General features: G+C 72.8%; 51 protein-coding genes (2 of these 51 running past the window's edge). 25 read left to right on the forward strand and 26 right to left on the reverse strand.

Features of this window, described 5'->3' with window-relative positions:
- On the reverse strand, positions 1-274 hold the 5' end (the start) of the coding sequence (locus RND61_RS09060) for a nucleoside/nucleotide kinase family protein (protein WP_315877307.1). It extends 353 nt beyond the left edge of the window; only the first 274 of its 627 coding nucleotides appear in the window; the start codon lies at positions 272-274; its stop codon lies off the left edge, out of view.
- Positions 275-408: 134 nt separating this feature from the next.
- Between RND61_RS09060 and RND61_RS09065 the strand changes: the two genes are divergently transcribed.
- The gene (locus RND61_RS09065; RefSeq protein ID WP_315877308.1) at positions 409-1,062 is read left to right on the forward strand and encodes an HAD family acid phosphatase; all 654 of its coding nucleotides are present in this window, start codon (positions 409-411) and stop codon (positions 1,060-1,062) included.
- 239 nt (positions 1,063-1,301) lie between these two features.
- Here RND61_RS09065 and msrB read toward each other — a convergent pair whose 3' ends face one another.
- From msrB to RND61_RS09085, 4 genes are all read right to left on the reverse strand, one after another.
- Positions 1,302-1,709: a peptide-methionine (R)-S-oxide reductase MsrB gene (gene msrB, locus RND61_RS09070; protein ID WP_315877309.1), complete on the reverse strand. Its 408-nt coding sequence runs from the start codon at positions 1,707-1,709 to the stop codon at positions 1,302-1,304.
- A 26-nt stretch (positions 1,710-1,735) separates the two neighbouring features.
- Positions 1,736-3,130 carry a UDP-N-acetylmuramate--L-alanine ligase gene (gene murC, locus RND61_RS09075; protein WP_315877310.1) on the reverse strand — a complete coding sequence of 465 codons (1,395 nt, stop codon included), beginning with the start codon at positions 3,128-3,130 and terminating at the stop codon, positions 1,736-1,738.
- 43 nt (positions 3,131-3,173) lie between these two features.
- Positions 3,174-3,644: an indole-3-glycerol phosphate synthase gene (locus RND61_RS09080; RefSeq protein ID WP_315877311.1), complete on the reverse strand. Its 471-nt coding sequence runs from the start codon at positions 3,642-3,644 to the stop codon at positions 3,174-3,176.
- A gap of 149 nt (positions 3,645-3,793) precedes the next feature.
- The gene (locus tag RND61_RS09085) at positions 3,794-4,612 is read right to left on the reverse strand and encodes a pyrimidine reductase family protein (RefSeq protein ID WP_315877312.1); all 819 of its coding nucleotides are present in this window, start codon (positions 4,610-4,612) and stop codon (positions 3,794-3,796) included.
- A 36-nt stretch (positions 4,613-4,648) separates the two neighbouring features.
- Here RND61_RS09085 and zapE point away from each other — a divergent pair, with 36 nt between their 5' ends.
- The 3 genes from zapE (at position 4,649) to RND61_RS09100 (ending at position 7,301) form a co-directional block, all read left to right on the forward strand.
- Positions 4,649-5,719, forward strand: coding sequence for a cell division protein ZapE (gene zapE, locus RND61_RS09090; protein WP_315877313.1), 1,071 nt, complete (start codon positions 4,649-4,651; stop codon positions 5,717-5,719).
- Between the two features lie 67 nt (positions 5,720-5,786).
- Positions 5,787-6,215, forward strand: coding sequence for an OsmC family protein (locus RND61_RS09095; RefSeq protein ID WP_315877314.1), 429 nt, complete (start codon positions 5,787-5,789; stop codon positions 6,213-6,215).
- Between the two features lie 210 nt (positions 6,216-6,425).
- On the forward strand, positions 6,426-7,301 hold the full coding sequence (locus RND61_RS09100; protein WP_391653134.1) for a polysaccharide deacetylase family protein: 876 nt from the start codon (positions 6,426-6,428) through the stop codon (positions 7,299-7,301).
- A gap of 9 nt (positions 7,302-7,310) precedes the next feature.
- Here RND61_RS09100 and RND61_RS09105 read toward each other — a convergent pair whose 3' ends face one another.
- On the reverse strand, positions 7,311-7,529 hold the full coding sequence (locus RND61_RS09105) for a hypothetical protein (RefSeq protein WP_315877315.1): 219 nt from the start codon (positions 7,527-7,529) through the stop codon (positions 7,311-7,313).
- Positions 7,530-7,607: 78 nt separating this feature from the next.
- Between RND61_RS09105 and RND61_RS09110 the strand changes: the two genes are divergently transcribed.
- Both RND61_RS09110 and RND61_RS09115 read left to right on the forward strand, forming a co-directional pair.
- Positions 7,608-8,300: a peptidyl-tRNA hydrolase gene (locus RND61_RS09110; RefSeq protein WP_315877316.1), complete on the forward strand. Its 693-nt coding sequence runs from the start codon at positions 7,608-7,610 to the stop codon at positions 8,298-8,300.
- A 111-nt stretch (positions 8,301-8,411) separates the two neighbouring features.
- Positions 8,412-9,968: a DUF692 domain-containing protein gene (locus RND61_RS09115; RefSeq protein WP_315877317.1), complete on the forward strand. Its 1,557-nt coding sequence runs from the start codon at positions 8,412-8,414 to the stop codon at positions 9,966-9,968.
- A gap of 164 nt (positions 9,969-10,132) precedes the next feature.
- On the opposite strand, the gene hemQ is transcribed toward RND61_RS09115, so the two are convergent.
- A complete protein-coding gene (gene hemQ, locus RND61_RS09120; protein WP_315877318.1) occupies positions 10,133-10,846 on the reverse strand; it encodes a hydrogen peroxide-dependent heme synthase in 714 nt (237 codons plus the stop codon).
- A gap of 10 nt (positions 10,847-10,856) precedes the next feature.
- Entirely contained in the window at positions 10,857-12,281 is a 1,425-nt protein-coding gene (hemG, locus tag RND61_RS09125) for a protoporphyrinogen oxidase (protein ID WP_315877319.1), read from the reverse strand.
- A gap of 129 nt (positions 12,282-12,410) precedes the next feature.
- Between hemG and RND61_RS09130 the strand changes: the two genes are divergently transcribed.
- Both RND61_RS09130 and RND61_RS09135 read left to right on the forward strand, forming a co-directional pair.
- Entirely contained in the window at positions 12,411-13,409 is a 999-nt protein-coding gene (locus tag RND61_RS09130) for a DUF4349 domain-containing protein (protein ID WP_315877320.1), read from the forward strand.
- A gap of 28 nt (positions 13,410-13,437) precedes the next feature.
- Positions 13,438-14,838 (forward strand): FAD-dependent oxidoreductase, encoded by a 1,401-nt coding sequence (locus RND61_RS09135; RefSeq protein WP_315877321.1) that lies wholly within the window; start codon positions 13,438-13,440, stop codon positions 14,836-14,838.
- A 420-nt stretch (positions 14,839-15,258) separates the two neighbouring features.
- On the opposite strand, the gene hemE is transcribed toward RND61_RS09135, so the two are convergent.
- Positions 15,259-16,323: a uroporphyrinogen decarboxylase gene (hemE, locus tag RND61_RS09140; RefSeq protein WP_315877322.1), complete on the reverse strand. Its 1,065-nt coding sequence runs from the start codon at positions 16,321-16,323 to the stop codon at positions 15,259-15,261.
- A gap of 104 nt (positions 16,324-16,427) precedes the next feature.
- Between hemE and RND61_RS09145 the strand changes: the two genes are divergently transcribed.
- The 3 genes from RND61_RS09145 (at position 16,428) to RND61_RS09155 (ending at position 19,306) form a co-directional block, all read left to right on the forward strand.
- Positions 16,428-17,102: a DUF3000 domain-containing protein gene (locus RND61_RS09145; RefSeq protein WP_315877323.1), complete on the forward strand. Its 675-nt coding sequence runs from the start codon at positions 16,428-16,430 to the stop codon at positions 17,100-17,102.
- A 167-nt stretch (positions 17,103-17,269) separates the two neighbouring features.
- Complete coding sequence (locus tag RND61_RS09150) at positions 17,270-17,932, forward strand: response regulator transcription factor (RefSeq protein ID WP_031131797.1); 663 nt, start codon at positions 17,270-17,272, stop codon at positions 17,930-17,932.
- A gap of 75 nt (positions 17,933-18,007) precedes the next feature.
- Positions 18,008-19,306, forward strand: a complete 1,299-nt coding sequence (locus RND61_RS09155; protein WP_315877324.1) for a ribonuclease D — start codon at positions 18,008-18,010, stop codon at positions 19,304-19,306.
- Positions 19,307-19,358: 52 nt separating this feature from the next.
- On the opposite strand, the gene RND61_RS09160 is transcribed toward RND61_RS09155, so the two are convergent.
- Positions 19,359-21,503, reverse strand: coding sequence for a catalase (locus RND61_RS09160; RefSeq protein ID WP_315877325.1), 2,145 nt, complete (start codon positions 21,501-21,503; stop codon positions 19,359-19,361).
- A gap of 240 nt (positions 21,504-21,743) precedes the next feature.
- Positions 21,744-22,103 carry a hypothetical protein gene (locus RND61_RS09165; protein ID WP_315877326.1) on the reverse strand — a complete coding sequence of 120 codons (360 nt, stop codon included), beginning with the start codon at positions 22,101-22,103 and terminating at the stop codon, positions 21,744-21,746.
- 591 nt (positions 22,104-22,694) lie between these two features.
- Here RND61_RS09165 and RND61_RS09170 point away from each other — a divergent pair.
- Positions 22,695-23,921: a thiolase family protein gene (locus RND61_RS09170; RefSeq protein WP_315877327.1), complete on the forward strand. Its 1,227-nt coding sequence runs from the start codon at positions 22,695-22,697 to the stop codon at positions 23,919-23,921.
- Positions 23,918-26,047: a 3-hydroxyacyl-CoA dehydrogenase NAD-binding domain-containing protein gene (locus RND61_RS09175; protein WP_315877328.1), complete on the forward strand. Its 2,130-nt coding sequence runs from the start codon at positions 23,918-23,920 to the stop codon at positions 26,045-26,047. The genes RND61_RS09170 and RND61_RS09175 overlap by 4 nt, the downstream gene beginning before the upstream one ends.
- A 153-nt stretch (positions 26,048-26,200) precedes the next feature.
- Here RND61_RS09175 and recQ read toward each other — a convergent pair whose 3' ends face one another.
- On the reverse strand, positions 26,201-28,042 hold the full coding sequence (gene recQ, locus RND61_RS09180) for a DNA helicase RecQ (protein WP_315877329.1): 1,842 nt from the start codon (positions 28,040-28,042) through the stop codon (positions 26,201-26,203).
- Positions 28,043-28,112: 70 nt separating this feature from the next.
- Here recQ and RND61_RS09185 point away from each other — a divergent pair, with 70 nt between their 5' ends.
- A complete protein-coding gene (locus tag RND61_RS09185; protein WP_315877330.1) occupies positions 28,113-28,490 on the forward strand; it encodes an NTP pyrophosphohydrolase in 378 nt (125 codons plus the stop codon).
- A 70-nt stretch (positions 28,491-28,560) separates the two neighbouring features.
- Here the strand turns inward: RND61_RS09185 and RND61_RS09190 are convergent, their stop codons facing one another.
- From RND61_RS09190 to ngcE, 9 genes are all read right to left on the reverse strand, one after another.
- Entirely contained in the window at positions 28,561-30,108 is a 1,548-nt protein-coding gene (locus tag RND61_RS09190) for an amino acid permease (RefSeq protein ID WP_315877331.1), read from the reverse strand.
- A gap of 115 nt (positions 30,109-30,223) precedes the next feature.
- Positions 30,224-32,188, reverse strand: a complete 1,965-nt coding sequence (gene dxs / locus RND61_RS09195; protein ID WP_315877332.1) for a 1-deoxy-D-xylulose-5-phosphate synthase — start codon at positions 32,186-32,188, stop codon at positions 30,224-30,226.
- Positions 32,189-32,453: 265 nt separating this feature from the next.
- Positions 32,454-33,755: a sugar ABC transporter permease gene (locus tag RND61_RS09200; protein WP_315877333.1), complete on the reverse strand. Its 1,302-nt coding sequence runs from the start codon at positions 33,753-33,755 to the stop codon at positions 32,454-32,456.
- Positions 33,752-34,546 carry an ATP-binding cassette domain-containing protein gene (locus RND61_RS09205; RefSeq protein ID WP_315877334.1) on the reverse strand — a complete coding sequence of 265 codons (795 nt, stop codon included), beginning with the start codon at positions 34,544-34,546 and terminating at the stop codon, positions 33,752-33,754. The genes RND61_RS09200 and RND61_RS09205 overlap by 4 nt, the downstream gene beginning before the upstream one ends.
- A 200-nt stretch (positions 34,547-34,746) precedes the next feature.
- A complete protein-coding gene (locus RND61_RS09210) occupies positions 34,747-35,841 on the reverse strand; it encodes a substrate-binding domain-containing protein (RefSeq protein ID WP_391653143.1) in 1,095 nt (364 codons plus the stop codon).
- Positions 35,842-35,962: 121 nt separating this feature from the next.
- Positions 35,963-37,174, reverse strand: coding sequence for an ROK family transcriptional regulator (locus RND61_RS09215; protein ID WP_315877335.1), 1,212 nt, complete (start codon positions 37,172-37,174; stop codon positions 35,963-35,965).
- 200 nt (positions 37,175-37,374) lie between these two features.
- Positions 37,375-38,310 (reverse strand): carbohydrate ABC transporter permease, encoded by a 936-nt coding sequence (locus tag RND61_RS09220; protein ID WP_315877336.1) that lies wholly within the window; start codon positions 38,308-38,310, stop codon positions 37,375-37,377.
- A 12-nt stretch (positions 38,311-38,322) separates the two neighbouring features.
- On the reverse strand, positions 38,323-39,246 hold the full coding sequence (locus RND61_RS09225; RefSeq protein WP_315877337.1) for a carbohydrate ABC transporter permease: 924 nt from the start codon (positions 39,244-39,246) through the stop codon (positions 38,323-38,325).
- Positions 39,247-39,330: 84 nt separating this feature from the next.
- Positions 39,331-40,818, reverse strand: coding sequence for an N-acetylglucosamine/diacetylchitobiose ABC transporter substrate-binding protein (gene ngcE / locus RND61_RS09230; protein ID WP_315877338.1), 1,488 nt, complete (start codon positions 40,816-40,818; stop codon positions 39,331-39,333).
- Between the two features lie 356 nt (positions 40,819-41,174).
- Here ngcE and RND61_RS09235 point away from each other — a divergent pair, with 356 nt between their 5' ends.
- From RND61_RS09235 to RND61_RS32660, 3 genes are all read left to right on the forward strand, one after another.
- Positions 41,175-41,774 carry a DUF4291 domain-containing protein gene (locus RND61_RS09235; RefSeq protein ID WP_315877339.1) on the forward strand — a complete coding sequence of 200 codons (600 nt, stop codon included), beginning with the start codon at positions 41,175-41,177 and terminating at the stop codon, positions 41,772-41,774.
- A 366-nt stretch (positions 41,775-42,140) separates the two neighbouring features.
- Positions 42,141-42,461: a divalent-cation tolerance protein CutA gene (gene cutA, locus RND61_RS09240; protein WP_315877340.1), complete on the forward strand. Its 321-nt coding sequence runs from the start codon at positions 42,141-42,143 to the stop codon at positions 42,459-42,461.
- Between the two features lie 702 nt (positions 42,462-43,163).
- Positions 43,164-43,424, forward strand: a complete 261-nt coding sequence (locus RND61_RS32660) for a chaplin family protein (protein WP_391653146.1) — start codon at positions 43,164-43,166, stop codon at positions 43,422-43,424.
- A 521-nt stretch (positions 43,425-43,945) separates the two neighbouring features.
- Here the strand turns inward: RND61_RS32660 and RND61_RS09245 are convergent.
- Together RND61_RS09245 and RND61_RS09250 are read right to left on the reverse strand one after the other, a co-directional pair.
- The gene (locus RND61_RS09245) at positions 43,946-44,497 is read right to left on the reverse strand and encodes a GNAT family N-acetyltransferase (protein ID WP_315877341.1); all 552 of its coding nucleotides are present in this window, start codon (positions 44,495-44,497) and stop codon (positions 43,946-43,948) included.
- A gap of 25 nt (positions 44,498-44,522) precedes the next feature.
- Entirely contained in the window at positions 44,523-45,803 is a 1,281-nt protein-coding gene (locus tag RND61_RS09250) for a Tat pathway signal protein (RefSeq protein WP_315877342.1), read from the reverse strand.
- A 1,001-nt stretch (positions 45,804-46,804) separates the two neighbouring features.
- On the opposite strand from RND61_RS09250, the gene RND61_RS09255 reads away from it, so the two are divergent.
- Genes RND61_RS09255 through RND61_RS09275 form a run of 5 tightly spaced genes read left to right on the forward strand, consistent with a single transcriptional unit; the run spans position 46,805 to position 49,596 of the window.
- Entirely contained in the window at positions 46,805-47,545 is a 741-nt protein-coding gene (locus tag RND61_RS09255) for a Scr1 family TA system antitoxin-like transcriptional regulator (protein WP_315877343.1), read from the forward strand.
- A 35-nt stretch (positions 47,546-47,580) separates the two neighbouring features.
- Positions 47,581-48,099 carry a hypothetical protein gene (locus RND61_RS09260; protein WP_315877344.1) on the forward strand — a complete coding sequence of 173 codons (519 nt, stop codon included), beginning with the start codon at positions 47,581-47,583 and terminating at the stop codon, positions 48,097-48,099.
- The gene (locus RND61_RS09265) at positions 48,096-48,548 is read left to right on the forward strand and encodes an ATP-binding protein (RefSeq protein ID WP_315877345.1); all 453 of its coding nucleotides are present in this window, start codon (positions 48,096-48,098) and stop codon (positions 48,546-48,548) included. Before RND61_RS09260 ends, RND61_RS09265 begins: the two co-directional genes overlap by 4 nt.
- Positions 48,548-49,108, forward strand: coding sequence for a hypothetical protein (locus RND61_RS09270; RefSeq protein ID WP_315877346.1), 561 nt, complete (start codon positions 48,548-48,550; stop codon positions 49,106-49,108). Before RND61_RS09265 ends, RND61_RS09270 begins: the two co-directional genes overlap by 1 nt.
- Before the next feature lie 56 nt (positions 49,109-49,164).
- Complete coding sequence (locus RND61_RS09275; RefSeq protein ID WP_315877347.1) at positions 49,165-49,596, forward strand: NUDIX hydrolase; 432 nt, start codon at positions 49,165-49,167, stop codon at positions 49,594-49,596.
- Positions 49,597-49,741: 145 nt separating this feature from the next.
- Here the strand turns inward: RND61_RS09275 and RND61_RS09280 are convergent, their stop codons facing one another.
- Positions 49,742-52,537: an aconitate hydratase gene (locus RND61_RS09280; RefSeq protein ID WP_315877348.1), complete on the reverse strand. Its 2,796-nt coding sequence runs from the start codon at positions 52,535-52,537 to the stop codon at positions 49,742-49,744.
- 262 nt (positions 52,538-52,799) lie between these two features.
- Here RND61_RS09280 and RND61_RS09285 point away from each other — a divergent pair, with 262 nt between their 5' ends.
- On the forward strand, positions 52,800-53,564 hold the full coding sequence (locus RND61_RS09285; RefSeq protein ID WP_315877349.1) for a glucose 1-dehydrogenase: 765 nt from the start codon (positions 52,800-52,802) through the stop codon (positions 53,562-53,564).
- Between the two features lie 146 nt (positions 53,565-53,710).
- Here RND61_RS09285 and RND61_RS09290 read toward each other — a convergent pair whose 3' ends face one another.
- Entirely contained in the window at positions 53,711-54,619 is a 909-nt protein-coding gene (locus tag RND61_RS09290) for a ScbA/BarX family gamma-butyrolactone biosynthesis protein (protein WP_315877350.1), read from the reverse strand.
- Positions 54,620-54,770: 151 nt separating this feature from the next.
- Between RND61_RS09290 and RND61_RS09295 the strand changes: the two genes are divergently transcribed.
- On the forward strand, positions 54,771-55,418 hold the full coding sequence (locus tag RND61_RS09295; protein WP_315877351.1) for a ScbR family autoregulator-binding transcription factor: 648 nt from the start codon (positions 54,771-54,773) through the stop codon (positions 55,416-55,418).
- Positions 55,419-55,841: 423 nt separating this feature from the next.
- Entirely contained in the window at positions 55,842-56,600 is a 759-nt protein-coding gene (locus tag RND61_RS09300; RefSeq protein WP_315877352.1) for a response regulator transcription factor, read from the forward strand.
- A gap of 295 nt (positions 56,601-56,895) precedes the next feature.
- On the opposite strand, the gene RND61_RS09305 is transcribed toward RND61_RS09300, so the two are convergent.
- A protein-coding gene (locus tag RND61_RS09305) for an acyl-CoA dehydrogenase family protein (protein ID WP_315877353.1) crosses the window boundary here: on the reverse strand, positions 56,896-57,226 show its 3' end. 887 nt of this gene lie beyond the right edge of the window; 331 of the gene's 1,218 nt are visible here — the last part of the coding sequence; its start codon lies beyond the right edge, outside the window; its stop codon occupies positions 56,896-56,898.

The raw sequence follows: 57,226 nt of genomic DNA on the forward strand, positions 1-57,226 counted from the left end.
ACCGGGCCAGCAGGGCGGCGTACCCGGCGGCGTCGAAGGTGTCGGGGGCGCCCTTGCGGCCGGCCCGGCCGAGGCGGTCGAGCTCGGCCCCCGCGAGGTGGAAGCCGTCCATGGGGACGAGGACGGCGAGCCCGCCGAGCCGGTCGACGAGGCGCGCGGCCAGGGTGGACTTGCCCGCGCCGGGTGGGCCGGCGAGGCCGAGGACGCGCCGCGTGCCGGGGGTGGCGAGGCGGCGCGCGCGGGCGGTGAGGGCGTCGAACTGCTGCGCGTCCATGGTCTCGATTGTCCCTGTCCGGACGGTCTCTCGACTCGTGGCTACCGACCAGTAGAAGGAACGCCTCATTCCGTCCACCATGTGACACGAGCATGGCACCTCACGGCTCGCACCCCCCACAGAGGAGTGACCCCATGCGCGGACGCAGCGCCTCCCGGCACCGCACCCTCACCGTCGCCGCCACCGCGGCCCTGGCCCTGGCCTGGCCCGTCCAGGCGGACGCGGCGGCTCCGGCCGCGGCCCCCGACCGGCCGGCCGCCGCCGTCGCGGCCGGAGCCGCCCGGTCCACGGACGTGGACTACGCGACCTGGCAGCGCGACGTGGCGGCGGCCCTCGCCCCCGCCCGCCCCTACGTCGAGCAGCGCACGGCGAACGCGTCCGGCGAGAAGCTGGCGATCGTGCTGGACGTCGACAACACGTCCCTGGAGACGGACTTCCACTCCTTCTGGGAGTACCCGACCCCCGCCGTCCGCCCCGCCCTCGACCTGGCCCGCTACGCCGACTCCCGCGGCGTGGACGTCTTCTTCGTCACCGCCCGCCCCGGCATCCTGCACGGCCTCACCGCGCGCAACCTGCGGTCCGCGGGCTACCCGGTGGACGGCCTGTACGTCCGCGACCTGCCCGACCTGTTCGGCGAGGTCGCCGCGTACAAGACGGAGAAGCGCGCCGAGATCGAGGCGAAGGGCTACCGGATCATCGCCAACATCGGCAACCGCCCGAGCGACCTGGCGGGCGGTCACGCGGAGCGCGTCTTCAAGCTCCCGGACTACGACGGCGAGCTCTCCTGACCCCGGCGCACCGGCGGAACAGGGGGCGCGGCGGCCCGGCGCCGTGGAGGACGGCCCCGCACGGCGAAGGCGCGGGAAACGGCGTCCGGCCCGCGGCTCGCACGACGCCTCCCAGATCGGAGACGTGATCGGCCCGGGGCGCTGACGGCGGCGCCGGCCGCACGGCCGGGGGCGGGTCGAGGACCGCGCGCCGCCCCTTCCTCCGCCCGACGGCGGGGGAAGGGGCGGCCGGGTCGTGCTCAGTCCGCGGCCGGGGCCAGGCGGAGGGAGACGGAGTTGATGCAGTAGCGCTGGTCCGTGGGGGTCGGGTAGCCCTCGCCCTCGAAGACGTGGCCCAGGTGGGAGCCGCAGCGGGCGCAGCGGACCTCGGTGCGGACCATGCCGTGGGAGCGGTCCTCCAGGAGCTCGACGGCGTCGCTGTCCTTCGGGTCGTAGAAGGACGGCCAGCCGCAGTGGGAGGCGAACTTCGTGTCGGACGTGAACAGTTCGGCACCACAGGCCCGGCAGGAGTAGACGCCCTCTGTCCTGGTGTCGGTGTACTCGCCGGTGAAGGGCGGCTCCGTGCCCGCCTCGCGCAGGACGTGGTACTCCTGCGGCGTCAGCTCGGCGCGCCACTGCTCGTCCGGCTTCTCGACCTCGTACGGCATGGTCTGCTTCAGCTCCCTCTGCTCGGTCAGCGCGCCAGGCGGTCGAGGATCCTCGGGCCGAGGTCCGTGACGTCGCCGGCGCCCATGGTGAGAACGAGATCGCCGGGCCGGGCCATTCCCGCGACCAGTTCGGGCACGGCCCCCTGGTCGGGCGCCGGGGTGACGTCGGCGCCCGCCGCGGCGGCCGCGTCGGTGATCAGGGCGCTGGTGACGCCCGGGACCGGGTCCTCGCGGGCGGGGTAGATGTCGAGGACCAGCGACCGGTCGGCGAGGGCGAGGGCCCGGCCCATCTCCGCGCCCAGCTCCTGCGTGCGGGAGAACAGGTGCGGCTGGAACACCACCAGGAGGCGGCGGTCGGTGCCGGCCGCGGCGCGCATCGCCTCCAGGTCGGCGGTCATCTCGGTGGGGTGGTGCGCGTACGAGTCGATGACCTGGACGCCGGCGGCCTCGCCCTTGAGCTGGAGGCGGCGCCCGACGCCGGTGTACGCGGTGAGGGCCCGGGCCAGGTCGGCCGGGTCGACACCGGCGCGCGCGCCGGCGGCGAGGGCGGCGGCGGCGTTGTGGGCGTAGTGGCGGCCGGGCACGGAGACGGTGAAGGTGTGCTCGCGCCCGTCGAGGACGACGGTGACCTCGCTGGTCATGCCCTTCGGGGTGATGCGGCGGATCCACACGTCGGACGACTCCGACTCGCCGACGCGCAGGATGTCCAGGCCCGGCCGGCCGGAGACCCGCGCGGCCAGCTCGCGGGCGCCCGGGTGCTCGCCGACGACGAGGGTGCCGCCGCGGGGGACCTTGGCGACGAACGCCTCGAAGGACTCGTAGATCTCTTCCAGGGAGGCGTAGTTGGCGTGGTGGTCCAGCTCGACGTTGAGGACGAGGGCGACCTCGGGGTCGTACTTCTGGAAGCTGCGGTCGCTCTCGTCGGCCTCGGCGACGAAGAGGTCGCCGCCGCCGTGCCGGGCGTTGGTGCCGGGGCCCGCGAGGTCGCCGCCGATGGCGTACGACGGGTCGAGCCCGAGCTCGGTGAGGGCGACGGCGAGCATCGACGTGGTGGTGGTCTTGCCGTGGGTGCCGGCGACGGCGATGGCGCGCAGGCCCTCCATCAGCGCGGCCAGCGCGTCGGAGCGGTGCACGACGGGGATGCCGAGCTGCTGCGCGCGGGCCAGCTCGGGGTTGTCGGCGCGGATGGCGCTGGAGACGACGACGCAACTGCTGTCGTCGGCGAGGTGGTGCGCGGCGTGGCCGATGTGGACGGTCGCGCCGAGGAGGCGCAGCGACGCGGCGGTCTCGGAATCGCGCGCGTCGCTGCCGGCGACCTTGGCCCCGCGCTGGGCGAGGATCTTCGCGATGCCCGACATGCCGGCGCCGCCGATGCCGATGAAGTGCGGCCGTTCCATTGCGGCAGGGATGGCGGGTGCCATGCGGTTCTCTCCCCGGGGTGTGGCGTACGTGCGGGGGCCCAGCCTATTCGTTGTGCGCGAAGAGCTTGAGCACCGGGACGCCGACCTTGTGGCGGGCGCGGGACGCCCAGTCGCGGTGGAAGAACTCCTCCACGTAGTGCGGGGCGGTCAGCACGATCACCTCGTCGGCCTCCGCCTCCTCCACGACGGCCCTCATCTTGTCCAGCGGGTGGTCCTCGACGACCTGGCCGACCGCCTCGCAACCGGCGTCGCGCAGGGCCTGCACCGACTGCTCCAGGGCCACCTCCGCCGGGCGCCGCGCCTCCGCGCCGGACGGCTCCTCGCCCTCCTTGGCCGCGTCCTTCAACGCGCCGACGGCGACGTCGTCGATGGCGCGCAGTAGCGCGTCGGTCTGGTCGCCGCGGGGCTGCATGAGCACGATGAAGGAGACCGTCTCGTCCCCGTGCAGGGTCGTGACGAAGTCCACGTCCACGGACGACAGCGGTTTCTCGATCATCAGAACGCTTGTGAACACCTGGTGAGCCCTTCTGCGGAAACCATCCTGCCCCGTGCCCGCACGGGGTCTGCGAGGGTAAGTCTGCCCAGCGCGAGATAAGCGGAACGACTAATTCCGATCCTTCGCCGGATCGGCGTGTCCCTCCGTGTGTCCGCCATCGGGCCGGTTCACACCGGGAGGGACCGCCGGTACCGCGTGAAGAGGAACCCGTCCTCCTCCAGCACGGACGCCAGGGCGAACCGCGACGGCACCGCCAGGGACGGCCCGCCCGCGATGCGCTGCGCGTCCCCGGCGGTGAGCACCGGGGACACGGTCAGGCACAGCTCGTCCAGCACCCCGGCGGCCACGAACTGGCCCAGCAGCCGCGGCCCGCCCTCGGTGAGCTGCCGGGTCAGCCCGCGCCCGGCCAGCGCCCGCACGGCACGCTCCGGCTCCACGCCCGGCCCGTCGCCCGCGACGACCACCTCCGCCCCGGCCCGCTCCGCCTCCCGCACCCGGGCGGGCGGCGCGGCGGCGCCCGTGAGGACCAGGGTCGGTACGAGCGGCGAGGTGAACAGCGGCAGCGAGAAGTCCAGGTCCAGCGAGGCGCTCACCACGGCGATGGCGGGCGCGGGCCCCTGCCCGGCCGCCTCCCGGCGCGCGGCGAAGCCCTCGCGCGCGCGGGCCGGGCGGTATCCCTCCAGGCGTACGGTCTCGGCGCCCACGACGACCACGTCGGCGAGCGCCCGCAGCGTGCCGAAGATCCGCATGTCGGCGGCGGAGGAGATCGGCTCCGAGCGCCCGTCGTGCTGGGCGGCGCCGTCCAGGGACGACACCATGTTGGCGCGCAGCCACGCGCCGCGCGGCGTCCCGGCCGCGGCGGGCGGGTAGGCGTACGCGTCGGCCAGCTCGTCGAGGGACCACTCGCGGCTCTCCCCCGCGGCGGGCGCGGCGGAGCCGGCGGGAACGGGCGGTGTCTGGTCGGTCACAGGGAACAGGCGTCGCATGTCGTGCAGTCTGGCACGGCGCTTACAGTGGGGAGCGTGTCGACGAGTGCCCTGACCGAAGCGGTCCCGCTGTCCCTGTGCGCCCGCGAGCCGCACGTCCCCGCCGATCGCCTGGTCGCCGAGATGGTGCCCCCGCCGCGCTTCGACGGCGTGCGCTTCGACACGTACATCCCGGACCCCAACCAGCCCAGCCAGGCCGAGGCCGTCTCGGTGCTGGCCGGTTTCGCCGCCGGCCTCGGCGGGGCGCACGGGGGCGGCACGGGCAGGCGCCGCTGGTTCTCCCGGAAGCCCGCCGCCCCCGTCGGGCCGCGCGGGGTGTACCTGGACGGCGGGTACGGCGTCGGCAAGACGCACCTGCTGGCGTCGCTGTGGCACGCCACCCCGGCCGAGCCCGCGCTCAAGGCGTTCGGCACGTTCGTGGAGCTGACCAACCTGGTGGGCGCGCTCGGCTTCCAGCAGACCGTGCGGACCCTCAGCGGGCACCGGCTGCTGTGCATCGACGAGTTCGAGCTGGACGACCCGGGCGACACGGTGCTGGTGTCCACGCTGCTCGGCAAGCTGGTCGAGGCGGGCGTCGCCCTGGCCGCCACGTCGAACACGCTGCCGGGCAAGCTGGGCGAGGGCCGGTTCGCGGCCGCGGACTTCCTGCGCGAGATCCAGGGCCTGTCCGCGCACTTCCGGCCGCTGCGCATCGACGGCGAGGACTACCGCCACCGTGGGCTGCCCGAGGCCCCGGCGCCGTACGCCGACGAGGAGGTCACGAAGGCGGCGCACGCGACACGAGGCGCCTCCCTGGACCACTTCCCGCAGCTCCTGGAGCACCTGGCGCGGGTCCACCCGAGCCGGTACGGGGCGCTGACCGAGGACGTGACGGCGGTCTGCCTGACGGGCGTGAGCGCCGTCCCCGACCAGTCGACGGCGCTGCGCCTGGTGGTCCTCGCCGACCGGCTGTACGACCGGGAGATACCGGTGCTCGCGTCCGGGCTGCCCTTCGACCGGCTGTTCAGCGACGAGATGCTGAACGGCGGGTACCGGAAGAAGTACTTCCGGGCGATCTCGCGGCTCACCGCCCTGGCCCGGGACGCCAAGGGGCTGGTGGCGCAGTAGGTTGGGGGGTCGTAAGCCCCCACCGTCCACCGTCCTGGCGCCGTACGGCGTCGGAAGGGAATTCGGCATGGCCACCACGCGTCACGCGCACACCGTCTGGGAGGGCAACCTCACCGAGGGCACGGGCACCGTGACCCTCGACTCCTCCGGCATCGGCTCCTACCCGGTCTCCTGGCCGGCGCGCGCGGAGGAGCCGGGCGGCAAGACGAGCCCGGAGGAGCTCATCGCGGCCGCCCACTCCAGTTGCTTCTCCATGTTCCTGTCGGCCGTCCTCGGCAAGGCCGGTACGCCGCCGACCCGGCTGACCACGAAGGCCGACGTCACGCTGCAGCCCGGCACGGGCATCACGGGCGTGCACCTCACCGTCGAGGGCGAGGTCCCCGGTCTGGACGAGGCCGCGTTCGTCAAGGCCGCCGAGGAGGCCAAGGCGGGTTGCCCGGTCAGCCAGGCGCTGGCGGGCACGGAGATCACGCTGACCGCGCGTCTCGCGAGCTGAGCGGCACCGCCGCCCGGAGGTCCGGCCGCCACCCCGACGGGGGTGGCGGCCGGACCCGTTCGTACGCCGGCACCGGCACCCGGCGACTCCGGGGACGCCACCGGGCGGGGGCGACGCGGACGAGGGCGATGCGAGCGGAGGTGACACGGGCAGGGGCGACACGGGTGACCGATCGGTGACGCTGGGCAATCGATCGGATACTTTCCGATAGTGAGATTTTCTGTACGCCGCCTGTCGGTGTCGGCTGCCCTGTGCGCCGCCCTGGCCGGCTGCGGGACTCCCCCCGCGAGCGCCCCGGCCCCGCCCCCCTCCCCCGAGTCGTCCCCCGCGGCGTCGCCCCGGACCGGGGCGGCGGCGTCCCGGCGCACCCCGCCGACGATGGCGCCGGGACCGAACGGCCTGACACCGGTCTTCGAGCGCCGCGCCGACGACGCGGGCGCGGGGGCCGCCGAGAAGACCGTCGCCCTCACCTTCGACGCCGACATGACGGCCGACCAGGGGCCGCGCGCGGCGCGCGGCGAGCGGTTCGACAACCCCGCGCTCATCGCGACGCTCCGCCGGCTGGAGGTCGACGCGACGGTGTTCATGACGGGCCGGTGGGCGGAGGAGTACCCCGACCAGGCCCGGTCGATCGGCACGGACCCGCGCTTCGAGATCGCCAACCACTCGTACAGCCACCACGCCTTCCGCTCCCCCTGCTACGGCCTGCCGGCGCTCTCCCGCCAGGAGATGGCGGCGGACGTGGGGCGGGCGTTCACGGCGTTCCGCGAGGTGGGCGCCCGCAACGTCGTGCCGTACTTCCGCTTCCCTGGCGGCTGCTACGACGACGACGCGCTGCGCGCGCTGGCACCGGCGAAGGTCACCGCCGTGCAGTGGGACGTGGTGAGCGGCGACGCCTTCGCGACGGACGCCGACGCCGTGGCCGAACAGGTGCTGGACGGCGTGCGGCCGGGCTCGGTCGTGGTGCTGCACTGCACGCTGAGCGCGGCGCCGGTCACCGAGCAGGCGGTCCGCCGCATCGTCCCCGAGCTGCGGGCGCGCGGCTACCGCTTCGTGAAGGTGTCGGAACTGTTGGCCGCGGGCTGAGGCGGGACCTCAGCCGGAACAGGCGGTGCGCTGGGCCTCCTGCCACTCGCACACGGGGCACAGCGTGGCGCCCCTGGTCGACTCGGGGTACTCCGTGGGCTCCCCGCAGAGCACGCAGTCCGCGAACGGCCCGGCGCTCCCGGTCCCGGCTTCGGTCCCGGCCGCCGGGGAGGTGCGGGTCGCGTCGTCCGGCGCACCGCGATGGGCACCCTCGTGACTCTCGTCCATGCATACGACTGTAGTCCCGTGCGCCCGCATCCGGCTCCCGGCGCCCGGGCGGCCCCGCCGGGCTGGCAGACTGGGGCCGTGAGCAGCGAAAACGTCATCGAGACCGACGAGCGGGACGCCGCGCCGCAGTTCGTCCTGCCGCTCGTCGTGCGGATCGAGAAGGCCGCGCCGCCCAGCCGCACCGACGCGCTGGAGACCGCCGCGCGGGCCGTGCTGGTGATGCTGTCGGACGACCGCTCGACGGGCGACGGCGCGTGGGCGCGGGCCGTGCGCGACTGGGAGGACGCCCGCATCCGCAAGGTCGTCCGGCGCGCCCGGGGCGCGGAGTGGCGGCGCGCCGAGCGGCTCCCGGGCATCACGGTCACCGGCGCGGACGCCGAGGTACGGGTCTTCCCGCCCGTCCCGCTCGACGGCTGGCCCAAGGACCTGGCCCGCCTCCAGGTCTCCGGCACCGAACTCGCCGACCCGACCGCCCCTTTGCCCCCCGCGCCCGGCGGCGCCGTGCTGTGGCTCAACCCGGAGCTGCGCATGTCGACCGGCAAGGAGATGGCGCAGGTCGGCCACGGGGCACAGTTGCTGTGGTGGGCGCTGGACGACGCCGCCCGCGCCTCGTGGCGGGAGGCGGGCTTCCCCCTCGCGGTCCGCACCGCGAAGCCCGCGCGGTGGGCCGACCTGGCCGCGAGCGGGCGCCCCGTGGTCCGCGACGCGGGCTTCACCGAGATCGCCCCGGGCTCCGCCACGGTCGTCTCCGACTTCTCCCCCGCCGCCTGAACGGGACGGCCGGGGGCCCGAAGCTCAAATGAAGCTCTGAAAGCGGGGCGCGGGGATTCGGCCCCCGGTGGCGGGGCCATGACCCCTCCAGCGGCACGGAGGAGGGGGACCATGGCGGAACTCGGTACGGGCATCGGCTGGCGGCCGGAGATCGCGGACGCGGTGGAGCGGCTGCCCGGCGTCGACTGGGTGGAGGTCGTCGCGGAGAACGTGTGCGCCGACCACGTCCCCGCCCCGCTCCTCCGGCTGCGCGAGCGGGGCGTCACCGTCGTCCCGCACGGCGTGTCCCTCGGCCTCGGCGGTGCCGGCCGCCCCGACGAGGCGCGGCTGGCCCGACTCGCCGCCACCGCGACCGCGCTGGGCGCGCCGCTGGTGACCGAGCACATCGCGTTCGTACGGGCCGGGGGGCCGCTCACCGCGTCGCCCGCGCTGGAGGCCGGGCACCTGCTGCCGGTGCCCCGCACCCGGGAGGCGCTGGACGTGCTGTGCGAGAACGTCCGCGTCGCGCAGGACGCGCTGCCCGTGCCGCTGGCGTTGGAGAACGTGGCGGCGCTGTTCTCCTGGCCGGAGGACGAGATGACGGAGGGTCGGTTCCTGGCGGAGCTGGTCGACCGCACCGGCGTACGGCTCCTCGTCGACGTGGCGAACCTCCACACCAACCGGCTCAACCGCGGCGACGACCCGGTCGAGGCCCTCGCCGGGCTGCCCGCCGGGGCGATCGCGTACGTGCACGTGGCGGGCGGCGTCGAACGCGACGGCGTCTGGCACGACACGCACGCCCACCCCGTACCGCCGCAGGTCCTCGACCTGCTGTCGGAGCTGGTGGAGCGGGCGGCGCCGCCCGGGGTGCTGCTGGAGCGCGACGACGACTTCCCGCCGGAGGAGGAGCTCGCGGCGGAGCTGGCCGCGATCCGGGAGCGGATGACGGGGACGGGGGCGGCGACGGGGGCGCCGAACCGCCCGGCGGGCACGCGGAGGGACGGGGACGCGGCGCCGGAAGGCACGCGGCGAGGCGGGGACGCGGCACCGGAGGGCACACGGCGGGACGGGGACGCGGCGCCGGAAGGCACGCGGCGAGGCGGGGACGCGGCACCGGAGGGCACACGGCGGGACGGGGACGCGACACCGGAAGGCACACGGCGAGGCGGGGACGCGGCACCGGAGGGGGTACGACGAGTCGGGGGCGCGACACCGGAAGGCACACGGCGGGACGGGGACGCGACACCGGAAGGCGCGCGGCGGGACGGGGACGCGGCGCTGGAGGGCGCGCGGGAGCGGCTGGGGCTCGCCCAGACCGCGCTGCTGTCGGCGCTCGTCGCGGGGACCCCCGTGCCCGGGGGCTTCGACGGGGCGCGGCTGCGGCTCCAGTCCCTGGCGCTGGCCCGGAAGCGGGCGGGGATCGTCGCGAAGCTCGCGCCCGAGCTGCCGGGGCTGCTCGGGGAGGGTTACCGGGACGCGTTCGCGGCGTACGCGCGGACCCGTCCGATGCCGGGCGGCTACCGGCAGGACGCCCTGGCCTTCGCCCGGTACCTGCTCGACTCGGGCCGGCTCGGGGACGGCCGCGCCCGGCGGCGGCTGTACCTGTGGTGGGCGGAGCGCTCGGGCCCGCGCCCGCCGGGCAGGGCGGCCCGGCTGGTGCACGCGGCGCGCGCCGCGCTGGTGCGGTGACGCCGGTGCGGCGCGCAGGGGCCCTGCGCGCCGCACCCGGAGCCGGACCCGGTGTCGCTGGAGCGGCGGACGGGGCGTGCCCGCCGTCTGATCTTCCGGGTCGAGGGGTGGCGGCCGGTCGTGCCGGACACCACCGGGTCGTCGGGCCGGCGGCCCGCCGTCCGCTAGGCCAGCCCCGCCACCAGGTCCGCCACGTCCTTGCGGCGGCCGGTGAAGAACGGGACCTCCTCGCGGACGTGCATGCGGGCCTCGCTGCCGCGCAGGTGGCGCATGAGGTCGACGATGCGGTGGAGCTCGTCCGCCTCGAAGGCGAGGATCCACTCGTAGTCGCCGAGCGAGAACGAGGCGACCGTGTTGGCGCGGACGTCGGGGAAGCCGCGGGCCATCTTGCCGTGGTCGGCGAGCATGCGGCGGCGGTCCTCGTCGGGCAGCAGGTACCAGTCGTACGAGCGCACGAACGGGTAGACGCTGACGTAGTCGCGCGGCGTCTCGTCCGCGAGGAACGCCGGGATGTGCGACTTGTTGAACTCGGCGGGGCGGTGCAGCGCCATGTTCGACCACACCGGCTCCAGCGCCCGGCCGAGCCGGGTGCGGCGGAAGAGGCTGTACGCCTCCTGGAGCTGGTCCGAGGTCTCGGCGTGCCACCAGATCATCACGTCGGCGTCGGCCCGCAGCCCGGACAGGTCGTAGGTGCCGCGGATCGTGACGTCCTTCGCCGCGAGCTGGTCGAAGAGCTCCTGGACCTCCTCGGCGTAGCCGCTGCGGTCCTGCGGCAGAGCCTCGCGCAGCTTGAAGACGGACCACAGGGTGTAGCGGATGACCTCGTTGAGGTCCTTCGCCTTCTTACCGGCGTTCGGGATCTTTTCGGGCGCACTCATACGGCTATTCTCACTCGTCACTCCGCGTGCTCCGCGCCGGGGTCGGCGTGGCGAGGATCTCGTCCGCCGCCCGCCACCCGTCCGCGACGACCGCGGGGATGCCGACGCCGTCGTAGGCCGCGCCGCACACCCGCAGCGCGGGCAGCTTGGCCACGGCGTCGCGGATGCGGGCGACGCGCGCGGGATGGCCCACCGGGTACTGCGGCAGCCCGTCGGTCCAGCGGGTCACCTCGGCGGCGACGGGCTTCGCGGCGAGCCCCACGGCGTCTCCGAGGTCACGCAGGGAGAGCGCGACGAGGTCGGCGTCGTCCCGCCCCAGGTGCTCCTCCTCGCCGTACCGGCCGAGGGAGGTGCGCAGCACGAACAGGTCGCCGGCGCCGTCGTCGACCCAGCCCCACTTGCGGCTGGAGAACGTGGACGCCTTGATCGCGCGGCCGTCGACGGGCGGCACGAGGAAGCCCGACCCGGCGGGTACGGAGGCGGCGTCGGCGCGCCGGAAGGCGAGCGTGACGAGGGCCATCGAGGCGTACTCGACGGAGGCGAGCTCGGCGGAGGCGGCCGGGGACTCGGGGGCGAGGAGGTCCGCGGCGGGCCGGGCCGGTGTCGCGAGGACCACCGCGTCGGCGTGGAGGACCTCGCGGTCGGTGCGGACCTCCCAGCCGTCGGGGCGGCGGGTCAGGCCGCGGACGGGCGTGTCCGTGCGGATCTCGCCGCCCGCCGCCGTGATCGCCCCGGCGACGGCGAGCGGGAGCCGCCCGATCCCGCCCGCGATGCCCGTGAACGCGGGGCCGGCCGGCGCCTGGGCGGCGGCCTGCACGGCCCGGACGGCGTCGGTGAGCGTCGCGTGGCGGCGGGCGGCCTCGAACAGCTTCGGCACGGCGGCCTTCATCGAGATCCGGTACGAGTCGCCGGCGTAGACCCCGCCGAGGAGGGGTTCGACGAGCCGGTCGACGACCTCGCGGCCCATGCGCCCGGCCACGTACGCGCCGATGGCGACGTCGTCGCCGAGCTCGGCGGGCGGCAGCGCGCGGTCCCGTTCGACGGCGCTCAGGCCCTCGCCGGACAGCAGGCCGGCCAGGGCGCGCGGGTCGCCGGGGACGCCCATGACGTGCCCCTTCGGCATGGGCCGCAGCGCGTCGCGGGTCCAGACGGAGGCCGTGGTCGTGGCGGGCGGCTGGAGGCGGTCGCCGAGCCCCACGGCGCGGGCGAGCTCGACGGCCTCGGGGCGGCGGGCGAGGATCGACTCGGCGCCCAGATCGACGGGGACCCCGGCGATCTCCCCCGCGTGGAGCTTGCCGCCGATCCGGCCGGTGGCCTCCAGCAGGGTCACGCTCCGGCCCGCCCGGAGCAGGCGGTGCGCGGCGGCGAGTCCGGCGATGCCGCCGCCGACGACGACCACCCGTCCCGGGGCCCCGCCCGCGTTGTCCGTGTTCATGGGTACCACTGTCTCAAATCCCGAGCCGAGTCCCGAACGTGACCCATCCGCAACCGGAGGGCGCAACCGGCACGCCGCCCCCTTACGTCGAACCCCCGTCACGGCACCGAATCCTTGGGGGGAACATCCATGCCGATCCCGACACGCTCGCGCCGCGCGTGCGCGGCCGTCCTGCTCGGCGTCTCGCTGGCGCTCGCCGGCTGCTCCGGTACGGGCGGCTCCCAGGCGAAGGAGGCCGCCGCCGACCGCGGCGCGGCGGCCCCCGAGGCCGCGGCGGGCGCCCAGGGGCCCGACTCCGCCTACGGCAGCGGCTCGTCGCGGGCCGGGCAGGACGGCTCGAAGGCGGCGAAGCCCGACGCCGTATGGCAGCACGTCATCAGGACCGCGGAGCTGTCCGTGGAGGTGGAGGACGTCGACGAGGCGCTGGCGCGCGCCCGCGACGTCGCCGCGGCGGCGGGCGGCCACGTCGCGGACGAGTCGACGACGCGGGAGGACGGCGGCGGCCTGGCCTCCCGGATCTCGCTGCGGGTCCCGCAGGCCGCGTACGAAGAGGTGCTCGGGAAGCTGGCGGGCACGGGGAAGCTGCTGGCGCGGCGGGTCGACGCGAAGGACGTCACCGACCAGGTGGTGGACGTGGAGAGCCGCGTCGCCACCCAGCGGGCGAGCGTCGCGCGGGTCCGGGAGCTGATGGACCGGGCGACGCGGCTGGCCGACGTGGTCGAGCTGGAGCGGGAGCTGAGCTCCCGCCAGGCGAACCTGGAGTCGCTGCTGGCCCAGCAGGCGTCGCTGAAGGACCGCACGTCGCTGGCGACGATCACGCTGGAGCTGAGCGAGCCGGAGGCCGCCGGGGCGCGGGACGACGACGAGCCGGGCGTGGTGGACGCGCTGCGCGGCGGCTGGGACGCGCTGGTGACGTCGCTGACGTGGTTCGTGGTCGTCCTGGCGGCGCTGGCGCCGTGGCTGGCGCTGCTGGCCGCCGGGTACGCGGTATGGCGGCGGGTGCTGGGGCCGTGGCGGGCGCGCCGCCGTGCGCGCCGGCCGCAGGCCCCGGCGGCGGGCACCCCGGCGGCGGGCACCCCGGCGGCCGGTGCCCCGGCGGCCGGTGCCCCGGGGGAGGAGCGGGACTGAACGCCGGTGTCCCCGTAGCGTGTCCCCCATGGGACGAGGCGCGAGGCGGGGTACGGGACGGCAGCGGCTGGTGGTGGTCGGCGGTGACGCGGCGGGGATGTCCGCCGCGTCGCAGGCCCGCCGCCTGAAGGGGCCGGACGAGCTGGAGATCGTGGCGTTCGAGCGGGGCCGCTTCACGTCGTACTCGGCGTGCGGCATCCCGTACTGGGTCGGCGGCGAGGTCACCGACCGGGACCGGCTCGTCGCGCGGACGCCCGAGCAGCACCGGGCGCGGGACATCGACGTACGGCTCCGCACGGAGGTCGTCGAGCTCGACCTCGACCGCGGCCGGGTGCGCACCCGCGACCTGGAGTCGGGCGCCGAGGCGTGGACCGGGTACGACCGGCTGGTCCTGGCGACCGGGGCGCGGCCCGTGCGCCCGCCGCTGCCGGGCATCGACGCGCCGGGCGTGCACGGCGTCCAGACGCTCGACGACGGGCAGGCCCTCATCGACCGGCTGGACGGGTCGCCGGGGCGGCGGGCCGTCGTCGTGGGCGCCGGGTACATCGGCGTCGAGATGGCCGAGGCGCTGCTCGGCCGGGGTTACGAGGTGACCGTCCTGAACCGGGGCGAGCAGCCGATGTCGACCCTCGACCCGGACATGGGGGAGCTGGTGCGCGCGGCGATGGACGGCATGGGCATCACGACCGTCGGCGGCGCCGAGGTGACCGAGGTGCTGACCGGCCCCGACGGGGACGTGCGGGCCGTGGCCGCCGGCGGCGCGGAGTACCCGGCCGACGTCGTGGTCCTCGGGGTCGGCGTCGAACCCGAGACCACGCTGGCCCGGGCGGCGGGCCTGCCCCTCGGCGCGTACGGCGGGCTGCTCACCGACCTGGCGATGCGCGTGCGCGGCCGGGAGGAGGTGTGGGCGGGCGGCGACTGCGTGGAGGTGCTGGACCTGGTGTCCGGCCGGGAGCGGTACGTCCCGCTCGGCACGCACGCCAACAAGCACGGCCAGGTCATCGGGGCGAACGTGGCCGGCGGCTACGGCACGTTCCCCGGGGTCGTGGGCACGGCCGTGAGCAAGGTCTGCTCGCTGGAGATCGCCCGCACGGGCCTGCGCGAGCGGGACGCCCGCGAGGTCGGCCTGCGGTACGTGGCGGTGACGGCCGAGTCGACGAGCCGGGCCGGATACTACCCGGGGGCGGCGCCGATGACGGTGAAGATGATCGCCGAGCGGCGGACGGGCCGGCTGCTGGGCACGCAGATCGTCGGCCGGGAGGGCGCGGGCAAGCGCGTGGACATCGCGGCGGTCGCCCTGACCGCGGGCATGACCGTGGAGCGGGTCGCCGCGCTGGACCTGGGGTACGCGCCGCCGTTCTCCCCGGTGTGGGACCCGGTGCAGGTCGCGGCCCGCAAGGCGGTCGCCGCGGTGCGGGAGGCGGACTGACCGGGACGACGGACTGACCGGGGCGGCGGGCCCGGGGGCCGTGGAGGCGTTCGGCGCGCCGGGCGGCCCGCGGTGGCGGGCCCGGGCCTCGCGGGGACGCCGGTGGACGCCGCGGCCGGGGCGCCGCGCGGGTCCGGCGCCGAGCACGGGGCCGGGGCCGGTCGGGCTTCGACGATCCGCGCGTGGTGGTGGAACAGCCGGCACCCGCGGCCACGGCCGTACGGGACTGCGGCCGTACGGGGCGCAGTGGTACGGGACCGGCGGTCGTCGGGGCGGCCCGGGCGCCGGCTCGGCGAACGGCCCGTCGGCGGGCGCGGCGCTCGACGCGACCGGCCGCAGGCCCCGGGGGTGACCGCAGGGCCGGGGCCGCAGGCCCCGGGGATGGCCCGGGGCCCGGGCGCTGCCCGGCGGGCCCGGGGGCTAGCGCGCGGTCTGCGTGTGGACGTCCTCGACGAGGCGCGTCAGCGCGTCGGGGTCCGTCGTGGGCAGCACGCCGTGGCCGAGGTTGAAGACGTGGCCCTCCAGCCCGGAGGCGGCGTCGAGGACGCGGCGGGTCTGCTCCTCCACGGCCTCGCGCGGGGCGAACAGGACGGCCGGGTCGAGGTTGCCCTGGAGCGCCTTGCCGGGGCCGACGCGGCGGGCGGCCTCGTCGAGCGGGACGCGCCAGTCGACACCGACCACGTCCGCGCCCGCCTCGCCCATGAGGCCGAGCAGCTCGCCCGTGCCGACGCCGAAGTGGATGCGCGGCACGCCGTACCCGGCGACGGCGTCGAAGACCTTCGCCGACGCGGGCATGACGGAGCGGCGGTAGTCGTCCGGGGAGAGGGCGCCGACCCAGGAGTCGAACAGCTGCACGGCGGAGGCGCCGGCCTCGATCTGGACCTTCAGGAAGGCCGCGGTGATGACGGCGAGCCGGTCCAGCAGGTCGGCCCAGAGCCCGGGGTCCCCGTACATGAGGGCCTTGGTGTTCTCGTGGTTGCGCGACGGGCCGCCCTCGACGAGGTAGCTCGCGAGGGTGAAGGGCGCGCCCGCGAAGCCGATCAGCGGGGTGGCGCCGAGCTCGCCCGTGAGCATGCCGATGGCCTCGGTGACGTACGCGACGTCGTCGGGGGTCAGGTCGCGCAGCCGCGCGAGGTCCTCGCGGCGGCGGATCGGCTCGGCGACGACGGGGCCGACGCCCGGCTTGATGTCGAGGTCGACGCCGATGGCCTTGAGGGGGACCACGATGTCGCTGAAGTAGATCGCCGCGTCGACCTTGTGGCGCCGCACGGGCTGCAGCGTGATCTCGGTGACCAGGTCGGGCCGCATGCAGGACTCCAGCATGGGGACGCCCTCGCGGACCTTCAGGTACTCGGGGAGTGAGCGCCCCGCCTGGCGCATGAACCAGACCGGCGTGTGCGGCACCGGCTCGCGGCGGCACGCCTTGAGGAAGGCGGAGTCGTACGTCTGCGTCGGGGAGCCCGAGGGGCGGGTGTTGGCACTCACGTCCTGCATCTTCGCACGTGCGGGCGCGCGGCCACGCGGGGCGGGCCGCGCGGCCCGGGTGTCCCTCCCTGCGCACGGCCCCCGTTCCGCCTACTCTTCCCCGCATGGCTGCGGCTCAGGAACAGTTCTCCGGTCACTCCGACGGCACCGAGGGCACGGGCGGCGGGGAGGACGGTCCCGTCCCGCCCGCCTTCCGGGCCGCGGTCGACGCGCTGCGGGCGGCGCGAGTCCGCCCGGAGATCGAGCTGGAGCCGACGCGGCCGCCCCGGCGGCTCGCCCCGTGGGCGTACGCGGTGGAGGCGACGGCCGTGGAGGACGGCGAGGACCTCGCGGACGGCCGGCTGGTGCTGCTGCACGACCCGGCGGGCCACGAGGCGTGGCGGGGGACGTTCCGGCTGGTGACGCTGGTGCGGGCGGAACTGGAGCCGGAGATGGCGGCGGACCCGCTGCTGCCCGAGGTGTGCTGGTCCTGGCTGACGGGCGCGCTGGAGGCGCGGGGCCTGTCGTACGGGGAGGCGAGCGGGACGGTCACGCGGGCGGGGTCGTACTACTTCGGCGGGCTGGCGGAGCGCCGGCCCGCGACGCAGATCGAGATCCGGGCGTCCTGGACGCCCGGGGAGGACCGGGGCGGGGCGCCGGACACCGCGGCGCACCTGGCCGCGTGGGGAGACCTGCTGTGCCAGGTGGCGGGGCTGCCGCCGTCGGGCCCCGGCCTCCCGGAGGGCGGCGGGGCGGGCGTCGTGTCGCTGCCGCAGCGGCGCGGGCCGCACCGGCCGTAGCACCCTCGCTCACGCGTCCGAATTGCCCCAATTGTTACCCAGTAATCCGTGATCTCCCCCTAAAGGAGGACGCGATTGCTGCCGAAGAGGTCTGTGACCCTATCTGCACGGTTCGCCCCGGCTACTTCCCCGAGCCGGCAGTGTCCCGCACCTTCCCAGGAGGCCTGGTGTCCGTTCTCCTCGAGCAGCCCGCAAGCCTGGTCGCCTACCGCCCGAACAAACCGACGGCCATGGTCGTCGTGGCCGACCCGCGCGTCCGCTCCACCGTGACCCGCCACCTGTGGGCGCTCGGAGTGCGTGACGTCATCGAGGCGTCGTCCATCGCGGAGGCCCGCCCCCGTATCGGCAACCCGCGCGACATCTGCGTCGCCGACGTCCACCTGCCCGACGGCTCCGGCCTCACCCTGCTGTCGGAGACCCGCGCCGCCGGCTGGCCCAACGGGCTGGCCCTCTCCGCCGCCGACGACATCGGCGCGGTGCGCAACGCGCTCGCCGGCGGCGTCAAGGGCTACGTCGTCACCGGCACCCGTACGAACATCGGGCACCCCACCCGCCCGGGCGCCGCCCCGATCGGCGCCGCCGCGGCCCGCCTCCACCGCCGCCCCCCGGGTGCCCCGAGCCACCCGGGCGGCTACCGCGAGCTGTCCGGCCGCGAGGTCGAGGTCCTCCGGCTGGTGGCGGAGGGCCAGTCGAACAAGGCCATCGGCGTCTCCATGGGGCTGTCCGCCCTGACCGTCAAGTCCCATCTGGCCCGGATCGCCCGCAAGCTGGGCACCGGCGACCGGGCGGGCATGGTCGCGGTCGCGCTGCGCACCGGCATCATCCACTGACCTCCCGCACCCTGCCCGCCCGTCGACGGAACGTTCCGTCGGCGGGCGCCTCCCGTTCACCGATACCCTTGACAGGTGACCGACGCCCAAGACACCGCAGCAGAGACACCACTGCGAACCCCCGGGGGCGGCCCTCCGGACGACGGCGTCGCAGCCGACGGGGCGGCGGCCCCGGAACCGATCCCCCTGCTGGAGCCCCGCGAGGGGGTCCCTCCCGTCGTCGCCGACGCCGAGGCGCTGGCGCGGGTCGTCGAGGCGTTCGCCGCCGGCACCGGCCCGGTGGCCGTCGACGCCGAACGGGCCTCCGGCTACCGCTACGGGCAGCGGGCCTATCTGGTCCAGTTGCGCCGCGAGGGCGCGGGTACGGCGCTGATCGACCCGGTCGGCTGCCCCGACCTGTCGGCCCTCGGGGAGGCCCTGGACGGCACGGAGTGGATCCTCCACGCCGCCACGCAGGACCTGCCGTGCCTGCGGGAGATAGGGATGGTGCCGTCCGAGCTGTTCGACACGGAGCTGGCCGGCCGCCTCGCGGGCTTCCCGCGCGTCGGGCTCGGCGCGATGGTCGAGTCCGTCCTCGGGTACGTGCTGGAGAAGGGCCACTCCGCGGTGGACTGGTCGACCCGTCCGCTGCCCGAGCCGTGGCTCCGGTACGCCGCGCTCGACGTCGAGCTGCTCGTCGACCTGCGGGACGCGCTGGAGAAGGAGCTCGACCGGCAGGGCAAGCTGGAGTGGGCCCGCCAGGAGTTCGCCGCGATCGCCGCCGCCCCTCCCCCGCCGCCCCGCAAGGACCCGTGGCGCCGCACGTCCGGGATGCACAAGGTGCGCCGGCGCCGCCAGATGGCCGTCGTACGGGAGCTGTGGATCGCCCGGGACCGGATCGCGCAGCGCCGTGACGTGTCGCCCGGCAAGGTGCTCAGCGACGCGGCGATCGTCGAGGCCGCGCTCGCCCTGCCGCCGAACGTGCAGGCGCTGACCGCGCTGCCCGGCTACGGGGCGCGCATGGGGCGCCGTCAGTTGGAGCAGTGGCAGGCCGCCGTCGACCGGGCCAGGGCCCTGCCCGAGGCGCAGCTCCCGCAGCCCGGCCAGACCGTCGCCGGACCGCCCCCGCCGCGGGCCTGGGCGGACAAGGACCCGGCGGCGGCGGCCCGGCTGTCGGCGGCGCGTACGGCGATCTCGGCGCTGGCGGAGTCGCTGAACCTGCCGCAGGAGAACCTGATCACCCCGGACACGGTCCGCCGGGTCTGCTGGGAGCCCCCGCAGGAGCCGACCGCGGAGTCGGTGGCCGAGGCGCTGGCGGGCCACGGCGCCCGCCCGTGGCAGATCGAGCAGGTGACCCCCGCCCTGGTCGCCGCCCTGCGCACCCCGCAGCCCTGACGCGGCGCCGCCCCTGACGGGCCCCCGGACGGGGCCCGTCAGGGAACGCCGGTCAAAGGGTCGCCGGGAAGCGGTCCCAGACCCGGTGGGCGGGCAGGAGCGCCAGGACCTCCGCGAGCGCCCGCTCGCCGGACTCCGCCACGGCCACGCCCGGCGCGTCCAGCGGCACCCCCGCCGCCTGGAGCGCGCCGTCCGCCCCGGCCCAGGCCGCGATGGCCTTCGCGTGGCGGAACGCCTCCGAGACCATCAGCAGCACCCGGGGGTCGACGCCCCGCGCCGCGGTCGCCGCGTCGCCCGCCTTCGCGTCGCGGGACCCGTTCGCGTCGGCGCCCCGCCCCGGCACACCCGCCAGCAGCAGCGCGTCGAACTCCGTCGACCGCGCCGTGACGAAGGTGCGCTGCACGGTGATCGGCTCGCCGTCCGCGTCCAGGACGCCGCCCACCGGGGCGACGACCAGCGGCACCAGGCCGGCCTCCAGCGCGGCGCGGCGGACGGCCCGTACGCCGTCCAGGTCGCCGTCCGGCGCGGTGACGATGCCCACGATCCGCCCCTGGACCGGCCATGTCCGGCCGACCTGCGACAGCGCGGGGCTCGGCGTCACGTCCGCGAGCGGCACGGTCGGCTCCGGCGCCGGCAGGCCCAGCCCCTCGGCGACCCGGCGGCACAGCTCGGGGTCGATGTTGGCGAGGACCCGCAGCCCGCGCTCCTTGATCGCCTGCTCGTAGCACTTGCCGAGTTCGAAGGTGTACGCGCCGACGATGTGCTCCCGCTCGACCGGCGACATGCTCAGCCAGAAGCGGCGCGGCTGGCTGAAGTGGTCGGCGAAGGTCTCGGGCGCCTCGCGGACCTTCGCCGCCGCCGGCACCCGCACGGGCGTCTCGACGTACGCGCCGGTGTCCGCGCCCGCCAGGAAGGGACAGCCGCCGTCGAGGGAGTTGGGGCGGTACGGCGCGACGCCCCGGTGGACCGCCGTCTGGTGCATGCCGTCGCGGAACATGTCGTTGACGGGGGCGTGCGGGCGGTTGATCGGGAGCTGCGCGAAGTTCGGGCCGCCGAGCCGGGTGATCTGGGTGTCGAGGTACGAGAAGAGGCGCCCGCCGAGCAGCGGGTCGTCGGTGATGTCGATGCCCGGCACCAGGTGGCCGGGGTGGAAGGCGACCTGCTCGGTCTCGGCGAAGAAGTTCGAGGGGTTGGCGTCGAGGGTGAGCAGCCCGACGGGCTGTACGGGCGCCAACTCCTCCGGGACGATGTTGGTGGGGTCCAGCAGGTCGATGCCCTCGAAGGTCTGCTCGGGGATGTCGGGGAAGGTCTGGATGCCCAGCTCCCACTGGGGGTACGCGCCGGCCTCGATGGCGTCGGCGAGGTCGCGGCGGTGGAAGTCGGGGTCCACGCCGTTGACGATCTGGGCCTCCTCCCACACGAGCGAGTGGACGCCCAGCCTCGGCTTCCAGTGGAACTTCGCCAGGGTCGTGCCGCCCTCGGCGTCGACGAGGCGGAAGGTGTGGACGCCGAAGCCCTCCATCATCCGGTAGGAGCGCGGAACGCCCCGGTCCGACATGTTCCACAGCGTGTGGTGGGTGGCCTCGGTGTGCAGGGTGACGAAGTCCCAGAACGTGTCGTGGGCGCTCTGCGCCTGCGGGATCTCCCGGTCGGGGTGCGGCTTGCCCGCGTGGATGACGTCGGGGAACTTGACCGCGTCCTGGATGAAGAAGACCGGGATGTTGTTGCCGACCAGGTCGAAGGTGCCCTCGCTCGTGTAGAACTTCGTCGCGAAGCCGCGCGTGTCGCGCACCGCGTCGGCCGAGCCGCGCGAGCCGAGGACGGTGGAGAAGCGGACGAAGACCGGTGTCTCGACGTCCTTGCCGAGGAACGCCGCCCGGCACACCCCGGCCGCCGTGCCGTATCCGCGGAAGACTCCGTGGGCGGCGGCGCCGCGGGCGTGGACGACCCGCTCGGGGATGCGCTCGTGGTCGAAGTGGGTGATCTTCTCGCGCGGGTGGTGGTCCTGGAGCAGGACCGGGCCGCGCGCGCCCGCCTTCAGGGAGTGGTCCGTGTCGTACAGGCGCGCGCCCTGCGCGGTGGTCAGGTACGCGCCGGACTGGGCGACCCACGCCCGGTCGGCGCCGGTGGGCTGCCCGGTGGGGCCGACGGTCTCGGGACCGGTCTGGTCGGGTTTGGGCGGCAGTGGCTCGCGCACCGCGGTCGGCTAGTCCAGGGACGGGGGCTCGGGGGCTGGTGCGCCGGGGATCGGGGGGTCGTCATGGGGCCTCCTGCTTCGCGACGGGGACGCCTGAGCCTTGACCGCCGAGGTGGCCGGGATAACGCCGATCCCGCGGACGTCCGCCCATCGGCACACACGGCGGTGGCGTCCGGCCGGGTGACCGCCCCGCCCGCCTCCCGACCGCCCTTCGCGCCGGGACCGGCCGGGGCGGGCGGCTCAGCCGTCGACCAGGTCCAGGAGCAGCACGGCCGTGACGACCAGGACGGCGACCAGGCGCAGCGCGACCACGCCGTCCACGGCGTGCCGGGTCACGTGCCCGGGAACGAGCCGGAGCAGCCAGGTGACGGCCACCGACCCGAGGACCCCGCAGGCGCCCCAGGCGAGTCCCCCGTGCCCTTCCGCACCCGGGACTCCGGGAGCGGGGTCGTACGACTCCGGGCGCGTCGCGAGGGACAGCGCCAGCCAGCCCAGCGCCAGCGCCGTGGTGACGGCGGTCTCCACCACGACGAAGAGGAACGGAGCCGATCCGCGCTGTCGTGCCCGCGCGGGGTTCTGCACGCCGGTGTCGTCTGCCATGTGAGGCATCCTGCCGCCTCCCGCGCCCCGCCGTGGGACCTTCGTACGGATCACGCGGGGGCACGCCCGTGCACCGGGCCGTTTCCCGGCACGGGGAACGAGCGGTCCTCCGGTGCGGGGTCCCCGTCGCCGACGGCGGGAACGCCCACGGTGTCGCCGGTGAGCGGCCCCACCCGGCACGGCGCCGGGGTCCGCCGCCGGGAGGCGCGGGCGTCGGGGCTCTCCGTACGGCAGGAGGCGCCGGGCGGTCGGGGGGCGCCGGGCGGTCGGGGGGCCGGGCGCCGTCCCCCAGGTCCCGCACCGGCCGGGACCACGCGCCGTCCCGCGGGTCCCGCACCGGCCGCGCCCCGGCGGACGCCCGCCCGGCGGGGCCGCGCGGACGGCCCCCGGGCCCGGTGCGGCGCGTTCCGGGCGGGGCGGTTCGCGCCCCGGCGCGCGGAGGTTCCCTCCGGGCACCCGGTGTGACCTTCGACGCTCCGGGCGGGGGGACTGTGCAGCCTGGTTACCCGTAAGTAGCATGGGGGAGAGCAAGCGCGCGCTTAGCCGCGTGCGCCGCAGCAGTGCCATCCCGCACCCTGGAGGAGAGCCATCGTGCCTCGTACCGTCAGGGACGTCGTCTTCGTCGACGGCGTCCGCACCCCGTTCGGCAAGGCGGGCCCGAAGGGCATCTACCACGAGACCCGCGCCGACGACCTCGTCGTGAAGGCCATCCGGGAGCTGCTGCGCCGCAACCCCGGTCTCGACCCGCACAAGGTCGACGAGGTCGCCGTCGCGGCGACCACGCAGATCGGTGACCAGGGTCTGACCATCGGCCGCATGGCCGGCATCCTCGCCGGTCTGCCGCAGTCGGTGCCCGGCTACGCCATCGACCGGATGTGCGCGGGCGCCCTGACGGCCGTGACGACGACCGCCGGCTCCATCGCCTTCGGCGCGTACGACGTCGCCATCGCGGGCGGTGTCGAGCACATGGGCCGCCACCCGATGGGCGAGGGCGCCGACCCGAACCCGCGCTTCGTGTCGGAGAAGCTGGTCGACGAGTCCGCCCTGTTCATGGGCATGACGGCGGAGAACCTGCACGACCGGTTCCCGCACATCACCAAGCAGCGCGCCGACGAGTACGCCGTGCGCTCCCAGGAGAAGGCCGCCAAGGCGTACGCCGACGGCAAGATCCAGCAGGACCTGGTGCCGATCTCCGTGCGCCGCACCAACGCCGAGGCGGGCGAGACCGGCTGGGGCCTGGTCACCGCCGACGAGCCGATGCGCCCGGGCACCACGCTGGAGAACCTGGCCAACCTGAAGACGCCGTTCCGTGTCCACGGCCGGGTCACCGCCGGCAACGCCGCGGGCCTCAACGACGGCGCCACCGCGTCGATCATCGCCTCCGAGGACTTCGCGCGCGAGAACGGCCTGCCGGTCAAGATGCGCCTCGTGTCGTACGCCTTCGCCGGTGTCGAGCCGGAGGTCATGGGCTACGGCCCGATCCCGGCCACCGAGAAGGCCCTCGCCAAGGCGGGCCTGTCCATCGACGACATCGGCCTGTTCGAGATCAACGAGGCGTTCGCCGTCCAGGTCCTGGCGTTCCTGGACCACTACGGCATCGCCGACGACGACGCCCGCGTCAACCAGTACGGCGGCGCCATCGCCTTCGGCCACCCGCTGGCCTCCTCCGGTGTCCGGCTGATGACCCAGCTGGCCCGGCAGTTCGAGGACCAGCCGGAGGTCCGCTACGGCATCACGACCATGTGCGTCGGCTTCGGCATGGGCGCCACGGTCATCTGGGAGAACCCGAACCACAAGGACGCCGGAGGCAGCAAGTGAGCACCACCGCCGAGCTTTTGAAGGGTGCGGCCGAGCTGTTCCCCGACGAGGTCGTCACCACGGCGCACGTGCGCCACTTCGACCTGCCGCTGGGTGCGGGCCGGTTCGCGCTGATCACGCTGGACAACGGCTTCGACCACACCAAGCCGACCACGTTCGGCCCGCAGTCGCTCGCCAACCTGAACGCGGCGATCGACCAGGTCGAGAAGGAGGCCGCCGAGGGCGGGATCGTCGGTGTCGGCATCACCGGCAAGCCGTTCATCTTCGCGGTCGGCGCCGACCTCAAGGGCGTCGAGCTGCTGAAGAGGCGCGAGGATGCCCTGGCCATCGGCAAGGGCGGCCACGACGTCTTCAAGCGGCTGTCCGCCCTGGCCGTCCCCACCTTCGCGTACTACAACGGCGCGGCGATGGGCGGCGGTGTCGAGGTCGGCCTGCACTGCACGTACCGCACCGTGTCGAAGGCCCTGCCGGCCTTCTCCCTCCCCGAGGTGTTCCTGGGCCTGGTCCCGGGCTGGGGCGGCTGCACGATCCTGCCGAACCTGATCGGCGCGGACCGCGCGGTCTCGGTGATCATCGAGAACTCGCTCAACCAGAACAAGCAGCTCAAGGGCGCGCAGGTCTACGAGCTGGGGATCGCCGACGCGATCTTCGAGGGCGCGGACTTCCTGGAGCAGTCGCTGCTGTGGACCGCGTCCGTCCTCAAGGGCGAGATCGTGGTCGAGCGCGCCGGCGTCGACCGCGGCGAGGCGTGGGACGCCGCCGTGGCCCGCGGCCGGTTCATCGCGGACGCCAAGGTCCACGGCGCGGCCCCGGCCGCGTACCGGGCCCTCGACATCATCGAGGCGGCCAAGGACGGCGACCTGCAGAAGGGCTTCGACGCCGAGGACGCCGCCCTCGCCGACCTGATCATGGGTGGCGAGCTGCGCGCCGGCATCTACGCCTTCAACCTGGTCCAGAAGCGCGCCAAGCGCCCGGCCGGCGCCCCGGACAAGGGCCTGGCCCGCCCGGTCACCAAGGTCGGCGTCGTCGGCGCCGGTCTGATGGCCTCGCAGTTGGCGCTGCTGTTCCTGCGCCGCCTGGAGGTCCCGGTCGTCCTCACCGACATCGACCAGGAGCGCGTCGACAAGGGCGTGGGCTACGTCCACGCCGAGATCGACAAGCTGCTCGGCAAGGGCCGGATCCACCAGGACAAGGCCAACCGCCTCAAGGCGCTGGTCACCGGCGTCCTGGACAAGGCCGAGGGCTTCGCGGACGCGGACTTCGTCATCGAGGCCGTGTTCGAGGAGATGTCCGTCAAGCAGAAGGTGTTCGCGGAGGTCGAGGCGGTCGCCCCGGCGCACGCGATCCTCGCGACCAACACCTCGTCGCTGTCGGTCTCCGAGATGGCCTCCAAGCTCCGGCACCCGGAGCGCGTGGTCGGCTTCCACTTCTTCAACCCGGTCGCGATCCTCCCGCTGCTGGAGATCGTCCGCGGCGAGCAGACCGACGACGCGTCGCTGGCCACGGCCTTCGCCGTCGCCAAGAAGCTGAAGAAGACCGCGGTGCTGGTGAAGGACGCCCCGGCGTTCGTCGTCAACCGCATCCTGACCCGCTTCATGGGCGAGATCCAGAACGTCATCGACGAGGGCACCCCGGTCGAGACGGCGGAGAAGGCGGTCGAGCCCCTCGGCCTGCCGATGTCGCCGCTGGTCCTGCTGGAGCTGGTCGGCCCCGCCATCGGCCTGCACGTGTCGGAGACCCTCAACGGTGCCTTCCCGGACCGTTTCACGGTGTCCCCGAACCTGAAGGCGGTCGTGGAGGCCGGCAAGCGCGGCTTCTACGTCTACGACTCGGGCAGGCCGGAGCTGGACCCGGAGGTCGCCGCGCTGCTGAAGCAGGGCGACGTCGTCCTCACCGAGGAGCAGGTCCGCGACCGCGTCCTGGACGCCGTGGCGCAGGAGATCGGCCTGATGCTGGAGGAGGGTGTCGTCGCCGAGGCGCAGGACATCGACCTGTGCCTGATCACCGGCGCCGGCTGGCCCTTCCACCTGGGCGGCATCACGCCGTACCTGGACCGCGAGGGCGTGTCGGAGCGCGTGAACGGCAAGCGGTTCCTGCCGCAGGGCGTCGCGAGCGTCCCGGCGTGACGGACCGGTGAGACGACGGACGGGCCGTACGGGAGGGCATCCCGTACGGCCCGTCCGGCGTTTCCGCCGCCGCCTCCTCGCCGTCCCCGTCCACCGCCCCGGCCCGCCCGGGGCCGGGGCGGGTGGGGCGGACCGGGGGCGCCGGTGGCGGCTTCAGTCCTCGGCCAGGGCGTCCAGGAGCGCCTGCCCGTACTTGGCGAGCTTGTTCTCACCGACGCCGCTGACGCCGCCGAGCTCGGCGAGAGTCGCGGGCGGGGCGGCGGCGATCTCCCGCAGCGTCGCGTCGTGGAAGATCACGTACGCCGGGACGCCCTGCTCCTTGGCCGTGGCCGCCCGCCAGGCGCGCAGCCGCTCGAAGACGGGCAGCGCCTCCTCCGGCAGGTCCACGGGCGCGGCCTTCTTCCTGCCGCCGCCGGACTTCGCGGAGGTGCGGGAGGGCTTCTCCGGCTCGGTGCGCAGCAGCACCTGGCGGCGGCCGGCCAGCACGTCGGCGGACTCGTCGGTGAGGGCGAGCGTGTTGAACTCGCCCTGCACGGCGAGGAGCCGCTGGGCGAGCAACTGCCGTACGACGCCCCGCCACTGGGCCTCCGTCAGGTCCGTGCCGATCCCGAAGACGCTGAGCGCGTCGTGGTCGAAGCGGATGACCTTGTCGGTCTTGCGGCCGAGGAGGATGTCGACGATCTGGCCGACGCCGAACGACTGGTTGCGCTCCCGCTTCAGCCGTACGACCGTCGACAGGACCTTCTGGGCGGCGATGGTGCCGTCCCACGACTTGGGCGGCGTCAGGCACGTGTCGCAGTTGCCGCAGGGGCCGCTCTCCTGGCCGAAGTAGGCGAGGAGCTGGACGCGGCGGCACTCGACGGTCTCGCACAGCGCCAGCATCGCGTCGAGGTGCGCGGCGAGCCGGCGGCGGTGCTCCTCGTCGCCCTCACCGGTGTCGATCATGCGGCGCTGCTGCACCACGTCGTTCAGCCCGTACGCCAGCCAGGCCGTGGACGGCAGGCCGTCGCGGCCGGCGCGGCCGGTCTCCTGGTAGTACCCCTCCACGGACTTCGGCAGGTCGAGGTGGGCGACGAACCGGACGTCCGGCTTGTCGATGCCCATGCCGAACGCGATGGTCGCGACGACGACGAGGCCGTCCTCCCGGAGGAACCGCGCCTGGTTCTCGGCGCGGGTCCGCGCGTCGAGGCCCGCGTGGTACGGGACGGCGTCGATGCCGTGCTCGACGAGGAACGCGGCGGTCTTCTCGACGGACGCGCGGGACAGGCAGTAGACGATGCCGGCGTCGCCCTCGTGCTCCTCCCGGAGCAGGGCGAGGAGCTGCTTGCGCGGCTCGTTCTTCGGGGCGATGCGGTACTGGATGTTGGGCCGGTCGAAGCTGGCGACGAAGTGCCGGGCGTCCCCCAGGTTCAGCCGGGCGGCGATCTCCGCGTGCGTCGCCCGCGTCGCCGTGGCGGTCAGGGCGATGCGCGGCACGTCGGGCCAGCGCTCGTGCAGCTGGGAGAGCTGGAGGTAGTCCGGCCGGAAGTCGTGGCCCCACTGGGCGACGCAGTGCGCCTCGTCGATGGCGAACAGCGAGATCGTGCCGCGCTCCAGCAGCCGCAGCGTCGACTCGACGCGCAGCCGCTCGGGCGCCAGGTACAGCAGGTCCAGCTCGCCCGCGGCGAACTCGGCCTCCACCAGCCGGCGCTCGTCCAGGTCCTGCGTCGAGTTGAGGAACCCGGCGCGCACCCCGGCCGCGCGCAGCGCGTCGACCTGGTCCTGCATGAGGGCGATCAGCGGGGAGACGACCACGCCGACGCCGGGGCGGACCAGGGCGGGGATCTGGTAGCAGAGCGACTTGCCGCCGCCGGTCGGCATGAGGACGAGCGCGTCACCGCCGCCTATGACGTGCTCGATGATCTCCCGCTGCTGTCCGCGGAACGAGTCGTAGCCGAAGACCCGGCCGAGGACCCGCAGGGCCTCGTCCGCGTCGGGTGCGTGCGGGGAAGTCATTCGGCAATAGTACGAGCGCCGCGCGCGACCCGGAGCGGACCGCCCGGAGTCTGTGGATAACGTGGACGGCATGACCTCTCCCCTGCTGATCGTCGACGCGGCGAACGTCGTCGGCTCCGTGCCGGACGGCTGGTGGCGCGACCGCCGGGCCGCCGCCGAGCGGCTGCGGGACCACCTCGTCCGGTACGCCGCGGACGGCGTGCCCGGACTGCTGCCCGGCCCGCTGGACGTCGTCCTGGTCGTCGAGGGCCGGGCCCGCGGCGTGGAGCCGGTGGACGGCGTGCGGGTCGTGGCCGCGGCGGGTGACGGCGACGACGCGGTCGTCGGCCTCGTCCGGGCGACGGCGGGGCGGCGCTGCGTGGTGGTCACCGCCGACCGCGAGCTGCGCCGCCGCGTCGGCGAGCTCGGCGCCGAGTGTGCCGGGCCCCGCACGGTGCGACCCGGGTAGGCGCGGACGGGCCGAGGACGCCGGCGGGGGCGCCGCCGCCCCCTTGGCGCGGCCCGGGTGGCGCGGTGGGTCAGGGGGCCCCGGGGCCGGGGCCCGTGCGCCCGGCGCGGGGGGCGGGTTCGGTGGCCAGGCGGCTGTGGCTCCGGCCGTACAGGAAGTACACGACGACCCCCAGCGCCATCCAGACGGCGAACCGGAGCCACGTCTCGGCGGGCAGGTTCAGCATCAGCCACAGCGAGGCGGCCACCGACGCCGCGGGCAGCCACGGCACCAGCGGCGTGCGGAAGGCGCGCGGCAGGTCGGGGCGGGTGCGGCGGAGGATGACGACGCCGGCGGCGACGACGACGAACGCGAACAGCGTCCCGATGTTCACCAGGGTCGCCAGCTCCTCGATGCTGGTCAGCCCCGCGATGACGGCGATCACCACCCCCAGCAGGACCGTCGCCCGGTACGGCGTGGAGAACACCGGGTGGGTGCGGGAGAAGAACCGGGGCAGGAGCCCGTCGCGGCTCATCGCGAAGAAGACCCGCGTCTGGCCGAGCAGCAGGATCATGCAGACGGTGATGAGGCCGACGGCGGCGCCGAAGCTGATGAACCCGGCGTACCAGGGGTGCCCGGTGGCCTTGAAGGCGTCGGCGAGGGGCGCGTCCACGGACAGCCGGCTGTAGTGCTGCATGCCGGTGACGACGATCGACACGGCCACGTACAGGGCGGTGCAGATGAACAGCGACCCGAGGATGCCGCGCGGCATGTCCCGCTGCGGGACCCGGGTCTCCTCGGCGGCGGTCGCGACCACGTCGAAGCCGATGAAGGCGAAGAAGACGATGGACGCGGCGGTGAAGATGCCCATGACGCCGAAGTTCGTCGGCTCGTACCCGAAGAGGACCTGGACGAGTGGCGCGTCGAGGCCGCCGCCGCCCGTCTGCTGCTGGGCCTTCGGGATGAAGGGCCGGTAGTTCGCGGCCTTGACGAAGAAGGCGCCCGCGACGATCACGACGAGGACCACCGTGACCTTGATGACGACGATCACCGTGGTGAGCCGGGCGGAGAGCTTCATGCCCAGCACCAGGACACCGGTCAGCAGCAGCACCAGCAGGAACGCCAGCAGGTCGAAGCCGAAGCCGTGCGCCTCGTCCGTCCCGGACAGGGCCTGCGGGAGGTGCCAGCCGACGTTGTCGAGCAGCGACCGCACGTACCCGGACCAGCCGACCGCGACGACCGCCGTGCCCAGCGCGAACTCCAGGACCAGGTCCCAGCCGATGAACCAGGCGGGCAGCTCGCCCAGCGACGCGTACGCGAAGGTGTACGCCGATCCGGCGACCGGGACGGTCGAGGCGAACTCGGCGTAGCAGAGGGCGGCCAGCGCGCAGACGATGCCGGCGACGACGAAGGCGAAGGCCGTGGCGGGACCGGCCGTCTCCTTGGCGACCTTGCCGGTGAGGACGAAGATCCCGGTGCCGATGATGACGCCGACGCCGAAGACCGTCAGGTCGAGCGCGGACAGCGTCCTGCGCAGCGCGTGCTCGGGCTCCTCGGTGTCCTGGATGGACCGCTCGACCGTCTTGGTGCGGAACAGTCCGCCGCTCCGGCGTGCCGCCGGGTCGCTCTGTGGGGTCACCCCGTCATGATCCGGACATCCGGCGGGCCCCGCGCGCCCGCGGGGGGTGGTGTTCACACGAACGGGCCGGTGGGACCACCCGAACAGGTGTCCCGCCGGCCCGTCCGCGGCGGCGTCAGTCGCGGGCCGGTTCCGTGGCCTTCCCGGTGCGGGCCGCGGCCCCGGCGGGGGTCTCGCCGTCCACGTGGACCCGCCCCTGGTCCAGGCCGTCGAGCTTCGAGACGAGGCCGGTGACCTGGCGGGCGATGTCCGGGGCGGTCAGCCCGATCTCGGCGAGGACCTCCGCGCGGGAGGCGTGGTCGAGGAACCTCGGGGGGATGCCGAAGTCGCGCAGCGGCACGTCGACGCCCGCGTCGCGCAGCGCCTGGGCGACGGCGCTGCCGACACCGCCGGCGCGGCCGTTGTCCTCGACGGTGACGACGACGCGGTGCCGGTCGGCGAGCGGCGCCATGGCCTCGTCGACGGGCTTGACCCAGCGGGGGTCGACGACGGTCGTGGAGATGCCCTGCTTGTCGAGGAGGTCGGCGATCTCCAGGCACATCGGGGCGAGCGCGCCGATGGACACCAGCAGGACGTCCGGCCGGTCGGTGCCCGGCTCGCGCAGGACGTCCATGCCGCCGACGCGGCCCACGGCCTCGACGGCGGGGCCGACGGCGCCCTTGGAGTACCGGACGACGGTCGGGGCGTCCTCGACCGCGACGGCCTCGCGGAGCTGGGCGCGGACCTGGTCGGCGTCGCGGGGCGCCGCGATCCGCAGGTTGGGGACGACCTGGAGGATCGACATGTCCCACATGCCGTTGTGGGAGGCCCCGTCCGTGCCGGTGACGCCGGCCCGGTCCAGGACGAACGTCACGCCGCAGTCGTGGAGGGCGACGTCCATGAGGACCTGGTCGAAGGCGCGGTTGAGGAAGGTCGCGTAGACGGCGACGACCGGGTGGAGGCCGCCGGCGGCGAGTCCGGCCGCGGAGACGGCGGCGTGCTGCTCGGCGATGCCGACGTCGTACACGCGGTCGGGGAAGGCCTTGGCGAACTTGTCGAGGCCGACCGGCTGGAGCATGGCCGCGGTGATCGCGACGATGTCCTCGCGCTCCTTGCCCAGGGCGACCATCTCGTCGGCGAAGACGGAGGTCCAGTCGGCGCCGGAGGAGGCGATCGGCAGGCCCGTGTCGGGGTGGATCTTGCCGACGGCGTGGAAGCGGTCGGCCTCGTCCTGGAGGGCGGGCTGGTAGCCGCGGCCCTTCTCGGTGAGGCAGTGGACGATGACCGGGCCGTTGAACCGCTTGGCGCGTTGGAGGGCGGACTCGACGGCGGCGATGTCGTGGCCGTCGATGGGGCCGACGTACTTCAGGCCGAGGTCCTCGAAGAGGCCCTGCGGGGCGATGAAGTCCTTCAGGCCCTTCTTGGCGCCGTGCAGCGTCTCGTACAGCGGCTTCCCGACGACCGGGGTGCGGTCGAGGATGTCCTTGGTGCGGGCCAGGAACCGCTCGTACCCGTCGGTGGTGCGCAGGGTCGCCAGGTGGTTGGCGAGGCCGCCGATGGTGGGCGCGTAGGAGCGCTCGTTGTCGTTGACGACGATGACGAGGGGGCGGTCCTTGGCGTCGGCGATGTTGTTGAGCGCCTCCCAGGCCATGCCGCCGGTGAGGGCGCCGTCGCCGATGACGGCGACCACGTGGTCGTCCCTGCCGAGCAGCTCGTTCGCCTTGGCGAGGCCGTCCGCCCAGCCCAGGACGGTGGACGCGTGCGAGTTCTCGATGAGGTCGTGCTCGGACTCGGCGCGCGCCGGGTAGCCGGAGAGGCCGCCCTTCATCTTCAGCCTGGAGAAGTCCTGGCGGCCGGTGAGCAGCTTGTGCACGTACGACTGGTGGCCGGTGTCCCAGAGGATCTTGTCCTTCGGGGACTCGAAGACCCGGTGCAGGGCGATGGTCAGCTCCACGACGCCGAGGTTCGGGCCGAGGTGGCCGCCGGTCTTGGAGACCGCGTCGACGAGGAAGGTGCGGATCTCCGAGGCCAGCCGGTCAAGCTGCTCCGGGGAGAGCCGGTCGAGGTCGCGCGGTCCCCTGATACGGGTCAGCAATGCCACCCGTGCCTCCTTGCGTGTTGGGCTGGTCGAGGTTGAGCCGGTCGAGCGTGCCGATCCGCCGAGTCTAATGTTCCGTCCCGGACTGTGGACATCGGGCCATGCCCCGGGGGGCGCTCCGAGGGTCGCACCGAACGGCCGACGCGGCGGGGCGCCGGTGCGCCCGGGCGGGACCGGCGGGACGGTGGCGCCGGCCACGTTCCTCCAGACGCGGCGGTGCCCGGCGCCGGTTGCTCGGCGCCGGGCACTGCGGGGGTGATCTGCGCCGCTACGCGCGGCCCGCGTCCTTCTGGGTGCGGCGGGAGATCGAGTCGATCACGACGGCGGCGAGGAGCACCGCGCCGGTGATCATGTACTGGATCTCGCTGGCCATGCCGAGCATGTTGAGGCCCTGCTGGATCGACTGGATGACGATCATGCCGAGCAGGGCCGACCAGACCTTGCCGCGGCCGCCGAAGAGGCTGGTGCCGCCGATGACGGCCGCCGCGATGACGAGCATCAGGGTGTTGCCGCCGCCGAGGCTCTTGGTGGCGCCGCCGGAGAGGCTGGCGACGAAGAGGCCGCCGAACGCGGCGAGCAGGCCGGAGAGGCCGAACACGGTGATGCGGACGCGGTCCACGTTGATGCCGGCGCGGCGGGCCGCCTCGGCGCTGCCGCCGACCGCGAAGACCTGGCGGCCGAAGGTGGTGCGGCGGGCGACGAAGTCGGCGACGACCAGGACGGCCAGGAACAGGACCAGGGCCAGCGGCAGGCCGCGGGCGCCGGCGGGCTCGTTCAGGACGTACGCGACGGCGAAGCAGAGGACGGCGACGGCGCCGGCGCGCAGCAGGATCTCGCTGGTCGGGCGGGACGGCAGGGCCGCGGCGCGGCGGCGCTTGACGTCCAGCAGGAGCGATCCCGCGTAGAGGAGGACGGCGAAGAGGGCGAGGCCGTAGGCGGCGGCCTTGTCCTCGAAGTAGTAGCCGGTGAGGTTCTCGACGATGCTGCCGGTCGGCGTGTTGATGGAGCCTTCCTTGCCCATCAGCCAGATCTGCAGACCGCTCCAGCCGAGGAAGCCGGCGAGGGTGACGACGAAGGCGGGCACGCCGACCTTCGCGAAGAAGAAGCCGTGCAGCAGGCCGAGGGCGAGGCCGGCGAGGACGGAGAGCAGGACGGCGAGCCAGTCGTTGAGGCCGTTGCTGACGCTGAGGACGGCCCACACGGCCGCGCCGACGCCCGCGACGGAGCCGACGGACAGGTCGATCTCGCCCAGGATGAGGACGAAGACGATGCCGACGGCCATGATGCCGAGGCCGGAGCTGTAGACCGCGATGTTCGCGACGGAGCTGGCCGACAGGAAGTTGCCGTTCTGCGACTGGAAGACGATCGCGATGACGATCAGGCCGACGAGGACCGGCAGGGAGCCCAGCTCACCGCCGCGCACCTTGCGGGTGAACTCGCTCCAGTAGCCCTTGAGGCCCTCCTCGCGGACGAGGAGGCGCGGGTCGACGGCCGGGGCCGGCGCGGCCGGCCGGTCGGCGCCGTCCGCGGCCCGGGGGTCGCGGCCGGGGGTCTTGGTGAGGTCGCTCACTTCGCGTCCTCCTTCGAGGCCGTACGGGCCTGGCGGCGCGTGACGGCGTTGTCCGTGGCGCCGGTGATCGCGGCGATGATCTCTTCGTGCGAGGTGTCCTTGACGCGGAAGACACCGTTGTTGCGGCCGAGGCGCAGGATCGCGGCGCGGTCGGCGACGGCCCTGACGTCGGCCATGTTGTGGGTGATGAGGATGACGCCGTGGCCGTTCTCGCGGAGGCGCTCGACGAGGTCGAGGACCTGCGCGGTCTGCTCGACGCCGAGGGCGGCGGTCGGCTCGTCCAGGATGACGATCTTCGGGTCGCCGATCAGGGCGCGGGCGATGGCCACGACCTGGCGCTGGCCGCCGGAGAGGGAGGCGACCGGGATCCGCACGCTGGGGATGCGGATGGAGAGGGTGTCGAGGAGCTCCTTGGCGCGCTTCTCCATCGCGATCTCGTCGAGGACGGAGGCGCGGCGCACCTCGGTGCCGAGGAAGAGGTTGGCGACCACGTCGAGGTTGTCGCAGAGCGCGAGGTCCTGGTAGACGGTCGCGATGCCGAGTTCCTGGGCGTCGTTCGGCCGGGTGACCCGGACCGGGCGGCCCTGCCACTCGATGGCGCCCTCGTCGATCGGGTGGACGCCCGAGATCGTCTTGACGAGGGTCGACTTGCCGGCGCCGTTGTCGCCGAGGAGGGCGACGACCTCACCGGCGTGGATCTCCAGGTCTACGTCGGTGAGCGCCTGGACGGCGCCGAACCGCTTGGAGACTCCGCGCAACGCCAGCACGGGCGTAGCGGACACGTGAATCATCTCCTTCACCCGCCCGCGGGCGGGGATGGTGGTGCGTGGGCACAGGGGTGCGAGGGGAGTCCGGCGCCCGCCCGCCGCTGCGGGGCGTGTGGCGCGGGGCGGGCGCCGGACCGGCTGCTGCGGGGGCCCGGGTCGAACGGGCCTCACCCGAGGGCCCGGAGCGAGGGCCCTGTGCGCGGTGGGGGGAGGGGAGGGACCGGCTACTTGATGCCGGCGGCCTCGCACGCGGCCTTGTACTCGGCCGTGCAGATGTCGGCGGCCTTGTAGACCTTGTCCATGACGACCGTGTCGGCGATGTTGTCCTTGGTCACGATCTGCGCGTCGTACAGCTTCGCCGGGATGTTCGTGAACTCACCGGTGAGGCTGGTGACCTTGGTCGGCGTGAGGTGGTCGAACTTCTCGCCCTTGAGGAGCGCCACGGCGATCTCGGCGGTGGTCTCGGCCTCGGGCTTGATCTGCTTGTAGATCGTGAAGGACTGCTCGCCCTTCAGGATGCGCTGGAGACCGGCGAGCTCGGCGTCCTGGCCGCCCACCGGGACCTTGACGCCCTGCTTGTTGAGGGCGGTGATGATGCCGCCGGCCATGCCGTCGTTGGCGGAGTAGACGCCCTGGAAGCCGTCCTTGCCGAGGGAGTCGATGGCGGCGCCCATCTTCTTGTTTGCCTCGTCCGGGGACCAGTCCGGGATGTCCTGCTCGTAGACGATCTTCCCGACCTGCTTGTCGAGGACGCTGTGCGCGCCCTTCTTGAAGAGGGGGGCGTTCGGGTCGGTCGGCGAACCGTTGATCATGACGACGTTGGCGTCCTTCGCCTTGTCGCCCAGGGCCTTGACGAGGCCCTCGCCCTGGAGGCGGCCGATCTTCTCGTTGTCGTAGCTGACGTACGCGGCGATCGGGCCCTCGGCGAGCCGGTCGTACGCGACGACCTTGACGCCCTTCTTCTCGGCCTGCTGCACCCAGGACTTGGTGGCCTTGTAGTCGACCGCGTCGAGGATGATCACCTTGACGCCCTGCGTCACGAGCGCGTCGAACTGCTTCTTCTGGGTCTCGGTGTCCTGCGCGGCGTTGTTGTACTTGACCTCGCAGTCGGAGCACAGCTCCTTGATCTTCGCCTCGATGATCGGGCGGTCGAAGGTCTCGTAACGCGTGGTCTTGTTCTCCGGAAGGAGCAGACCGATCGTCTTGCTGTCGCCGCCGGCGGCGGCGTCGCCGTCTCCCGCCTTGCCGCAGGCGGTGAGGGACACGGCCATGGAGACCGCGGCCGTACCTATGACGACGCGACGCGTCATTGCGTTCATTGGGGTTGCCTCCCTGACGAGGCCGCGACACTGCGGCCGAGGTGGACGTGAGTCAACTCGGCCGCCACGCTGTCGTCAAGGAGTAAATTCTTAACGAGATGACAACGGTGCCATGCGTTATCTAAATGAACGCAGGCGTAGTCACTCGGCCGTGCGCCGGGGAAGCGTTGTCCAGAAGGGTCGAATCGCCCATTTCGCTCAGTACGAGGGCGAGGGCGCCCAGCACCTCGGCGCGTCCGCCGAGGGCGCCCGGAGCCACCGCGAGGTGGCGGGCCGCGCTGGGGATCGCGTACCGCGACACGGATTCGCGGATCGGCGCCAGGACCAGCTCGCCGGCCTCCGCGAGGTCGCCGCCGAGGACGACCCGGCTGGGGTTCAGCAGGTTGCAGAGGTTGGCGACGCCGCTGCCGATGTGGCGGCCCACGTCGGCGACGACGCGGCGGCAGCCGGGGTCGCCCTCGCGGGCGAGCTGGACGACCCGCTCCATGGTCAGGTCGGGGCCGTGCCCGGGCCGGAGCAGCGGCAGGACGTACCGCGCGGCCGTGAAGGTCTCCAGGCAGCCGCGGTTGCCGCAGCGGCAGACGGGGCCCGACTCGTCGAGGGTGATGTGCCCGATCTCCCCGGCGGTGCCGCCGGGCCCCCGGTAGATCTGCCCGTCGATGACGAGGCCGGCGCCGACGCCGCTGGCGACCTTGATGTACGCGAGGTCGCGCACGCCCCGGCCCGCCCCCCACACGAGCTCGCCGAGGGCCCCGAGGTTGGCGTCGTTGTCGACGTAGACGGGGACGCCGAGGCGGGCGGAGAGCTCCCGGCTGGGGTTGATGCCGGTCCAGCCCGGCAGGATCGACGTGGAGCCGAGCGTGCCGGAGGAGACGTCGATCGGGCCGGGGACGCCGAGGCCGACGCCGATCACCTTCCCGGGTCCGATGCCGGTGGTCTCGATCAGCCGCTTGACCAGCTGCTCCGCCCGGTCGAAGCCCTCGGCGGACGAGGCGTCGACGTCGAGCGGCTCGGACTCCTCGGCGAGCACCTGGTGGGCGAGGTTGCCGACGGCGACCCGCAGGTGGGTGTGGCCGAAGTCGACGCCGATGACGATCCCGGCGTCGCCGCTGAGCGAGACGCTGCGGGCCCGGCGCCCGCCCGCGGAGGTCGGGGTGACCTCGACCGTGCCGCCGTCCTTCAGCTCCCGCACGATGTTGGAGACCGTGGCGGCGGACAGCCCGGTGGCCCTGGCGATCTCCGCCTGGGTGAGCGAACCGGCCATGCGGACGGCGCGCACGACCCGCTCGAGGTTGGCGCGATGCAGAGACGTCTGCGACCCCGGAGTCTCCATCGACTCTCTCACTCCTGCCGTTTTCTCCAACATGTGAACTCTAAGCTGAGCGTTTCGCGTTGGCCTCCGTCAAGACCTTGAGCATCACGAAGCTCCGATGAGCGGCTAATGTCGCTGGAAATCCGATATGTCGGAAACCTGGCACAAAGAAACCGCCCGCCGGGGCCGCTGCGTCCCGGCGGGCGGTTCACGATCCGTAGCTACTTCAGGGCGCCGGCCGTCAGCCCCGCCTGCACCTGCCGCTGGAAGACCGCGTACACCACCAGCACGGGCAGCATCGCGATCACCATCCCGGCCATCAGCGCGCCCCAGTCGTTCTCGTACCCCTGCTGGAGCGCGATCATCGCCAGGCCCTGGGTGAGGACGTACATGTCCTCCTGCTGGTTCAGCACCATCGGCAGCAGGTACTGGTTCCACTGCCCGAGGAAGTTGAAGATCCCGATGCTGATCAGTCCGGGCTTGGCCATCGGCAGCATGACCTGGAAGAACGTCCGGGTGTGCGAGGCCCCGTCGATCATCGCCGCCTCGGCCACCGAGGTCGGCAGGGTCCGGAAGAACGCCGTCATGAAGAAGACGGTGAACGGCAGCGAGTACGCGATGTAGACGAGGATCAGCCCGTGGTACGTCGCGAGGAGCGAGCTGCCCGGGAAGTCCCGCATGACGAAGAACAGCGGGATCACCAGCATGAACACCGGGAAGGACATGCCGGCGACGAACAGGTAGTAGACGAGCCGGTTGCCGGGGAAGGTGAAGCGGGCCAGGACGTACGCCGCCATCGAGCCCAGCACCATCGTCCCGACGACCGAACCGCCCACCACGATCGCGGTGTTCACGAAGTACCGGCCCATGTTCGCCTCGTTCCAGGCGTTCGACCAGTTCTCCCAGTGCAGGACGGTCGGCAGCCCCCACGGGTCGGTGAGGATGCCGTTGCTGTCCTTGAAGGCGCTCCACATCACCCACAGCAGCGGCACGCCGACCATCAGCGCCCACAGCACGAGGATGCCGTGCGAGAAGACGTTGAGGACCCCGCCCTCGGAGGAGCGCGCGGCGGCCGGCCGCGGCGCCCCGCCGCGAACGCGCGGGCCCCGCCCCCCGTCGACCGGCCCGTCCGCCTTCACGATCTCGTCGGTGGCCATGTGCCTCCCCCTTCAGTACTCGATCCGCTCACGCCGCGCGAAGCGCAACGTGAGGACGGCGAAGGCCATCGTGACGACGAGCATCGCGACGCCCATCGCCGCTGCGTAGCCGTACTGGCTGTCGCGGAACGCCGTCAGGTAGAGCCTGAGCGGCATGACGTCGGTCGCCCCGTCCGGGCCGCCCATGTTCACGGACATGATCTGGACCAGCGCGAAGGCGTCGAGGGCGATGATGCCCATGTACACCCAGCCCGTCTGGACGGTGTCCCACAGGAGGGGCAGCGTGATCCGGAAGAAGGTGTGGAAGCGGCCGGCGCCGTCGAGCAGGGCCGCCTCGTAGATGTCGCGCGGGATGGACGCCATGGCGGCGGAGAACAGCACGACGTAGAAGCCGACGTGGCCCCAGACCATGACCGCGCTGATGCACCACAGCGCGAGGCTCTTCTCCCCCAGCCAGGCGTTCTGCAACCCATCCAGGCCGACCGCGCCGAGCAGGGAGTTCAGCATGCCGTCGTCGGGGTCCGGGTTGTAGATGTTGAACCAGATGACGGCGATGATCGTGATGGAGATGACCTGCGGGAAGAAGAAGACGAACTTGTAGAAGCGCGACCCGGTGACCCCCGTGACCACCTCGTTCTTCCGCCGCTTGCCGCCCACGTTCAGCATGAAGGCGAAGAACAGGCCCAGCGCGAGGGTGACGAGGGGGACGAACACCAGCATGGAGACGTTGTGCCGCAGCGCGTTCCAGAACTCGTCGCTCTGCCACAGCCGGACGAAGTTGTCGAGGCCGACGAACCGGGCCGTGCCCACCAGCCCCGACCAGTCCGTCATCGAGATCTGGAAGGCCTGGACGAAGGGCGAGACGACGAAGACGGCGTAGATGAGCAGGGGTGGGGCCAGGAAGCCCGCGATGAATCGGTACTTGCCGTGCTGCATGGGGCTTCCGGCCCTTCCCCTCGTTCCGTCGTTCCGTCGTTCCGTCGGTGCCTCGGTGCCTCGGCGGTCGTGCGGCCGGCCCGGTCAGGCGGTGCGCTTGAACTTGGTGACGGAGCTGTCCTTCGCCACCTTGTCGGCCTCCGCCTGGGTCTTCTTGATCCAGTCGGCGGCCTTCAGCTCACCCGCGAGCAACTGCCCGGTGAGGCCGCCGATCTTCTCGTCGGTGAGCGCGGGGTACCACTCCTGGAGCTGAAGGCTGATCAGGTTCTCCCCCGCCTCCTTGAAGACCTTGCTGGCGGAGGCGAGGCCCGGTGAGAGGGTCATGCCCTCCGTGGCGTCCACGACACAGGTCAGCGACTTCACCTTCGTCGCGAAGTTCTGCGCGTGCTTCTTCGACAGCATGATGCGCAGCAGTTCCATGCCGCCGATCGGGTTTCGGCCCTTGGCCGCGACGATGTACGGCTCGCTCGGCTCGGCGCGCAGGGTGCCGTGCGGCAGCTTGTCGCCGCCACCGCCGTCGAAGAGGGCGCCCACCGACATGCCGAAGCCGTCCGGGGTGGTCGGCGCGGACTCGTTCTCCACCCAGGAGCCGTTGGGGAGGAAGACCGCCTTGCCCTTGGTCCAGGCGGTCTGCGACTGGATGTGGGTGAGGCCCTGGCTGCCCTCCAGGAAGTACTTCTTCGCGGCCAGTTCCTCGTAGTGCTCGACGACCTGGCGGACCCCGTCGTTCGACGTCCAGGCGTTCGGCTCCAGGTTGTCGATGGCGATCCACTTCTCCATGCCGCCGATCTTGGCGATCTGGGCGAAGAGGTTGAAGTGCACGTAGTACGGATACTTGCCCGCGTACGTCCAGGGCGCGAGGCCGGCCTTCTTGATCTCGCCGCAGAGCGCGACCATCTCGTCGAGGGTCTTCGGGTACGTCCAGCCCCTGGAGTCGAGGAGCTTCTGCGAGTACCAGGTGCCGTAGATGGTGAAGGCGTAGTAGAGCACGTCGAACGTGTCGCCGTGCTTGCCCTTCTCGATGGTGCTCGGGTGGATCGTGTCCCGCACCTTCTTCGCCGGGTCGTCGAGGGACGGGGCGTCGAGCAGCGCGGCGAGGTCCTGGAGCTGGCCCTGCGTGGACAGCTTGTTCATGTCCAGGTGGTCGGCGCCGGAGTTGTCGATGACGTCGGGCGGGTTGCCGCCGGCGAAACGCGGGGTGAGCTTGGGGCCGACCTGCTGGGTGCCGGTGTGCTTCACCTCGGCCTTGTACGTGGCCTTGTAGTCGGCCTCGGCGTCCTTCGCGTACTGGTCGCCGAGCCCGCCCTTGAAGATGAACGCCTCCAGCGGGGCGCCCTCCTTCACTCCGAGCGGGTTCTTGTCGGTCTTCTCGCCGGCGGCGGCCGTCGTGCCGTCGCTCGCGCCGCCACCGCCACCGCCACCGGTGGCGCAGGCGGACAGGAAGCCCATCGCGGGGACGGCGACCAGGCCGAGGGCGGCGGACCGCCTGATCAGATCGCGGCGGCCGGGGCCCGCGTGGCCCCCGGTGCCTTCGGGGGTGGAACCGTCGTCGCGGGCGGAGGTGGATCCCATGCTCACGTCCTCGCCTTCTCCAGGACTCGGGCGGTGCGCCGGTCGCCCGTACCGCTCGCCACAGGCGAAGGGCCCCGCCACCGCGGTCTGTCGCAGCTGGGTCTTACCGGTTCGTGCAGGAGGGTCGCGCACCCGCACCGCAGCTCGGGCGAGCGGCCGTGTGGGTGCCGACAGGTATAGTCCACTTCCGGTCGGCGGGGCAAGATCGGCAACAGCATTCGGCGGGAGTCTTTCCCTAGTTGAGACCTCGGGGGAAACACCCGGGACACGGGGCTTCTCGAAGGCGGGCCGGGTCCACGGGGACGTACGCGTAAACACGGTGGCCGGACGGGGCGCGGGGCGGGCATCCTGGCGCCGTGCAGGAACCCCACCAGCGCGTCCGCGCGCTCCACACGGACTCGACCGTCACCGTCTACCAGGCGTACTCCCCCGCCATCGGTCTGCCCGCCGCCCGCGACGGGCGGTTCCCGGCCTCCTGGAAGCGGGACCGGATGACGTGGATCAAGCCGTCGTTCCTGTGGATGATGTACCGCTGCGGCTGGGCGGAGAAGGAGGGCCAGGAGACCGTGCTGGCGGTCGAGATCAGCCGCGCGGGCTTCGAGTGGGCGCTGCGCCGCGCCTGCCTGTCGCACTACGAACCCCGCCTGCACGCCGACCGGGAGAGCTGGCGGCGGGAGTTGCGGGAGGCGCCGGCGCGCGTGCAGTGGGACCCCGAGCGCGACCTGCGCCTGCGTCCGCTGCCGTACCGCTCGCTCCAACTGGGGCTCGCCGGTGAGGCGGCGCGGCGGTACGCGGACGAGTGGACGGTCTCCCTCACGGACGTCACCCCGCTCGCCCGCGAGGTCCACGCCCTGGTGCGCGCCGGAGACCTGGACGCGGCGCGGCGGCTGCTGCCGCGGGAGGAGCCGTACCCGGTCGCGGACGGACTGCTGGACCGGGTGACGACGGCCGGCTGAGCCATCCGGGCCCGGTGGGGCCCCGCTCAGGCCGGACGGCCTCGGGTTCGAGGACGACCCGAGCAGGGTCGCGCAAGGCCAAGCAGGCCGAGCAGGCCGAGCAAAGCCGTTCGGGACCGAGCAAGATCGTGCGGGAATGAGCAGGGGCGTGCGGGACCGAGTAGGACCGTGGTACGACCGCCCCCGCGCCCTTCCACCCCCAGCGGCACCCGCGCGTCCCGCCGCGGTCCGGGCCCGAAGGGCCGGGAACCACGCCCGCCCGTACGGAAAACGGCGGACGGACCTCCCCGCCGGGCGGACGGTCGCCGCGCCGAAGCCACTGTGCCCCGGTAGGGTCGTCACCCACCTATCCGGGAGGGAAGCTTCATGGGCAGCGAGATCGTGATCGCACAGACGACCATCGACGACGAGGCGCAGGCGAAGGCCCTCGCCCGCGGCGCGGTCGAGCAGCGGCTGGTCGCCTGCGCACACATCGACCCGCCCTTCACCGCGGTCTACTGGTGGAAGAACGCCATCGAGACCGCCCAGGAATGGCGCGTCTCCTACAAGACGACCACGACACGTCTCCCCGAACTGCAATCCTGGGTCGCCGACCAACACAGCTACGACGTCCCCGAATGGATCACCATCCCGGTGACCGGCGGCTCCGACGCCTACCTGTCATGGGTCCACGCGGAAACCGCGTAACCATCAGGCCGCCTCGGCGGGCGCGCGTTCCCCGGCCGGAAGCCGAGGAGCAGCGGCCTGGACGCGGGCCCGTCCCACGGTGACGGGACGGGCCTCGCCGGACGACTGGCGGACTCTCTCGGGCCCGCTGGTCTCGCACATTCACGAGCGCGCTCGTCCATGCCTTGGTCAAATAAACGGAGAGCGCTTCTGACCTGCAACGACGGGACTTGCCTAGGGTCCTGTTGGCTGTATGGGGGGGGAAGCGCTCTCCAGGTGAGTAGGCGTGTCGGGTTGCACCCGCGTGTCCCCGTCGAGGGCGGCGGTCGCGGAGTGGTCGCACAGGCCGTGCGGTGCTGCTGGTCGAGACGGTCCGCAAGACCGGTCTGGATGCGGTGGTATCCGACCTCGGGGCCAATCGAGCAATCATTGGCGATAACGATGGTTCCGCTTATCCGCCGGACGATCCCCGACAGTACGTCCCTTGGCATGGAAGGCGAGGAAAGGCTTCCGCCTCTGTCACCTGCCGGAAAACGGGCCTTTCGGTCTCGGGGAGCAGTGGGCGGCATGTGGTGGCACGTCAGCCACGCGGTCGGTCTCCTGACGTGACTGACGCGTCGCTCGCGCGTTTGTGCGTCAAGCCGACTACCGCATGGTGTGACCGAGGTGTATGAGGGTCGTTGGGCGGCACGAAGTCACGGAGCCGACCGAAGGAGACATCAGGTGCACCGAACCGTACGTTCCTCGCTGACAGCCACGGCGCTCGCCGCCGCTGCTCTGGGGGCGACCGCAGGCCATGCGTACGCAGGGGGCATCGGAGCCGGCCTCGGGCCGTCCGGAGGCAACACCTGTGTCAACCACGACGACTCCCGCGCGACCGGCGCAACGTCGAGTGCACCCGGCCTCGCCGTGGGCAACCTCGTCGCAGTGCCTGCCTCCCGCCCCTACAGCTGGTGCGGCGGCACAGACCTTCCGATGATGTAGACCGCTCGGCGGTGACCCGGCCGGCCGGACAAACCGAAGACGTGGGCGGCCCTGTTCCCGGACGCCCGGGGAGGGGCCGCTCATCACCGAACCGGGCGAGCAACTGTCCCGTACGGCCTGCCGGATAGCTGTGCCGTGCGGCCCCGCGCGTTCTGCGGTGCCACCCGCCAGTTCGCCGCACTCCGCTCCGCACCCTGGTGGGGCCGCACCACGCCGGTACCACCTTCCCGCCGTCCGGTCACGGGGGGTGCGCTCCGATCCGCCCATGGGTACGGCTGTACGAAAACGGCCCGTCTCCCCCGGATATGGACTGGGGAAAACGGGCCGTCCTACGTTTTGCTCGCGTCAGATACCGAACCCGCCGTCTCGCACACCAGAGATGAACCCAGCGAACGAGGCAGAGCCGACGAGCAGTACAGAGGCTTCTGATGGCCCGGACCAAGTGCGTGTAGGCCAGGATCGTGCTGGCGGGCACGACGGGACGTGCCACAGTCGCCGCCGGGGGTTGGAAACCGCCCTGTTCAGCGAAGGTTCCTCAGCATGGTGGCGTAGACCGGGGCGTCGGGGAAAGGCTGCTGGTCGCCAATGTGGCGATATCCCCAGCGCTCGTACAGCGCCTTGACCTTGGGGTGTCCGGGCTCCACGAGGAGTGTCACCCGTTCCTCCCTGCGGCCGGTGAGCAGTTCTTCGTGGATGCGCTGGGCGAGGCCGGTCTTCCGCCACGGGGCGCGCACCATCAGTTCGAACAGGGCCAGGGTTCGCGTGCCGTCCTCGCGGGTCTCCTCGTCCGGTAGCGGTGTGAGCATGTGTGACCACCAGCCCGTGCGCTCCGGAAGGGGCGCCGCGTACGCGTATCCGGCTGCCTCGCCGCCGTCGTAGGCGACGACGGCTTCCCACCCGGGCCGGGAGGAGTGGCCCCGGAGGCGTTGCTCGAACCGCTCGACGGAGAAGAATGGGTCCTCAGCGATTTCCTTCTCGTACACCTCGCCGTACAGGCCGACCAGCGTAGGGCGGATGGAGGGCAACTGCTCGGTGCCGTAGCGGACAAGCGTGACGGCCGGGGTCTGGCTCACAGGTACAGGCTCCTCGGATGTGTGGTTACGGGTGCTGGGCGGTGCGGACCCGCCTGTTCCATTCACGGGTGACGCGCGCGTCGGGGGCCTTCATGTTGAGCGCGGACGTGAACGTGCCGAGCAAGTGTGGGATCCGGCCGGATGTGGCATCGACAGGCGGAATGACGCGTGCGGCGGTGTCGACTGCCTGCTCTAGGTCTCCCTGCGCGGCTTGGAACAAGGCGGCCTGAGCGGTGTAGTACGCCCGGTTGCGGTGCTGGTCCTGGCGGAGTTCCGCCAGGCACTGATGAACGTGATACTCGGCCAGCTCCGGATCACCGAGCCGGTAGTGAACGATGCCGGTCAGGCCGTGCAGCTCGGCGCGCGTGTAGTAGGCCACGCTCGCCGAACGTCCTGCCTCGGGGTCGGCGCGGTCGAATGCCGCGATGGCCCTGTCCAGCGCTCGCTTAGCGCGTGTCTGTTCGCCGGCATTGGCAGCGGACAGAGCAAGTCGACTGTGTGAGATCGACTTGTACAGGTGATCGGCACGGTGCGCCTGTGTACTCATGGCGGCTTCCGACGCGGCCATCGCCTCGGTGTAATCACCGCGCTGGGTCGCGAGCATCGCTGCATAGCGCCAGGTCTGGTGCTGGACCTCACCGTCACCGGACAGACCAGCCAGCTTCACCGCCTCATCGAGGTAGCGCTGGGCGTCGCGCATCCGTCGAGAATCGACCGCCGCCCACATGGCGGTGGCGGTGAACGCAGCCGCGAGGGCATAGAGCCGGGAGCGAATGCGTTGATGGGCGCTGCCGTTGCGTTGAAGGCCGAGCGTCCGCTGCGCCAGAGAAGCGGCCTTTGCCTCCAAAGTGACACTGCCGCCGTGCTGGTCGTCCAGCCGCCAGAGCTTCATCAACTCAGCACGGAGATGCTCGACATCGCGCAGTCCCACCGTCGGACGACTTGCAGCCGAAGGACCAGCAGCCCCGAGAGCAAGCGCGGTGCCGGTGGCGACTCCGAAGAAGTGACGACGGTGCATGGGGTCCTCCTGCCGTGCTGCGGCCGCGATCGACTCACGGCGACTTGTAGGGACGAACCCTAAGTCGGTGATGGACAACCCCGTGACCTGCTCCAATGCCTTGCGAAAGCGCGCCTGCGGCCATCGGTTCTCGCCTGACAACCACCGGAAGACGGTTCTCTCCGTGGCCTTCCCCGGTTGGCCGCTGAACACTCGGATCGCCTCATTGACCTGCTCCGCCAGCTCGTAAGCGCGTAGGTCCTGATCAGACAGCCAGCTGTGCAGGCGGTCGTTCTTCTCACGCTCCACCCGCTCACCGTAGAGGCGAGGAGGCAGACCCCAAAAGTAAAGAAACGGTCAATTCGTCAGTTTGGTGCGGAGTTGAGTCCAGGTAATTCGTCATGGCGACCGGCACGCCACAACGGTTAGCTCTCTGTGTCGCTCCTCACACGCCGGAGCGGCGGATCCGTCGACCGGGCCTGAAACGGCCCTGGTTCGGAACGGCCAATCTGCTCCGTACGCGTTCTTGGAGGCTCTTTTGTCAGCTAGGCCAGCGATCGACGGCAGTACGTGGGACAGCGGCTCCGCACGTTTCGGCTCCGTGCGGTTCTTGGCCGGGCGACGGCCGCGACCTGGTGCTGACCAGATGCGATCCCCCCGTACGGCGTTCGATCCGCGGCGCGACGGATGGCTGAAGGGTGAGGGCGGGACGATCAGGTTGGGTGCGGAGACGTGCGAGCTGGTGGTCGCCTCTGTCTCTGCCGTCGCGTTGGCCGCCGTCCGCGTGATGGATCGGTGGCAGGCGGGCGGGTGCGGGCCGGGCGTCGGCGTCGGGCGGTGGCCGGTCCTTCCGGGCGCCCTGTGCCGCTGGGGCGACCATCCGCACACCCTGTGCCCGAGCGGCGGGGCCACCTCCGACATACCCCCGCGTGACCGTGTACGGGACCCGGCCGGTACCGGCCGCGAGCACCGAAGCACCACTCCGTCGCCCCGGCCCCGCTGGGGAAGACGCTGATGGAGTACCAGCCGGCGCCCTCCCCGCGCGACGCGGACATCCTGGGCCGCTGGTACGCACGACACTGAGGCACCGGTCGCCGCGTCCCCCGCGGCAGCCGGTACAGACGGGCCCTCCCGAGTACGCACCGGTCCCCCGCACGCGCGAGGGGCTCTCGGGCAGGGCCGGCCCCCTCCAGGTCGCCCGTACCGCCGGGCTGCCGGAGGCGCGGGCCCCGGCCGCCCCCCGGCCCCCAGGGTGACGGCCGGTCATCGCCTCTCGCCGCATTCCGCTCCGTACGCTCATGAGGACCTCCATGCACTCGTCGCCCGGCCCCGCGCCGTCCCTCGCCGACCACCTGATCGGCCTGCACCTGGCGGCGCTCCCCACCGGGGCGCTGCTGAAGGCGGACGACCTGTTCGAGGAGTTCGGCGGCCTGCTACGGGCGCCGGACGACGAGGGGACCGTCATGCGGACGGAGGTGGAGGACGACGACCGGCGGCATCGCCTGCGGGACACCGGCCGCCACCGGCGGGACCGCCTCCGGGCGTGCATGAGCGGCGCGAACAGCGTGCGCGCGTTCACCGCGCTGGTGATCCCCGTGCCGTTCCAGACGTACGCCTACCAGCAGATGGTCGCGGAGGCCGAGGCCGAGACGACCGCGCTGCCGCCGGTCTGGTGGCCCGAGCCCGAGCCCGCGGCCATGACGCTCTTCCTGGACGAGTACGTCCTGGTGCGGCCGGTGGGCGGCCACACCCTCATGGCGCGGCAGCTCCAGTACCTCCACCACCTGGCGGAACAAGGGACCGCGCGGGTCCTCGTCCTGCCGGGCCACGCCCCTGTTCCCGCCCCCGGCGGCCCGCTGTACGAGATCGAACGCCCCGAAGGGACGCTCTACGCCGACGAGGACAACATCGCGGTCCTCTACCGGGTCGGCCCGCACGCGCCCGCGCTGCGCGCGTGCATGGACCGGTACGAGCAGGCCGCGCTGCCCCCCGACGAGAGCCTGCGGCGGCTGGACGAGGCGACCACCGCGATGGCCCAGAAGCACGTCTGACCCCTCCTCCCTTTCTCTGACGGAGCCAAGGCATCATGTGCCAGAGCAACGCCCCCACCCCCGCTCCCGCCCGCGGCTGGACGGACCGCGAGCGCCGGCTCGGCAGTTCCGTGCGTACCGGACGGGTGTTCACCGAGCCCGATCCGTATCTCCGGCTCCTCACCGCGCGCCGCGAACACCTCGACCGGACGGTCAAGCGGCTGCTGGCCGCGGGGCGCGTGCCGCGGGTGTGCCTGTACGCGCCGACCGTGGGCGGCCGGGAGCCGCAGCACGCCCTGAACCTCGCACACGACTTCGCCGCCCGGCAGTACTGGAGGATCACCGGGCGCTACACGGACGATCCCGGTGAGCCCGACCCCGAGCGGCGGCCGGGGTGGACCTCGGTGCGCCACCACATCCGTGCCGGTTACGCGGACGGGGCCGTGGCGGTCACCCACGTCGCCATCAGCCCGGACCCCGGCGTCTACGGGCAGCAGCTCAAGGGGCTCCAGGAGGGCTTCGGGTTCCTCGCCCTGGTGGTGCCCGAGGTCGAGGTGCCGGGGAGGCGGCGGTGACGGCCCGCTCCCCCGCCCGGCACGACACGCCGCCACTCCCACCGCTCCCGCCCTCCGCGGTCCAGCGGGCCGGGCTCCTCTTCGCCGTCTCCTTCGAACCGGCCGAGTACCGGGTCGGCCAGACGCGCCGGATCACCGCCGCGCTCCTGCACCACCGGGGCCTCGGCGCAGTGCTCGACCCGGCCGTGCTCGTCGTCTCCGAACTCGTCACCAACGCCGTCCGGCACGGCCGCGGGAACGTCGGGCTGACGGTGACGTACTCCGCCGTCGAGCTGCGCATCGAGGTCAGCGACGGCAGCACCGCCCCGGCCCGCCTGCGGACCGCCGAGGAGACCGACGAGAGCGGCCGAGGTCTGTGGCTCGTCGCCGCCGTCGCGCGGGAGTGGGGCGCCAGCGACGACGGCACGGTCACCTGGTGCACCCTCGCCCTCCCCGCCGGACCGTCGTGATGGGCGCCGCACCCGGCGTCGTCCTGCAACCGCCGAGCCGGTTCTCGGACGACGAGGACACCGCGCAACGCACCCTGGCCGGTCCGCGCCGCGCCCTGGCCACCGAGGGACAGGCCACCAAAGCGAACCGGCCTCACACCCCGGCCGCCTCGGTGGTCGACAACCGTGCGTACGGGGACCCGGACGGCGTCTTCGACGAGCACCCACGGCCCACACCGGCCCAGGCGCTCGCCATCGCGGCGTGGCTCCGGGCGACGGCCACGGCGCTCGTCGAGACGGTGCCCCACCTGGTCTCACCGTGCCCGACCGACACGGTGGTGCACCTGATCGACGCCAGCGCCGAACAGCCGCCCCCTGCGGACGCGATCGGACACGTCCGCCGCCTCGCCGTGGCCGCCCTCTCGATCCTCGGCCTCCAGGACGAGGCGGACGACGCGATCTACGAGGCGTGCCGGGCCAGCGGTGTGCGGCTCCTGGTGATGCCGATGGGCCTGACGGTCGCCGAGCGCGTCCAGTGGACCGCCGAGCGCGTCGACGAGCTGGGGCTGATGGCCGTGTGAACCCCGCTAGAGTCCCCTACCGGCAAGACGCCCCACCCGTCGGAGGACGAAGCACCGTGCCCCAGCAGCCCGTGAACGACGTGATGCTCATCCTGGAGCGCGACGGAGCCGTGTGTCTCGCCGAGCGGCGGGGCACCGGTTACGCGGACGGGATGCTGAACCTCCCTTCCGGGAAGGTCGAGCCGGGGGAGAGCGTGTACGACGCGGTGATCCGCGAAGCGCACGAGGAGATCGATGTCACCGTCGAACGGGACGCCCTGCGGATCGTCCACGCCATGCACTTCCGCAACCCGGAAGGAGAGCCCAGGGTCGGATGGTTCCTCACCGCCCGGCACTGGGAGGGCGAGCCGCGCAACATGGAGCCCCACAAGTGCGCCGGCCTGTCCTGGCACCCGAGCGACCGGCTCCCGGACAACACCGTGCCCTACAACGCCCTGGGGATCGCGCACTACCTCAAGGGAGAGCCGTTCTCCGTGCACGGCTGGTAGGGGGCCACGGGGAACCCGGGAACGGCAGGAAAGCGCGAGGCACCCGGGAACGACGAAAGACCCGCCGAGACGCCCGGGAACGGCGGGAGGGCCGCACCCCGTGTGGAAACGGGGTGCGGCCCTCCGCCGCTCACCTGCCGGGGACTCAGCCGCGGATCAGGTTGCGCAGCACGTACTGCATGATGCCGCCGTTGCGGTAGTAGTCGGCCTCACCGGGGGTGTCGATGCGGACGACCGCGTCGAACTCGACGCCCGTGTCGGTGGTGACCTTGACCGTGCGCGGCGTGGTGCCCTCGTTCAGCTCGGTGACACCCGTGATGGAGAAGGTCTCCTCGCCCGTCAGGCCCAACGACTGGGCGGACGCGCCCTCCGGGAACTGGAGCGGCAGGACGCCCATGCCGATGAGGTTGGAGCGGTGGATGCGCTCGTACGACTCGGCGATGACGGCCTTGACGCCGAGCAGCGCGGTGCCCTTGGCGGCCCAGTCGCGGGACGAGCCGGAGCCGTACTCCTTGCCGGCCAGGACGACCAGCGGGATGCCGGCGGCCTGGTAGTTCTGCGAGGCGTCGTAGATGAAGGAGACCGGGCCGCCCTCCTGCGTGAAGTCACGCGTGTAGCCGCCCTCGGTGCCCGGCGCGATCTGGTTGCGCAGGCGGATGTTGGCGAACGTACCGCGGATCATGACCTCGTGGTTGCCGCGGCGCGAGCCGTAGCTGTTGAAGTCGCGGCGCTCGACGCCGTGCTCCGTGAGGTACTTGCCGGCCGGGGTGTCGGCCTTGATGGCGCCGGCCGGGGAGATGTGGTCGGTGGTGACCGAGTCGCCCAGCTTGGCGAGGACGCGGGCGCCGGTGATGTCGGTGACCGGGGTCGTCTCCATCGTCATGCCCTCGAAGTACGGGGGCTTGCGGACGTAGGTGGACTCCGGGTCCCACTCGAAGGTGTTGCCGGTGGGGATCGGCAGGGCCTGCCACTGGGCGTCGCCCGCGAAGACGTCCTGGTAGGACTTGGAGAACATGTCCTCGCCGATGGCGCTGGCGACGACCTCGTTGACCTCGGCCTCGGTCGGCCAGATGTCCTTCAGGTAGACCGGGTTGCCGTCCTGGTCCGTGCCGAGGGCGTCCTTGGTGATGTCCACCTTCATGGAGCCCGCGATGGCGTACGCGACGACCAGCGGCGGGGACGCCAGGTAGTTCATCTTGACGTCCGGGTTGATCCGGCCCTCGAAGTTGCGGTTGCCGGAGAGGACCGAGGTGACGGCGAGGTCGTGGTCGTTGACCGCCTTGGAGACCTCCTCCGGCAGCGGGCCGGAGTTGCCGATGCAGGTGGTGCAGCCGTAGCCGACGAGGTTGAAGCCGACCTTGTCGAGGTACGGGGTGAGGCCCGCCTTGTCGAAGTAGTCGGTGACGACCTTGGAGCCCGGGGCGAGGGTGGTCTTGACCCACGGCTTGCGGGTCAGGCCCTTCTCGACGGCCTTCTTCGCGACGAGCGCGGCGGCGACCATCACGTACGGGTTGGAGGTGTTGGTGCAGGAGGTGATGGCCGCGACCGTCACCGCGCCGTGGTCGATCTCGTACGTCGAGCCGTCGGGGGCGGTCACGGTGACCGGGTTGGACGGGACGGCGCCGGTGCCCTGGCCGTGCTGCGGGGCGCCCGCGCCGTTCTCCTCACGGCCGTAGGCGGGGGCGTCGGAGGCCGGGAAGGACTCGGCGCTGGCCTCGTCGACCGGGGAGGCGGCGGCCTCCGGGGTCTGGGCGACGGGGGCATCGACGTAGTTGAGGACGTCCTTGGCGAACTGCTGGGCGGCCTCGGCCAGGACGATGCGGTCCTGCGGGCGCTTCGGGCCGGCGATCGACGGGACGACGGTGGAGAGGTCCAGTTCGAGCTTCTCGGAGAAGTCCGGCTCGGCGGACGGGTCCAGCCAGAGGCCCTGCTCCTTGGCGTACGCCTCGACGAGCGCGACCTGCTGCTCGGAGCGGCCGGTGAGCTTGAGGTAGTTCAGCGTCTCGTCGTCGATCGGGAAGATCGCGGCGGTGGAGCCGAACTCGGGCGACATGTTGCCGATGGTGGCGCGGTTGGCGAGCGAGGTGGCGGCGACGCCCTCGCCGTAGAACTCGACGAACTTGCCGACGACACCGTGCTTGCGCAGCATCTCGGTGATGGTGAGCACCAGGTCGGTGGCAGTGGTGCCGGTGGGCAGCTCGCCGGTCAGCTTGAAGCCGACGACGCGCGGGATGAGCATGGAGACCGGCTGGCCGAGCATGGCGGCCTCGGCCTCGATGCCGCCGACGCCCCAGCCGAGGACGCCGAGGCCGTTGACCATGGTGGTGTGCGAGTCGGTGCCGACGAGGGTGTCGGGGTAGGCCTGGCCGCCCCGCACCATGACCGTGCGGGCCAGGTGCTCGATGTTCACCTGGTGGACGATGCCGGTGCCGGGCGGGACGACCTTGAACTCGTCGAAGGCGGTCTGGCCCCAGCGCAGGAACTGGTAGCGCTCCTTGTTGCGGCCGTACTCCAGCTCGACGTTCTGGCCGAAGGCCTCCTTGGTGCCGAACTTGTCAGCGATGACGGAGTGGTCGATGACCAGCTCGGCCGGGGCGAGCGGGTTGATCTTCGACGGGTCGCCGCCGAGCTCCTTGACGGCCTCGCGCATGGTGGCGAGGTCCACGACACACGGCACACCGGTGAAGTCCTGCATGATCACGCGGGCCGGGGTGAACTGGATCTCCTGGCTCGGCTGGGCCTGGGAGTCCCACTCGCCGAGGGCCCGGATGTGGTCGGCGGTGATGTTCGCGCCGTCCTCGGTGCGGAGCAGGTTCTCCAGCAGGACCTTGAGGCTGTACGGAAGGCGGGCCGAGCCCTCAACCTTGTCCAGCCGGAAGATCTCGTACGACTCGTCGCCCACGCGCAGCGTGCTGCGGGCGTCGAAGCTGTTCGCCGACACGACAGTCTCCTTCATCAATGTGCGCGTTCAACCGCATCCTGCCGCCACGGCATCTCGCCGATCCGCTAAGGTAAGGCTTAGTTAGGCTTGCCTTACCTGTGCGGGCGACCGCGGTGCGTCGTCAGCAGATATCTCGATGTCGAGATAACTCTAGTACATCCCCGCCGTCCGGTCATGCGCCGGCGCCCCCGGCGCCGGGGCCATGCGGGCGAGTTTGGGCGAAAGGCCCGCGCGGGCGGCCCGCCCGGGGAGAATGCGAGCCATGAGCCGTGAGCTTCTTGCCGACAAAGTGGTCCTCATCACCGGAGCGAGCAGCGGCATCGGAGCCGCGGCGGCGAAGGTCTTCAGCGAGGAGGGCGCGACCGTGGTGCTGACCGCCCGCCGGGAGGACCGGCTGGCCGCCCTCGTGGACGGGCTCCGCGGCGCCGGGACGGAGGCGTCCTACGTGGTGGGCGACGTGTCCTCGGCCGCGGACGCGGCCCGCGCGGTGGACGCCGCGGTCGCCGCGTACGGACGGCTGGACGCGGCCTTCAACAACGCCGGCGTCGGAGGGGACCGCACCCCGCTGCACCTGATGGCGGACGACGTCTACGACACCATCATGGACGTCAACGTGCGGGGCGTCTGGAACTGCCTGCGCCACGAGATAGCCGCGATGCTGGCCCACGGGGGCGGCGCGATCGTCAACAACAGCAGCGTCGCCGGCCTGGTGGCCATACCCGCCGCCGCGCCGTACGTCGCCTCGAAGCACGCGGTCGTCGGCCTCACGAGGGCGGCGGCCGACGAGTACGCCCAGCAGGGCATCCGGGTGAACGCCCTCGCCCCGGGGACCACCCGCAGCGAGATCACCGCCGACTGGTTCGCGCGCAACCCCGGCATGGAGGAGCTGGCGTGCTCCATGACCCCGCAGGGGCGGACCGCCGCGCCGGAGGAGGTCGCGGCCGCCGCGGCATGGCTGCTCAGCGACCGCTGCCCCTTCCTGACCGGCGCGGTGGTGCCCGTGGACGGCGGCTTCGTCAACCACTGACGAACCACTGACGGGATGCGTGCCGCCCGCCGCCGCTCCCCCGGCCGGCGGCGGGCCGGGCGGGGGCGGGGCGACGGGCGGCACGGTCGGCGTTCCCGCGCGTCGTGGGGTGCCGCGTCGCGCTCGCGGCGCTTCCCCACGGCTCCCTACGGCTTCCTGAGCCGGCGGCCCCTCATCCGCGCCTCGAAGGCGGTCCGTCCGCCCTGGTGGCCCCTGACCTCGATGGCGAACCGCCCGGGCAGCAGCGTCGTCAGCGGGCCGGCCTCGATCCAGCAGGGCTCGTCGAACTCCACGTACTGCGCGTAGGAGACGCACACGTCGGTGAAGTCGACGGGCCACGGCCAGGTGGCGGCGTACGCGGCCTGCTGGGCGGCCTCCAGGAGGACCAGGCCCGGCACGTGGTCGACGGGGTGGTCGAAGAGCAGGGTCTGGGAGACGTCGTTGCGCAACTGCCAGCGGTGGCCGTCGCCGCCGGCCGCCAGGAGCACGTCGTTGTCGCGCGTCCGGCCGACCCGGCGGGGCGGCAGGGCCTCGGGGAGCGGCCACCGGCCCCAGTCGACGGCGAGGTGCCGGCCGCGGACGCGGCGGTAGGCCGCCGGGGACACCCAGCCGAACCTCGTGTTGGCCAGGCACACGGGCGCGCCGCCGGGCCGGCGGATCTCGAACTCCATGCCCAGCGCGGACGGTCCGGCCTCCCGCGTCACCGTCACGCGCACCTCGAACGCGGCGCCCTCGCGCGCCCGGAAGCCCGGCCACACCGTGATGTTCAGGGTGTTCAGCAACGTCTGGTGCCCCGTGGGCACCCCGTACTCGGCGTGCGCGACGAGGAGACCGCTCTGCCGGATCGTCTGGGCCAGCAGGCGCGGGTCGTACTCTCCGGCCGCGCCTCCGGCGGGCCAGCGGACCAGGACCCCGAAGGAGTCCGGGCCCCGTCTGTGCCAGTCCTCTATGAGGATCGCCGAACTGTGTCTCAGGTGGGTGTATTCGCCCAGCCTGTCGGTCGGACGGGGACCGAAGTCGCGGAACAAGGTGGCCTCTACGGCTTCAGCGGACATGGGCAAGGATCCTCCCGGAACGAGATACTCCGTGATGTGGGGTAGCTGCGCGAGCGGTCCGCGCTGATAAAGTACTGATCATTCGGTTACTCGCGAGGGTCGCTGAGTGGGATTGGCAGGACGCGAAGAGGGGACTCGGAGGCTTGGCGTGGTGAGGCAGGACCGTGCGATTCGCACTCGCAATACCATCCTTGAGGCCATGGCGAGCCTTTTCAACGAGGTCGGTTACGACGCCGCCACCATTGCCGCGCTGGTCGAGCGAACAGGGCTGACTCGTGGTGCCCTGTACTTCCACTTCGCCTCGAAGGAGGACATGGCGCGCGCCGTGCTCGACGAGGCCGTGACCCGGGACGGGTTGCGTCCGCAGACCTTCAAAGTCCAGGAGTGGGTGGACCTGGGGCTCCTGCTGGCCTACCGCGTGCCGCGGGAACCGGTGCTGCGCGCCGCGATACGGCTGTCCGTCGACCCCAAGGCCCGCAGGCTGTTCGGCACCCGGTGGCCCGACTGGGCCGCGGTCGGCCGTGACCTGCTCACCGAGGCGCAGGACCGCGGCGAACTGCTTCCGCACACCGACCCCGACGCCATCTCGCGGATGGTGGTCGGCGCCTGGACCGGGGTGCAGCTCGTGTCGGAGACGCTCGGGGACACCTTCGACCTCTCCGAGGAGATCGCGAGGATGTACCAGTTGATGCTGCCCAGCGTCGTCAGCCCCGCCGTGCTCGCCAGGATCGACCTGTCCCCCGAGCGGGGCGAGCGGCTGCTGCGGGCCGACGAGAGCGAGGCCACGGCCGGGGTCTGAACCCCGGATCCGCCCCCTGGGCTCCGAGCGGGTAGGCCGCTCGGGGCCCAGATGCGTTCCCGGCGCCAGTGCCGCGCCCCTCCTCGTTCCGCGGCGTATTGCATATGCGTACCTCCGCTCTCTGGCGTGGCCGGGATGCGCCCCCTGGTCCGCTCCTCCCACAGAAGTGGCCGTAAGTGAACCAAGCCACCGTCCGGGGTGAGCGGGTCGTCCCGGTGCGGGATCCTACTGGCGCCCCGTTCGGTTTTCTAGTGCCCGAATAAACAATTAATGTCCTGCTTGCCTGATTTTTCCTGATCGTAGAGCGACTTTCTTCTGTCCGACTTGGCATGCTTAATGCGTTTTTAGTGCGGATACTCGGCTGTACAAATAACAGGACGTGTGTTTCTTTTTAGGGAGGGAGAGAAGGGGAGAGGGGGCACGATGGTGGCGCACGCCGCGCAGCCGGCTCCGGCGGAGCCCGTACAGCGGCTCATGAGAAGGATGACTCCGCGAGGCAAGCCCATCGCCAAGTCTGGCGTGATCCGGGTACTGGTGGTCGAGGACGACGCCGAGGCGGCCGACGCGCGGGTGCGGGAGCTCAGGCGCCAGGGATATGCCGCGAGCAGTGTCGACACGGGGGCGGCGGCACTGAGCATCCATCAGCAGGCCGATCTGGTCCTGCTCGACCTCGACCTCCCCGACATCGACGGGCTGGAGGTCTGCCGGTCGATACGGGAGATCGGTGACAAGCCGATCATCTCCGTCACCGCGCGCGACACCGAACTCGACCGGGTCCTGGCCCTGCAGGCGGGGGCGGACGACTGCGTCGTCACCTCGTGCGGCTCCCGGGAGATCCACGCGCGCATCGAGGCCGTGCTGCGCAGGGTCCACCCCCGGACGGAACCGACCCGGATCCTCTCCCTCGGCCCCCTGTGCATCGACGGCAGGACCCGCGAGGTCCGTCTGCACGGGAATCCGGTGAGCACGACCGCCAAGGAATTCGAGCTGCTGCACGTCCTGGTCGCGAATGCGGAAAGCGTCGTTTCCCGGAAGGAATTGATGGCCCGCGTCTGGGGGACCGACTGGGCGGATTCCAGTCGCACCATCGACACCCACGTGCGCAGCTTACGGGCGAAGCTGGGGGCCAAAACCTGGATCATCACGGTCCGGGGCGTGGGTTATCGCATCGGGCGCGGTTGACGGGCGCCTCGCACGCCGGTGAACGACGTCATTGTCGCGGTAGGGGGCTCCGGGGGAGAAAAGGGAGCCGCATTCGGGGCCTTTCACTTTCCGACGGGCCCCGCGGTCGTATGCCCGAAGGCCCCATGCCCCGCGGCCGTACGCTCGGCGGTCGTACGTGCCCGGCGGTCGGTGGTGCGGAGAGGGACCGGAAAGCGCCGGGAGGCGCTGGAGGACGCCGAAGGGCCCCGGTCGCCCTCGCCGGAAGCGGACGGGGGACGACCGGGGCCGGGCCACCGCGGCGCCGGGGCCGCGGTCAGGCGGCCTTCGGGGCCTCCAGGAGGCCGCTCAGGCCCACCGCGTCCTGGCCCAGGCCGGCCGGCCTGACCCAGTCGAACGGCCGGTAGACCGCCGGCCCCAGGCCCAGGCCCTCCGAGACCTGTTCGCGCAGCCGGTTGGAGGCGAAGGCGCCGATGACGTTCATCTGGGCGTCCCGGTAGTGGCGCTCCACCTCGTGGCCCGGTGTCAGGCCGGCCGATCCGTGGATCTGCACGGCGCGCGCGGCCACCTCGACGGCCATCTCCGTGGCGTAGATCTTGAGCATGGCGATCAGGTCCCTGGCCGACCGGCCCGCGGCGCGCTCCGCC

The sequence above is a fragment of the Streptomyces tamarix genome, assembly GCF_032423885.1.
Classification (GTDB): domain Bacteria; phylum Actinomycetota; class Actinomycetes; order Streptomycetales; family Streptomycetaceae; genus Streptomyces; species Streptomyces tamarix.

Excerpts from the sequence above, each read along its gene's own strand:
- RND61_RS09255 (WP_315877343.1), top strand. The coding sequence starts at position 46,805 with ATGCACTCGTCGCCCGGCCCCGCGCCGTCCCTCGCCGACCACCTGATC.
- RND61_RS09220 (WP_315877336.1), bottom strand. The coding sequence starts at position 38,310 with ATGGCCACCGACGAGATCGTGAAGGCGGACGGGCCGGTCGACGGGGGG.
- murC (WP_315877310.1), bottom strand. The coding sequence starts at position 3,130 with ATGGCACCCGCCATCCCTGCCGCAATGGAACGGCCGCACTTCATCGGC.
- RND61_RS09145 (WP_315877323.1), top strand. The coding sequence starts at position 16,428 with ATGGCTGCGGCTCAGGAACAGTTCTCCGGTCACTCCGACGGCACCGAG.
- RND61_RS09215 (WP_315877335.1), bottom strand. The coding sequence starts at position 37,174 with ATGGAGACTCCGGGGTCGCAGACGTCTCTGCATCGCGCCAACCTCGAG.
- RND61_RS09225 (WP_315877337.1), bottom strand. The coding sequence starts at position 39,246 with ATGCAGCACGGCAAGTACCGATTCATCGCGGGCTTCCTGGCCCCACCC.
- RND61_RS09300 (WP_315877352.1), top strand. The coding sequence starts at position 55,842 with ATGGTGGCGCACGCCGCGCAGCCGGCTCCGGCGGAGCCCGTACAGCGG.
- RND61_RS09130 (WP_315877320.1), top strand. The coding sequence starts at position 12,411 with ATGCCGATCCCGACACGCTCGCGCCGCGCGTGCGCGGCCGTCCTGCTC.
- RND61_RS09085 (WP_315877312.1), bottom strand. The coding sequence starts at position 4,612 with ATGCGACGCCTGTTCCCTGTGACCGACCAGACACCGCCCGTTCCCGCC.
- hemQ (WP_315877318.1), bottom strand. The coding sequence starts at position 10,846 with ATGAGTGCGCCCGAAAAGATCCCGAACGCCGGTAAGAAGGCGAAGGAC.
- RND61_RS09210 (WP_391653143.1), bottom strand. The coding sequence starts at position 35,841 with ATGAACGCAATGACGCGTCGCGTCGTCATAGGTACGGCCGCGGTCTCC.
- RND61_RS09165 (WP_315877326.1), bottom strand. The coding sequence starts at position 22,103 with ATGGCAGACGACACCGGCGTGCAGAACCCCGCGCGGGCACGACAGCGC.
- cutA (WP_315877340.1), top strand. The coding sequence starts at position 42,141 with ATGGGCAGCGAGATCGTGATCGCACAGACGACCATCGACGACGAGGCG.
- recQ (WP_315877329.1), bottom strand. The coding sequence starts at position 28,042 with ATGACTTCCCCGCACGCACCCGACGCGGACGAGGCCCTGCGGGTCCTC.
- msrB (WP_315877309.1), bottom strand. The coding sequence starts at position 1,709 with ATGCCGTACGAGGTCGAGAAGCCGGACGAGCAGTGGCGCGCCGAGCTG.
- ngcE (WP_315877338.1), bottom strand. The coding sequence starts at position 40,818 with ATGGGATCCACCTCCGCCCGCGACGACGGTTCCACCCCCGAAGGCACC.
- RND61_RS09260 (WP_315877344.1), top strand. The coding sequence starts at position 47,581 with ATGTGCCAGAGCAACGCCCCCACCCCCGCTCCCGCCCGCGGCTGGACG.
- RND61_RS09065 (WP_315877308.1), top strand. The coding sequence starts at position 409 with ATGCGCGGACGCAGCGCCTCCCGGCACCGCACCCTCACCGTCGCCGCC.
- RND61_RS09205 (WP_315877334.1), bottom strand. The coding sequence starts at position 34,546 with ATGATTCACGTGTCCGCTACGCCCGTGCTGGCGTTGCGCGGAGTCTCC.
- RND61_RS09285 (WP_315877349.1), top strand. The coding sequence starts at position 52,800 with ATGAGCCGTGAGCTTCTTGCCGACAAAGTGGTCCTCATCACCGGAGCG.
- hemG (WP_315877319.1), bottom strand. The coding sequence starts at position 12,281 with ATGAACACGGACAACGCGGGCGGGGCCCCGGGACGGGTGGTCGTCGTC.
- RND61_RS09290 (WP_315877350.1), bottom strand. The coding sequence starts at position 54,619 with ATGTCCGCTGAAGCCGTAGAGGCCACCTTGTTCCGCGACTTCGGTCCC.
- RND61_RS09270 (WP_315877346.1), top strand. The coding sequence starts at position 48,548 with ATGGGCGCCGCACCCGGCGTCGTCCTGCAACCGCCGAGCCGGTTCTCG.
- RND61_RS09105 (WP_315877315.1), bottom strand. The coding sequence starts at position 7,529 with ATGGACGAGAGTCACGAGGGTGCCCATCGCGGTGCGCCGGACGACGCG.
- RND61_RS09185 (WP_315877330.1), top strand. The coding sequence starts at position 28,113 with ATGACCTCTCCCCTGCTGATCGTCGACGCGGCGAACGTCGTCGGCTCC.
- RND61_RS09115 (WP_315877317.1), top strand. The coding sequence starts at position 8,412 with ATGGCGGAACTCGGTACGGGCATCGGCTGGCGGCCGGAGATCGCGGAC.
- RND61_RS09135 (WP_315877321.1), top strand. The coding sequence starts at position 13,438 with ATGGGACGAGGCGCGAGGCGGGGTACGGGACGGCAGCGGCTGGTGGTG.
- RND61_RS09095 (WP_315877314.1), top strand. The coding sequence starts at position 5,787 with ATGGCCACCACGCGTCACGCGCACACCGTCTGGGAGGGCAACCTCACC.